Source organism: Pseudoalteromonas rhizosphaerae, assembly GCF_902498845.1.
Taxonomy (GTDB): domain Bacteria; phylum Pseudomonadota; class Gammaproteobacteria; order Enterobacterales; family Alteromonadaceae; genus Pseudoalteromonas; species Pseudoalteromonas rhizosphaerae.
Genome location: NZ_CABVLM010000015.1, coordinates 1 through 57,671 on the forward strand (window position 1 = coordinate 1; position 57,671 = coordinate 57,671).

Sequence of the window (57,671 nt, forward strand, 5' to 3'; positions counted from 1 at the left end):
CTATGCCAAAAGTGCTCCTGACTTTGAATATAGAAGAGGCACAATGGCTTGAATCAATTCAACGTTTTAGGCAGCAGTACTCAAATTTTGCAGGCAGCAAACAACGGTTAAAGCAGCAAGCCGCCAGTAATGATGTAAAATGGTACAAAGGCACAGGCTGAACAGTTGCATCATTATTAGGTTGTTTTAAAAATACACTATTGAACAAAGTGACGGCCTAGCTTCGCCTAAAATTCTTTCCAAGCACCTCAATTCTAAGCTCTGTAACTAACACTAATAGTGTGCAAAAAATAATGATACGGTTACCTATGACGGGAGAGGTGCTAAATTCTCTGACACAAAATATGTGTTTGTCCTTTTTATTGCAGGCAGCAAGCCGCCAGTAATGATGTAAAATGGTACAAAGGCACAGGCTGAATAGTTGCATCATTATTAGGTTGTTTTAAAAATACACTATTGAACAAAGTGACGGCCTAGCTTCGCCTCAAATTCTTTCCAAGCACCCCAATTCTAAGCTCTGTAACTAACACTAACAGTGTGCAAAAAATAATTATACTATACATACCCACGAGAGGGGTGCTAAATTGTCCTGACAAAATATGTGTATGTCCTTTTTATTGAGAAAAGCTGCAAAACACGATGCATTAATAAAGGTAAGCTGCTACCTCTCCAAATAAGCCACTTAAACACCTGTCATACATTCCAAAACGCCCATTAAAGCAACAGTAAATCCTCTTTTTATATTTCACGTAAAATCGAAGTAACCGATTGAATCAAAATAGGAACTCGGCTATGGTTAATACATCAATAAAAATAAATTAAAAACGAGTTATTCTACAGCCTCGTTAGGGATACATGATAAAGATTGCACTCAACGTTACCATTTCACTTTACTTTCTTGTGTGGCTTTTCATATTTTCCACCGGAGGAGGAACCTATTCTGATTCTAATAAGGAAAGTATCGAGCAGAGTATTCGCTATTATCATAGTATTCGTGATGATTTAAACTTAATGGTAAATTACGTAAACGAATTTAAAGCTGATAAAGCTTTATTTCCTAGCGAATCAGAGCTAATTGGTTGGGTAGAAGCAAACCAACAAATTGAGAACTATGTGAAAAATTTTCACATAGAGTTCTTTCTGGGTGATTACCCATCTCATGTAGTAGATGAGCTTGGATTTCCAGATGAAAATTCATATGTTATTTCGTTGTGGACTGGAGATCAGCATTTATACTATGCATCATGGCTAGAATTAAACAGCGCAGATGTCTCAGTGGAAGAATTTGGTATTGCTCGCTCAAATTCAGGTATACACGTTTTATTTTCTTTATTGTTGCTTCTTGTACTTAATCTATATATACGCAAAACAGAGAAAAGTATGCCATACAAGAGAATAAATAGTGATTCTCTTTAGTTTGTCATTTTTAGTTGCAAACAGCGCAATAAAACTGCCAAACTAGCTCACACATTATTCAGGCGTTTAGTGCTAAAAAATATGAGTGCTATCGAATATACAAATGATGGATTCAGGCTGTCTCTTGAGCCACTAGAGATTGAGGGGCGAACTAGTTCTATTGCATTTTCTATTGAAATAGAACTTAAAACCAAACCGGATGACAACCCTCTTTCCCAAAGCATGAAATTTAACTATCCTCATGTCTGGATTGAAACGGATGAACTTGATCGGTTTGAGAAAGAATTAAGTCAGATTCAAGAAGCAACACTTAGAGATATGAGTGATTATGTCTTATTTGCAGTACGTGGGTCGGATGCATCCACAGAATTAGAAATAAATCCTAGAGATGAGCGCATGTCGTCAAGCGCAGCAAATATCAACTCCATATTGTTGTTGGCTCCACGGGTCAAGAAGGGGCTGGCTAATACATTTAAAGAGTATCCCAAATGGTGGTGAAAGCACTTATCAAAAGGCTGCACCTGACATTTTTTGCTACGCTCAATTGTGTATGTCGCGTAGCTCAATTTTACACAATTGCTCAACGCTAAAACTGCAGGTGAGCTTGGCGTTAGCACTCAAGGATAGAACTGTGAATTTTTTAAGCTTGGATTCCATTATTGATACCTCACTCAACGATGATTTGTATCTACGAGATGGTTCCTGGAAAATTGTTAAAGGCTTAAATTCAGAAACTGAACAATGGTTAGATTTAGCTGCATTTACAAAAGTATTTACTGACACTCCTGAATTTAAAAATGCTGAATCAGTTTGGGCTTTCGAGATTTTCGAGCGGATTTATCATAAGTTAGGAGAACCCAAGCGTTTGAGTGATTCTTTCCAATTCACTATTGAGTCATTTTTTGAATTTCAGAAATCTACAGAAATACTAGAGTTGTATCTTGTCCCTCAAAATTTAACTTGGGTTTTTTATGCCAATAGAGATAATTGGAAATATGCAATTAAGTGCTAACAAAAATATCATGGTGGGAATTTTACTCGCTGAAAAAGCGCTCCTAAAATCCCCATATGTTAAACGTTATGTGCCTAGGTTGAGTATGAGAGTATTTATAGTTGTTTTTGCTGCGATGATATCCAGTTTTGCTCACTCAAACTCTGAGTTAGATGCCGAAAATGAGGGAGAGGCAGTTGGAATAATATATGGCTACTTTAAAAAAGTAGATGTTATAAAGTTCATGTGCGAACGGAAAGCACCTGAAAAAGGAGCGCTACTTTCAGAAGCTATTGATAAATGGAAGACTCGAAATAGTTCTGTGGTTGCTAATTTAACTGACGGGCTAGATAGAACTCCAATAGATATGCGTGAACAGCTATTTGAAATGGCAAAGCAAGTTTCAAGAAATAAGATCATTCTATTTAACAAAATGAGTCAGTCCGAAAAAGAAAATACTTGTGCCTCATTAGCTGAACATTTGAATTCTGATTCTTACAAAAATGAGTACCCAATTGCCTATAAGCTCATGAGTGAATAGGTACATAACAAGCTCCTTAAACATCGCGGCCTGCGGCCGCTGGACTCGCAATAAGTTGCTCGCCGTTTAGGCGTGCGTTCAGGCTGTAGAATTACTCATTTAGGAACTGGTTCTACACAATTAACTTGATTTTTTTTTAACCTTTAATTGAGTTGGTTACTGTGATCTGATAGATATTATTCACCCACGGTAAATTGTTATGGCTCTTTCGTTGGGTAAGGAGTTAAGCCTGACTTATCCTGCCAAAATAAATTCATTCCAATCAATTATGCTGAATAATTTTAGCCTTGCTAATTTATCATCAACCTCCATATCTATAAAACCGTAAGGTGGTTTTTTTATGCCAACACGCTACAAAAAAGGAGATAACAATCTTTCGACAAAAAAACAAACCTAGTCATACTGAGCCTGATGAATGTATCCAAGTCAGAGGTGCGCGGGTTCACAACTTAAAAAACATCGATGTTGATTTGCCCCGTAATGCCTTGGTGGTTTTTACTGGTATTTCTGGCTCAGGAAAGTCGTCATTGGCCTTTGGCACTTTGTTTGCGGAATCTCAGCGTCGTTACCTAGATTCTGTTTCGCCTTATGCCCGTCGCTTGATTGATCAAGTAGAGGAGCCAGATGTTGATTCAATCGAAGGGTTACCGCCAGCAGTAGCACTGCAACAGCAGCGAGGAACTCCATCGGTGCGTTCATCTGTTGGTAGTGTTACCACGATTTCTAATGGCTTGCGCATGCTTTATTCCCGTGCAGGGCAATATCTAACAGGTCAAAATATACTTTACGCTGACGCCTTCTCGCCTAATACTCCAGAGGGCGCTTGTGAGCGATGCCATGGTATAGGTCGTGTATTTGAAGTGACAGAGAAGTCGTTGGTACCAGATGACAGCAAGACCATTAGGGAACGCGCTATCGCGGCATGGCCACCAGCATGGCAAGGGCAAAATTTATTGCGTATTTTGATTGCATTGGGCCATGAAGTTGATACTCCCTGGAAAAAATTGCCGCAAAAAACGCGGGATTGGATCTTGTTTACCGATGAAACCCCTGAAGTGCCGGTTTATCGAGACTACAATATTAGCCAAATACGAGAAGCAATTGATAAAGGGGAAAAGCCCAATTACATGGGGACCTATACAAGCGCTAAGCGTTTTATTTTGCAGTCATTTGCTACTACGCAAAGCCCGCGCACCAAAAAGCGGGTGTCGCAGTTTATGCAAATTTCTCAATGCCCCGAATGTCAGGGAAAAAAACTCAAACAAGCGTCACTGTCGGTTAAATTTGCTGGACTTGATATTGGTGAATTGTCGCAATTGACGCTGACTGAGTTGGCGTTGCGGTTAAAGGATACTGCTAATAGCAAGCCCGACGATAACACCGCTAATCGAGAAAAAGCCATCGTCGCACAGCGTATTGCCAGCGATATTCTTACTCGTGTTGAAGCGCTTACTCGACTTGGTTTGGGTTATTTGTCGCTTGAACGTGGTACGCCCACGTTATCTCCGGGCGAACTACAGCGCCTGCGCCTTGCAACGCAGATCCGCTCTCAATTATTTGGTGTCGTTTACGTATTAGACGAACCCTCAGCCGGTCTGCATCCCGCTGATACTCAAGCATTGCTAGGTGCCTTAGATGAATTAATCGCAGCGGGTAATTCAGTATTTGTGGTAGAGCATGATGTTAGCGTTATTCGCCATGCAGATTGGATTGTTGATGTAGGTCCCGATGCTGGAATCCATGGCGGAGAAATTATTTACAGTGGTCCGCTTGAGGGCTTGCGCGAGGTAACCGAGTCTTACACTGGTCGATTTGTGTTTAATAAAGATAACAGTGCAGCACATAGGCCAAGACAGCCGAATGCTTGGCTCAAATTAGTTCAGGTTAAGCGAAACAACTTGAAGAATATCGACATTGAGTTTCCGCTAGGGCTTATGACTAGCGTTACCGGTGTCTCGGGTTCGGGAAAATCGAGTTTAGTCAGTCAGGCGCTGGTGGAGCTTGTGTCTGATGCCCTTGGTCAGCAAAATACCGTCGAGGCACCCAATGATGAGACTGATTTACTTGAGGAAGAATTAGAAATCGCCACCAGCGGTAAAATTGTTGATGGCATACAGCACATCCGACGTTTAGTGACCGTGGATCAGAAAGCTATTGGCCGAACACCACGCTCAAACCTTGCCACTTACACCGGTTTGTTTGACCACGTACGTAAGCTATTCGCCGCCACACCCAAAGCAAAAGCGAGGCACTACAACGCAGGGCGCTTTTCGTTTAATGTAGCAAAGGGGCGTTGTTCGAATTGTGAAGGCGTAGGATTTGTGAGTGTCGAATTGTTGTTTTTGCCTAGTGTTTATTCGCCTTGTCAGGTATGCCAAGGGCAGCGTTACAATGACGAAACGCTCGATATTACTTATCGAGATAAAAATATCGCTGAAGTGCTTAATTTAACCGTTGAAACTGCCCGTGAATTTTTTATGGATGAGCCTTTAATAGCGCGCGCTTTGGATGCCTTGTTGCAAGTGGGGCTCGGCTACTTAAGGCTTGGTCAGCCTGCTACCGAATTATCGGGCGGTGAAGCGCAACGGATAAAATTAGCTACTGAGTTGCAACGAGCGCAACGCGGTGACACTTTATATATTCTCGATGAACCCACTAATGGCCTTCATCCCGCAGATGTCGCTATGTTGATGTTGCAATTAAATGGTCTGGTAGACGCAGGTAACACCGTAATCATGGTTGAACACGATATGCAGGTCGCGAGCCGTAGTGACTGGGTCATTGATATTGGTCCTGGTGCGGGCGATGAAGGTGGGAGTATTGTTGCTCAAGGACCACCGGCCAATGTCGCTAAGTCAAAGGCCAGCCAAACAGCACCCTTTCTGTCGCCTTAGCATTAGCCTGACTTTAGGTTATCGACGTTTTTCTTTACTTAAGTTGGTGATTAATTGCGATGTTGCGCTGCCCCGTATACCACCATAGTAGGCATGGTGTTTTCGGGGGGCGCTGGACGCGACAGCAAAGTGGGTATTATCAGTCAAAATACCATGGTTGGGGTTAAAACCTAACCAACCTGTACCAGGTAAAAAACCTCTGCCAAGCGTGCAGTTCATCGAAGGGGTTTCCATATCAAAATAGAAATAGCCGCTGACAAAACGCACGGCAATGCCAAAATGGCGCAGCAGATTAATTTGCATCTAAGACAATTCACTACAAGATCCTTTGTTAATTTTAAAGGTTTCATTAGCGGGTAATGGTGGGCTATCTTCGCGATATTCAATACTAAAATCTTGGTGTATCTAGGTGATATAGAGCTGAACGTCTCACTAAAAATCAGTGATATCTACTCAAAAAAGCTTCTATACTAGTACAAAAGCTTTTCTGATTAAGATAAATTGAATCGACCTAAGCTGAAAATTCGATAAAGGTTTATCAAGCAAGATTTAATCATTATGGGGTGAGTTGGTCACAGATTTCAAATGTGTGCTCAACAACATCATTTGAGTTAGCACGTAAATCTAATTGCCATTCTTCCTTATGATCATAATCTCCTTTTTCGGTGTTTTTTATCCAAGTAACAGGATAATCATCTGGTTCTACACGATATAAAAAAGGTGCAAGTATTGAAAAATCTTTGGTTTTGCCAATAGTGATTGTTTGATTGTCAGAAACGGACTGATCTAATTCTCCCCCTTCTAACGTGAAATCTAATGAGTTAAATTTAAGCTTAAGCTCAGTAGGGCCGCTATACCCTTCACAAGCTGTCAAACCAATACGGACATTTTGCTTAATAAGTGCTGTTTTTGTTCCTAAGTCAATAATAAAGTGGTTGGTAGTTACCTGCTGCTCTCTCACAACGGTAGCAGATGTAAATGGAGAGCTAAAACCCATAATGCTAAATTTCTTCTCTACTCCTACGCCTATTACTGCTTGATAATAGCCATTATCATCCGTAGAGAAATATAAACTGTCTATTATTGCTTCACTTGAAAACAGATCGACATTAGCAAGGCCGCGCCCTAAAGCATCAACCAGACGACCGCTAACACTACCAAGCCAGCTAACATCATGCAGAGAAACAGCAATTAAAATGTGTTTTACAACCGTATTACCCGCATCGTCCGTTACACTAACCGAAGCAGTATAAGTACCAAGGGTTAGTGGCGTAAATGAGGTTATCGCTTCAGTGGTATTTGCTAAAATTGACCTACTATATTCAGGTTTACTTAAAGTCCAAGAATACGTTAGTGCGCCTCCCTCAGGATCTTTACTTAATGAGGCGTCAAGTATTACTTCGCTACCATAAGAAGTAGCTCGTTCACTGTCTCCCGCAAGGTGAATAACAGGCGGTAAATTTTCTTGGGCGGTAATAGCCAGCTGCACTGGATCTGAGCTTTGGCTACCATCATTAACGATCAACTGCACAACATATTCACCCCCTACTAGCGGAGTAAAACTCGGGTTTTGAGATTGAGCATCATTTAACTCACTATCGCCAGCCTGACTGAGCCATACCCATTGATAGCTCAGGTCTGCTCCTTCAGGATCCTGACTACCACTGCCATCTAATGTTACTTCTTGGTACAAATATGCAGAGGTTGCAGCCTTTATTTTAGCGATAGGTTTTTGATTACTTTTCGCGGTGATACGAACTTGACTCGGTGTTGAGTCAGCTTGACCGTCATTAACAACCAAAGAAAAAACATACTCACCGTCAACATCTAATTCAACCATTATTATTTGTTGATTTGATGTTATTAATTGCAGATCACTATCATCAGGTTTTTTAATTAAAGACCATTGATATGCTAAAGGAGATTGCTCAGGATCATAGCTAGCAATAGCTGACAGCGGAATACTTTGACCTGTGTTAACGATTTTATCGGGTCCTGCATTAGCAACAGGTACTTGATTACCCGAAACTACCTTGACTATCGCACTGGTGCTTGTTGAAGCTAAAGTAGGATCAGCAACAGTTAACTCTATTTCATAGTCTCCTGGCGTATCGGCAGAGAACTCAGCATCGACCGTGCGATAATTATTGAGCTCCACACTGGAATTACTTGGCTGACTAATAACTTCCCATAAATAGGTTAATAGATCGCCATCAACATCATAACTATCACGAGCACTTAAATTAAGTGTTTGTGACATTAATACTTGCGGAGCAATAAAAGAAATCGCTGCATTAGGGCTACTATTTTCAGTATGTGGCTTTACCTCAATATCGACTTCGTCTGTTGATTGTTGCCCTGTATCATCACTAACGATCAACCTAAGGCGATATTGCCCCATAACATCGGCTATAAACTCACTTTCTATCGAGTTAATTTTGTCTAACACTACAATACTGCTCGCCGGTTTATCAATCAAGCTCCATTGATAGTGAATATTGCCCTGCAAGACATAGCTTGATCTTCCACTGAGCTTAATTAACGTTCCGAGTTTAACGCTTTGATCTGGTCCTGCATGTGCTACCACTGCCGCCGTCGCTTGCTCAACATTAATATCATATGAAGCAACGACGCTATTGACGGTACCATCATTAACCACAAGTGTTAGCAGGTATTCACCTTTAGTAGCAAAGGCCAAGGTAATATTTTGTGCGGTGGTATTAGCTAAGCTGATAGCTTGCTTATCACTGTTAACTAATGACCACTGATATGTGAGCTTATCTTTATTGGCATCATGACTTTTGGCGGCACTAAAAACAAATTCTTGCCCAACAACAAATATTGACTCTTGAGCTACGGTAATTACTGCGACTGGTGCCTGATTAACAACAGTGGTTTGTTTGGCGGGTGTATCTGACGAGCCACCACAACCTGACAAAAAAACGATAAAAAATAATAAAAAAAATACATTAACTTTCACTATAACTTCCTTGTAAAAAACTATTCAAACTAACTAATTCGATGAGTTAGTACCTAAAATGGAGGCTATCTTGTAAGCGGCTAAAAATCAATCTAAAGATGTTAATAATCACACAAAGGTTTAAAAGAAATGTAAAATAACGTTTTCAAAATGGGGAGAGGGCGTTTTCTTAGTTTGTTAAAACCTATGTAAGTAAACTCTGTTTAATGGGACTATGGTTAAACCATCAATAAAAATAAATTAAAAATGAGTTATTCTACAGGCTCATAGCACTATGGAATTGAGGGTTTTCCATGAGATCTAAGAAGCTAGATACTCTAATTTATGTATACATGGAATTAGCCGATGCACTTGGCAAACTAAATAGCCCAGAGTTAGAGCCGTTATTAAATAGCTGGCCTTTGTCTTTGGGGTCAGGTTAACGAAATAATTAATAACCCTGATAACGCAGTTAAGCCTTCTGAAATCGCATCAGGTTTTGAACAAGGGCTACGTGACACGCATCTGATGCTTGGTGAGCTAAATGCACAATATAGGTCGTCAGCAATCGAGGTCTTTTATAAAGTTGTCGGCTTGCATTTGCCTCGCTTCTTTCAAAAAAGCAAGGCGCAGCTAGAGCGTATCGTGGCTAAAGGTAAAATCAAAAACGAAAATGAGTGGCACCTAGTTCGTCACCGAGTAGATGAAATCGAAGGCCAATCAAATAACGACGCGGAGCTAGAAGTTCTTAATGAACTACTTGGTCAATTGGAAGCAAGCGTATGACACATATGAGCCTTAACTCTGCCAATAAGCGCTATTAGTCTTTTTGACCGTTTTTATATAATGTTGGTCAATTCTAAATTAATAAACAAACTCGTTTAATTCGTCTGTCGATACGTCAGTAGCTTGCGTTACGCAGTAATCGATTATTGCGGTCTCATCGCGGCCTAATTTTTTCTAGACAATAAACAAGACACCCAGCCTAAAATTTGGTCATTGTATTTCCCTGTGTGCGTATGCAGTGATGAGTAATCACACGCACTTAGCACTTAAGTTGATGATAAAAAGCAAATAGACTTAATGACAAAGCTATAATTCTACGCTGGCATAAGCTGTGTAAAGCTACGTTATTGACGAAAAAGTATTTGCAATGGGTAAAATTGAGTAAAACAGAGCTCACCTTTTTGAATCAAACGGTTGAGCAATACCACGGGCGTTTAAGTAGCATTAGCTGGTTTATGCGCTTATTAATTTTAAGTTATTTGTATTTTTAAGTGTCTGTTTTTTCAAAATACGCAATTAGGCGCTCGAGTAACTTTCTAATCGCGATAGATTGATGTTTGCGAGAACGGTATATGGCGTAAATACCTAAGGACGCTGGCTCATAGTTGGGGAGCACATGAACCAGCTTTTTATCATTGATCAACTGTTGTACGGCATGTTTAGGTTGTAAAGATATACCGCGTCCTTTGAGTGCTGATTGAAGTAAGAGCATTGATTCATTCGCACTGAAGTTGCCAGCGACTGAAGTAACAACTGCGAGTTCTTCTTTGCTGAAATGCCACAAACTTTTTCCAAAATTAGAATAAATTAAGCAATTATGTTTGGCCAAATCATCAGGATAAACAGGGTAACCAAAACGATTTAGGTAATCTTCGGTGGCGCATAACACTGAGCGGCAACGACCCAGCGGGCGTGCAATGATATTGGGGTCTAAGTCGTTGGTAATACGTATTGCTAGATCGATTCTATCTTCAACTAAATTAGTTACTTGGTTACTGATATGAATATCTATATGTACTTTGGGATACTCATCTAAAAACTGATCAATTACTGCTGGCAATAAATTAGCGGCGACAAATTGAGAGCAAGAAATACGGATCGACCCTTCAGGTTGTGCGACATGATCTTGCTCTAAAGGGATAGACACTTGTTTGGCTAAATCTAATAACGACAGACAATTGACAAAAGCTTTTTCACCTGCGGCGGTGAGCGTGAGTTTACGCGTAGAGCGATGTAATAACTGACTATTCGCCCAACTTTCCATTTCGCTTAAGTACCTAGTTACCATCGAGCGCGACATATCTAACGAATGCGCTGCGCTGACCATACTACCTTGCTCGACAATTCTAACAAAGACTTGAGCTGCGGTGATCCTGTCCATTTTATTTCCTATATGTTCGATATATGCAATTAACTATTGCCTGTTGTGATGTTTATTGCAACATATTTGCAATTTATACTTGTTTCATAAATTTAATACTGCTGATAGGAAAATAAAATGAAGACCTTGCATTTCATTATGGATCCGCAGTGTGGTTGGTGTTATGCCGTCGCACCGCTGATTGATGAACTCACTCAATTAACAACAATAGATATTAAGCTGTATGGCGGCGGCTTATTTTCAGGGGCTAATAAACGTCAGTTATCAGCTGATTTTCATCAGCAAATAATCGCCATGGATAACAGGATCACGAGTTTAACGGGGCAAGTATTTAGTCCAACTTATTATGAAACGCTATTAGATGATAAGCAGCGAATTTTAGATTCAGATACGCCGATCACGGCGCTATTAGCTGGTGGATCTTTAGGTCTTAATACTGTTGCCATGCTGCATAGAATGCAAGTTGATCAATTTGTACTTGGCCGTTCTCAGTCTGATATAGCTAATTTAGCTAACATAGCCACTCAACTTGGTGCTAGCTCTAGGGCTTTTTTAAATGCGTTTGGCCTTTTTAGTGGCGAAAAAACGCAGCAGCAAATAATTAAAGCGCGGCAGATGTTGAATTTAGTTGGCGGTAGTGGGTTTCCAACACTTGCGTTTGAGCACGGCGATGGCGCATTTACTAAATTAGATCACTCGCGTTATTACGGTCAGCCACAGCAGTGGTTAGCTTATGTAAAACAATTAATTAATACGATTGATTAACCAATAATTTTACACGTTTAAAAACACCCAATTTACTCGCTAAATGAGCGACATTTTAGAGGCTACTATGACATTTTTATCTAAATTAATTCAGGCAAGCACGCTTGCTACAATGATGGCAGTATCTGCCAATGCAGTTAGTGCAACACTTGCAACCAGTGTGTTTAATCCACAACAAAAAAGCACGTTCCCAGTTAGTTCGGTGTTGATCAGCGGTCCAACCGAAGCGATTTTAGTTGATGCGCAATTTCAGCGTAATGATGCACAATCAGTGGTTGAGTTGATTAAAAAATCAGGTAAAAAATTAACCACTATTTACATTAGTCATGGTGATCCTGACTATTATTTTGGCTTAGACGTGATCACCGAGGCCTATCCTGATGCTAAGGTATTATCAACTGCTAAAACCCGAGATTATATTAAAGCGTCAATGGTGCCTAAAAAGGCTTATTGGGGGCCAATTCTTAAAGAAAACGCACCGCAAAAACTAGTTTTGCCAGAAGTATTGCAAGGCGACACCTTATTGGTTGATGGTGAAAAAGTGAATATTGTTGGTCTTGACGGTCATGATCCAAAACATACTTTTTTATGGATCCCTTCGACTAAAACTATGTTGGGTGGTGTTGTGGTATTTAACAACATGCATGTTTTTTTAGCAGATACGCAAACACCTGAATCACGTCAAAGTTGGTATAAAACCCTTGATGTTATTGAGCAGCTGCATCCTAAAACTGTGATCTCTGGTCATATGTTAGGTGATAAGCCATTGACTATTGAAGCGGTGCACTTTACTCGCAAATACATTCAAGACTTTGAAGCTGCAGCCAAGTCTTCAGCTAATTCAAGTGAATTGATGAGTAAAATGAAAGCAAGCTATCCAAATATTGGCGGCGATAGCGTATTGGCGTTAAGTGCCAAAGTTATTATGGGCGAGATGCCTTGGGGCTAATTACTACAGCTTAAATTTATTTATGGCTTTTCAAGCTGCTTGCAGTTTGAAAGGTCTGTTCAACTCTTTGTACAGGCTTCATTTCATGGGGGGAATTCAGCGAGTAATCACGATAGTAATGGCTTTGGCTATGCTTCAAGCATGCAGTACCACTGCCAAAATATCGTCATTAGAACATTACAATAGTTTTAATCTGGAGACTAAATCGATGACCAATCTTGATATTGTAAAAAGTACTTATGAAGGTAAGACCTCAGAAGAAAACGGTAAAAACCTCAAGCGTTATATAACAAACGAAACACAATGGACGGAAGCCGCTGGTTTTCCATATGCCGGAACCTACCAAGGCTTTGATGAAATTGAAAAAAATGTATTTGTACGGTTAGGCAGTGAATGGAATGGTTATAATTTTGCGGTAGAAGACTATGTTGCTGCTGGCGACAAGGTGTTTGCTTATGGTAGCTATAGCGGAACCAATAAAGCCACAGGCAAATTTTTTAAGGCCAGAGTCGCCCATTTATGGATACTCAAAGAGGGTAAGATCATCAGTTTTGAACAATTTGTTGATAGTAAAACCGTTAGCGATGTCATGTAAAAAAGTAGTTTTTTAATAACAACTACAAGTATGTTGTAGGTGCGCTTTTATTTCGTACTCTCGTGCATAAAAAAAGCGTTGCCAATCGGCAACGCTTAAGTTCAACTCTGTAGCACCTAGCACCGATTATTTAGTCAAATAATCCAGCACCACTTGATGGTGGTCTTTGGTTTTAAATTTATCGAAAAAGTGCTTTATTGTTCCGTCTTGGCCGATCAAGAAGCTTAAACGGTGTTGGCCGTCGTACTCTTTACCCATAAACTTTTTGTAGCCCCATACGCCGAATGCTTCTGCAATCGCGTGATCTTCGTCTGAAAGTAGGTCAAAGTTTAATTCTTTTTTGGTTTCAAAGTTCTTTAATTTTTTTACCGGATCAGGGCTGATACCAACCACGCGGGTATTTAGCTGTGCTAACACGGCTTTTTCATCACGTAAGTTTTCAGCTTGCACGGTGCAACCAGGTGTTGATGCTTTTGGATAAAAGTACACTAATACTTGCTGCTCTTTTAATAGCTCTGCAAGGACGATTGTTTCATCATCTTGGTTTTGTAAGCTAAAAGCGGGGGCTTTGTCGCCGGCTTGTAATGGATTAATTGTGTTCATGCTTTGCTCCTTAGCGAATGCGTCGAAATATGTAATCTACGTTTAGAGTACGCGACAGATCTTCAAATTGGACTTTAAACGTATCAATGTCAACCTCAACAGGAATGTTAAACTCCAGTTCACAGCGCATTTTTGTATCTTTTTCTTCGTCATAGGTATCTGACTTTAAAGAACAAATACTAATGTGGTTGTCGGCAAAAAAGCGGGTAACTTTACTTAACGTGCCAGGTGTATCGATACCTGTATATTCGAGGGTGTAGCCAGCACAAAATTCACTTTGAGTATGACTGGCTGTCCGCTTCATCATAGTGAGTAAGCCCAGCTCCATGCCTTTGAGGGGCAGGGTGTGTTCAATGCGGCTGATTGCCGACATATCACCTGATAACAGCATAATAAATGTAAATTCATTGCCTAAGATGGCAATGCGACTATCAATAATATTACAGTGACAGTCACTGACTAATTGGGTTAATTCACTGACAATACCAGGGCGATCATCGCCAATGGCAGTTAAAACGATCTGATGATTTGAAAAAGCAGTCATGAATTCAAGTACCTAGGTTATATTATTAATAACAATCAGAGTAAGCTAAGCCGGCAATTACCACCACACGGCGGCGAAGTTTAACACAAAACAATCGCTAAACTACAGGCCGAGATAATTAAGCTGTTATTAAAGCACAGTGTTTCTTGTTTTTAGTGGCATGGGAAAGTACCATAGTTAAAATTTTGCATATTGACAGGCTGACACTTACGTTTAGCCGTACCCCAAAGTAACGGGTTTTGCATAAAAACAAGATACGTAAAGTTAATATTGACTTTACACTGAACCAAATCGGCATAACCCACTCATATATTTGTTAAAACAATTAAGGGTATGCTAAGGAGAATTATCTGTGCAGTATTGGATCCCAAAAGCGCTTGCTGTAAGCGTATTGGTTAGCTTGTCAGGATGTGGTGTGTTCACTGACGAAGCGCATCAAAAACGTAATTACCGTGCCAGTGAGCCGGTACAAGTGCCAGGACAATTGGCTCAGCCAGCTTTAGACCCCATTTATAAAATGGATGTGGCGGAATATGACAATAATCCGGATTCAACAAACTATCGTCCCCCAGCACAAGTATTAACTGTGGCAAAAGGCAGTTGGGTTGAAGAAGGTGATAAACAAGCACGCGTTTATTTTGATAAAAACGATGGTATTGCCGATTTAGATGAGTTTATTTGGGATTCTGTGCACGCTGTGTTAGCGGAACACCAAACAAAGGCAATCAAACAAGATAAGTTATTAGGTTCAATAGAAACTGACTGGTATGCCATAATTAAACCTGAAGAAGGTTGGTTATGGGATAGCGATACTGCGGTATCTGAGCAACGTTTTATTTTTACTATTGAAGAAAAGTCACATCAACGCACAGCTTCATTAAGCGCTAAGTTAGCTGAGTATAAAAGTAAAGATGTGCCATTGACACCAGTTTTACAACAGCAGCTAGAAGTGCGTGCACTGAACCAAGTAGTGGCTGAGTTTGATTATCGCTATCGTCAACTTGAAGTTGAAATACGTAAACAACAAGGCATTATTTCGCTGGAAATGGGTTTTGATAATAAAGGCAATGCGGCACTGGTAACTGAACAGGATTACTTTGTAATATTTGATCGTTTCTCAGGATTTCTTGAGCGCCTATCGTTTACGATAGTTGAAATTGATCAAGAACGTGGTTTGATCACGGCTGATTACAACAAACCTGAATCAAGTGTTTGGGATTCAATTTGGGGTGAAGAACTTGCTGAATTGCCGATTGAAAACGGCCAATATCAAATCTTAGTCAGTCGCACCAAAGAAGGTGGTACTAGCTTAACGTGGATGGACGATGAAGGCACAACGTTAGAGCCTGGTACGATGAATGACTTACAACAAGCGTTAGAAAGTGCTCTGCGCCAACGCGGTATTAAAATTTAATAATAAATAATAATAACACCACAAAAAGAGCTTTTGCTCTTTTTGTGGTTTCTACAGGTTGAAAATAATGTCTAATCTAGCTTCCTCTCACCCGCAGTTTGACTTTAAGGTATGGTTTAATTTTTTAGTTCCTTCATTGATTGGCGTCCTCTTATTCATGACTCCAGTGCCAATGGACGGGGCAATGACTATTCCTATCGCTGTTATGGCAAAAGCGGTGCAAGCACATATTACATCGTATGCCGATACGTTGATCACTCTAATTATTTGTACTACAGGTGTTTTATCATTGATTTTCAAGGCTTTTAAGCCTGCGGTATTAATGAAATCTACTATTTTAAAGCATCTTTTTGATGTGCATTGGCTTTGGCTAGTGATCCGCTTATTTGGTATGGCGTTTATTATCTTAACGGTTTTAAGTATTAATAATCCGGATTTTAAATCGACGTTACCAGAGTTTTTAATTCCACTTTTCGATGGTATTACATCAGGAAATACCGGTGGCTTAGTGCTAAAAGATTTATTGCCGGTGTTATTTTCGGTATTTATTTTAGCGGGTTTATTACTGCCTTTATTGTTGAATTTTGGCTTGCTTGAGTTAGTAGGCACGTTATTAACTAGAGTAATGCGCCCGTTATTTGGCGTTCCAGGGCGAAGTGCTGTTGATTGTGCAACCTCGTGGCTAGGTGATGGCAGTGTGGGTATTTTAATGACTGCGCGCCAATATGAAGAAAAGCATTATACTCAGCGTGAAGCGGCGATTATCGGTACTACGTTCTCCGCGGTATCAATTACGTTTTGTTTGGTGGTATTAGGCCAAGTAGGGCTGGAAAAATTATTTGCCCCGTTTTATTTAACCGTTTGTTTAGCTGGGGTTGTTGCTGCGCTGATCGTGCCACGTATACCGCCATTGAGCTTTAAAAAAGATATATATATTGATGGAAGTCAGCCTGATAAGCATAAAGAACGCGTGCCACATGGCAAAAATGTGTTCAAACATGCGCTACATGTAGCGCTGCACAAAGCTAAAAACTCACCGGGCTTTGCTGGTACCATAAAAGAAGGTATTCACAACGCATTAGATATGGTGTTTGCAGTATTACCTGTGGTTATGGCTGTGGGCACGTTCGCATTAGTTATTGCTGAATATACGCCGATATTTGCTTATTTAGGCAAACCGTTCATCCCATTTTTAGAGTTATTACAAATCCCAGAAGCAGAAACTGCTGCGCAAACGATCATGGTTGGCTTTGCGGATATGTTTATTCCGTCAATATTAGCTGCTGGCACGATCGAAAGTGATGTTACTCGTTTTATTATTGCGGCAATGAGTGTAACCCAGTTGATTTACATGTCAGAAGTGGGCGCGCTTTTATTGGGTAGTAAAATCCCAGTCAATATATTTGAATTATTTGTAATATTTATTCTCAGAACCTTGATCACGTTACCCGTTATTGCCCTGATGGCACATTGGTTGGTTGGCTGATCCTGCCAGTTGTTAATTTATAAAAAGCCTTGATTAATCAAGGCTTTTTTTTATGGTTGTTAAAGTGGTTTATCAATCAATAAAATTGCTTGATCGGCGGGCAGGGGTTTAGCTTTTAAGAAGCCTTGGCCAAAATCACATTGAGTTTTTTGTAATATGGCGAGTTGCTCTTGAGTTTCAATTCCTTCGGCTACAACATCTAACTTAAGTGATGATGCCAATGACAAAATGGCGTCAACCAATGGCGTGGCGGTGTCTTTAAGGCGGTCAATAAAGCTCTTATCAATTTTTAGCACATGAATTGGCAGTTGGTGTAAGTAACCCAAAGAAGAGTACCCCGTGCCAAAATCATCTAAACATAACTTTACTTTTAATGGCGCTAACCCTTCAATTATCTTAGTTGCTAATTCTAAGTTTTCGATCAAACCTGATTCGGTGATCTCTAAACATAAGGAGCCTAATGCTAGCTCATATTTATTATAAATAGCATGAATTTGTGAGATAAAGTCTATGCTTGCAAAATGTCGTGAGGAAACATTCACTGTCACACGTAAGAAACGTTTACCTTGTTGTTGCCACGCAGCTATTTGTTTTCCTGCCAGATCTAATAAATGCAGGTCGAGATTAATTATTTGCCCAGTGTGTTCTGCTATTGAAATAAAATCATTAGGTGAGACAAAGCCTTTGCGTGGGTGATGCCAACGCACGAGTGCTTCAAAACCGACCACGTTACATTGTTGTATAGCAAAGATCGGCTGATAATATAACTCAAACTCATTATGCTCAATGCCATGCTGTAAATCATTTTCTATATCAGCGTGGCTTTTGAGCTTTTTACGCATGGTGTTATTAAAAAATCTTACTTGGCCACGGCCTGTTGATTTAGCTTCGTACATTGCAGCATCGGCATGCTGTAATAACTGATAGGCTTTGTCGTTTTCGTTTTCACAAAATGCAACGCCAATACTGGTCGAAGCTTGCAGTAAATGGCCATCAATATTAAGTGGCTCAGCGAGGACTTTTTTAATCCGTTTTAGTGCGTCGTTAACTTGGTTTTTGTGAGTGATATTTTCCATAAAAATAGCAAACTCATCACCACCGAGTCGTGCGAATGTATCGGTATTTCGAATTGTGCCTTTAATTAACTTACAAATGGCGATTAAAAAGTGATCGCCCACTTCATGTCCTAATGAATCATTGATGCTTTTGAAACGGTCGAAATCTAGATACAGCAACGCATGATATCGCCCTTTGGGTGTTCGAGTAAGCCGTAAAATGCCGTGCTTAATGCGGTCAATTAGTAAAGAGCGATTAGCAAGCCCAGTTAATTCATCATGCAAAGCACGATGTTCCAGTGCTTGGCGAGATAGTTGTCTGTCGATGGCCATACTAATTTGGCGGCTGACATACGTCAGTAGGGTGCGGTCATGATCATTATAATGGTGAGTTTTATCGTAACTTTGTACCACGATCACACCGCTTATATGATCGCTTACTTTAAATGGTACACCAAGCCAAGATTCTGACTGGCGACCCACCATTTTAAAGTGGCCATCATTTATATGTTGTTGATATTCTTTTTTATTTAATAGTAATGGCTGTTCGGAATTTAAAAGATAATAAGATGCAGTATGTTTTAGTTGCTCTTTTGATATCTTTTTATGGGCATTTGAACGTACTCCTTCCTCGACAATGTAAACAATATCGAGAATATCGATATTTTTGTTGTATAGCCCTACCAAAAAGTTATCAGCGCGCAGCAAGTTGGTCATAATGCCATGCAATGCTTCTAAAAAAGTATCCAAATCATTGGCTTGATAGGTTAAATTTGCTATTTGTAAAAGCGTTCCTTCTAGCTTTTGTGCTGCATTTAATTTGCTTACCGTTTGTTGCAAGTTTTCAACGGTGTTGACCTGATTTATTTTAGCACTGAGCAAATGCGCTACGGTGGTTAAAATTTCAAGATGGGCATCACTAAAATAGTTACGTACCGGATGCTCGCAGTCTATAACTCCTAAAACCTGCTGCTTATAAACTAATGGTACGCATAGTTCAGACATTGCAGGGCGTACATCTGCGATATAACGGCTATCAGTACTGACATCACCAATAATGACTGCACTGCCTGTTGAAGCAACATAACCAGTAATGCCTTGATTAAATGCGATGGTTTTTCGTTCTATGGCATAGTTACTATTAGCAGGAGACACTCCCATTGATGCGACTTCATGCAAGGTTGTAGCACTTTCATCGGCAATATAAATAACACAATCAACAAAACCTAGCCGTTTAACTACTTCAGTGGTGACATAGTTGAATAGTTCATCGAGTTTATCTAACTGTAATAAGCTTGATGAAAACTGATTAATAATACTCAGTTGCTCGGTTTTAGCATCAAGCGCTGAAGATAAGTCTACTTTATTCTGCATATGCCACGCGTGAATATACCGTTTTGTGTCATTAATGAATCTATAGATTAACGGAATGTTAACGTTTAGACAAAGAATAAATAAAATTAGCAAGATATGTACGTAAAGGAAAACGCACGCCAAACTATTGATGATTCAGTGCTTTCATTCTATCCGTTGATAAAAAGCATCAGTAAAAACCGCAATAAAATCTTTACTCAGATAGGGCATATGCATATGATCAACTAAATTCAGCCGAGGAAACAAGTAATGACAAAGCAAGCCTTCGACACTCAGTCAACGTTAACTATCACTCGCCCAGATGACTGGCATGTTCATTTACGTGATGGGGATCAATTAAAAGATACAGTGCGTGATATTAGCCGTTATATGGGACGCGCTATTATTATGCCAAACTTAGTTCCTCCGGCAACCTGTACTGAAACGGCTTTAGCGTATCGCGACCGTATTATGGCGGCTGGACCACAAGGAAATTTTGAGCCTCTGATGGTGCTTTATCTAACTGATAACACGAGCGCGGATGAAATCAAAAAAGCGCATGCCACTGGTAAAATCGTTGCCGGTAAAGTGTATCCAGCAGGTGCGACAACAAATTCTGATTCTGGTGTAACATCAATTAAAAAGATTTACCCAGCATTAAAAGCCATGCAAGAAGTTGGTATGTTATTGCTGATCCATGGTGAAGTGACAGATTCATCGATTGATATATTCGATCGTGAAAAAGTATTTCTAGAGACAATTTTAATTGATGTGGTACAAGACTTCCCAGATTTAAAAATTGTGCTTGAACATATCACCACGAAAGATGCCGTTGATTTTGTAAATAATGCCTCTGATAATGTGGCTGCAACCATTACGGCACATCATTTATTGTATAACCGCAATCATATGCTAGCGGGGGGGATCCGCCCACATTATTACTGTTTACCAATATTAAAGCGTAATACACACCAACAAGCACTTATTAGTGCTGCGACCAGTGGCAGTGCTAAGTTCTTTTTAGGTACTGATTCCGCGCCGCATTATAAAGATAAAAAAGAAGCCGCATGTGGGTGTGCCGGAGCATACACCGCTCATGCTGCACTTGAGTTATACGCGGAAGCATTTGAAGAAGCCGGTGCGCTTGATAAGCTAGAAGGCTTTGCAAGTCATTTTGGTCCAGACTTTTATGGTTTAGCACGTAATACAGATACAGTTACACTTCTAAAGCAACCATGGACAGTGCCAGCAAGTTACCCATTAGGAAATGATCACGTAGTGCCAATTAAAGCCGAAAGCACAATTGATTGGCTGATTAAATAACCATAAAGTCAGTAAAGCACAGCTAAGAAAGGTGTGCTTTTTGTATTAAAATTAATCACTTGAACGGTTTTATTGAGTTGATGTTAAAAGCATTAAAATAATTCTCAATTAATAGAGCTAAAACAATTATATTGTGTTAACCTTAACTTGCTTTGAGTTTTTGCGTATTGAATTTTTTGGTTAATGTGCGGCGTGTAAGGTTTCCGGTTAATGGTTATTACTTCTTCCTGTACTTTATCCCAGCGATTTATTGGGCATTCACTCAGGGAGGATATAGCCAATCTGGCTGAATTTTAATTATTGACTTACAGGAAAATTTGGTATGTCAAACACGGTTACTGGTAAAGTTAAGTTCTTCAACGAAGCTAAAGGCTTCGGTTTTATTGAACAAGAAAATGGTCCTGACGTATTCGTACATTTCAGCGCTATTACAGGCTCAGGTTTTCGCACTCTAAGCGAAGGCCAACAAGTGTCTTTCGGCATCAAGCAAGGCCAAAAAGGCCCTGAAGCTGAGAACGTAGAACTAGCATAATTTTTATTATGTGAACCTAGGTTCAACTTGGTGAAACAGGACTCTGTTTCACCATAATTCCTCTCATCAAATTCTTTTTTAAAATAAATCTTCTACCGCTACTTTTTTAAATTCAATAAATATACACTAAATTCTGAATGCTATTTCACTAGACCAAATGCTGCTCAATACAAGCGGTGTACATCTTTGCGTCCCTCTATAAACTTTTTATACCAACTGTATACAGTTAGTCAGCTACTCAACACCAATAACGATGATGTTTTTAATTAAATTAGTATTTAATTAGATAGTGTTATTTTGCCTCTGATTGCTCATACATAAGTTTGGCACGTTAATAATCGGTATAAATAGGAACAGGGGATATCGCCTCAACATGTTTAATGTGATTATTTCTAATATCTTGATAACACTGGCAGTGACTCTTTGAGTCTTACAGAGAAAACAGGTATTACTTTAGGGCTTAATCATGCGCCACGCTTTCCTTTAAAAGGTCCAGTTGCTAATTTTTATATGCGATATATCCTAGGTTTGGCTGCATAAAAAGGCTTTTTTACTGAATGATTACGCTTATTCGAAATAATTATGAACTTTTTTTAACCCTCTTAGATTACACATAAAATGTTACATTTATGTTTTGTATTTCATGGCTGACGGTAGAACTGTTGTTAGGTAGCGGCTTTCATCCCAGCTGAAAACTCAATGGTGTTGCATTTATGTTAATCCTTTGTTTTTTGTGTTTTAGTTTGCAATGATTGAATTAATTTATTTCGATCTAATTCCAAACATCAAGTTGACAGCATGCATTGCATTTAGCATTATTGGAGGGTTGATATCTATTAAAAGATATCAGGGTTGTCTCCTTCGGGAGGTAATTAAATTATAAAAGTAACATTACTTAATTGGTTGGGAACTATGTCTGTTAAAATCAGAAAGAGTCTTGTAGCAACTGCGTTGGTTGGCGCTTTTGCATTCGCAAGCAGCAATGTGATTGCAGATCCTTTGAATGACGTGCAAAAAGCAGGTCTACAAATTCAAACGGCTGCGGTTAAGTCTCAAACTAAAATTGACAATGTATATGGTCAAACTCAAGAGCTATTAGCTGAGTACCGTAGCGTTGTTGATGAATCTGAGCTATTGAAAGTATACAACGATCACGTTGCACGTTTGGTCGCTGACCAAAATGCACAAATTGAATCGTTTGACCGTCAAATTGCTACGATCGACAACACAAAACAAAACGTTGTGCCTTTGATGTATCGCATGATCGATACGCTCGAGCAATTCATCAAAGCGGACGTTCCGTTTAACAGTGACAATCGTTTGGCGCGTGTTGAAAGATTACGTGAAACAATGGTTTCTTCTTCTGTAACGACTTCAGAGAAGTTCCGTCAAGTATTAGAAGCATACACAATTGAAGCTGCATACAGCTCTTTAGTTGCTGCTTCACAAGGTACTTTAGAAGTTGATGGCAAGAGCATTAACGTTGATTTCGGCCAACTTGGTCGTATCACATACGTTGCTCAATCGTTTGACTTAAAACACGCATGGGTATGGGATAACAACACTAAACAGTGGAAAGAATTAGGTGATGAATACCTAAAACCTGTTAAAGAAGTTATTCGTATGGCGCGTAAGCAAGCGACATTAGAACTTGTTAAACTACCAATCTTTGGCGCGGAGTAATCAATAATGAAGAAACTATTTAAAGGTTTTGCTGTTGCAGCAGTACTATCTGTTTCTGCAGGTACCGCGCTTAATGCACATGCAAATACTTCTGCTTTAGATAAAATTCTTGAGCAAGTAAAGCAAGAGCGTATCTCTGAAGGCAAAATCAATAAGCAACGTGAACAAGAGTTCTTATCAGATCGTGCTGATAAGCAAGCGTTACTTAATAAAGCAAAAAGCCAATTAGCGGCTGAAAAGTCACGTGGTGATAGCTTAACAAAGCAATATGCGCAAAACGAAACTACCTTAGCTGAGAAAGAGGCTGCTCTTCAAAGTGCACAAGGTACGTTAGGTGAAATGTTTGGTGTTGTACGTCGTGCTGCGCAAGATGCAATCGGTTCAATCGAAGCATCTCTTGTTTCTGCTGAAAAGCCAGGCCGTGCTGAAATCTTACGTTCATTAGCTGCTGCTAAAGAGTTACCAACAGTTCGTGAACTTGAAGAGCTTTGGATAGCGCTACAAACTGAAATGACTGAGTCAGCTAAAGTTTCTACTTTTGAAACTGAAGTTGCAGGTCTTGACGGTAACGCAACAGTTAAGAAAGTAACCCGTATCGGTAACTTCAACTTAGTAACAGACGATGGCTACTTAATCTATTCGCCTGAAACTAAATCGATTCAGCCTTTAGGTAAACAACCTGATGGTTATATCCTTGCTGGTATTAAAGACTTAGAAAATACGTCTTCTGATAACTATGCTGGTGTATATGTGGATCCGACTCGTGGTGCTATCTTACGTATCAATACACAAAAAGCGACACTTGATGAATACTTCCACCAAGGTGGCGTAGTTGGTTACATCATCACTGCGTTATTAGGTTTAGGTATCTTAATCACACTAGTACGCTTTATTGACCTTACTCTTACTCGTAGTAAGATTAATAGTCAGCTTAAAAACGTGTCTACACCGAATACAAATAACCCATTGGGTCGTATTCTTAAAGTGTACCATGACAATAAAACACAAGATGTTGAAAACCTTGAGCTTAAACTTGATGAAGCGATTCTCCGTGAAACGCCACGCATTGAAGCTGGTATCAATATCATTAAAATCCTTGCTGCAATCGCGCCGTTACTTGGTCTACTAGGTACGGTAATCGGTATGATCTTAACGTTCCAAACAATCACATTGTTCGGTACAGGTGATCCGAAGATCATGGCAGGTAACATCTCTCTAGCACTTGTAACTACTGCGCTAGGTCTAATAGCTGCATTACCACTTATTCTTCTTCACGCTGTTGTTGCGGGTCGTAGTAAGTCGGTATTACACATCCTCGATGAGCAAAGCGCAGGTATTATTGCTACTCACGCGGAGAAGGAGAAAGCCTAATGCTAGTCCTGATGGAGATCTGGGAATCTATCAGGGATTTTGTTGGCACAGGCGGCCAGGTTTTATACGTGGTCGCGATAGCACTCTTTCTTATGTGGGTTTTAATGATTGAGCGCTATTGGTTCCTACTTGCAGAATTTCCTCGTTTATCGTCGGAAATTGTAGCAAAGTGGGATGCCCGCCAAGACACTACGTCTTGGTACGCACACAGAATCCGTGAAGCATGGATTTCTGAAGCGTCTGAAAAATTAGATCAGCGTATGTTGTTGATTAAAACATTAGTAGCTGTTTGTCCTTTAATTGGCTTACTTGGTACAGTAACAGGCATGATCGCGGTTTTTGAAACCATGGCAAGCCAAGGTACAGGTAATGCACGTTTAATGGCATCAGGTATTTCAATGGCAACAATCCCAACAATGGCTGGAATGGTTGCGGCATTATCTGGAGTATTCTTTAGCTCACGCCTTGAGGCAAGAGCGAGAATGGTGAAAGCCAAGCTTGTTGATAGTATGCCTCATCACTAGAGAGAGAATTAAATATGGCACGTAAACAACGTTTTCGTGAAGAAGAAGATGCAACGGTAGATATGACACCGATGCTTGACATCGTATTTATCATGCTTATTTTCTTTATCGTAACTACATCGTTCGTTAAAGAGGCTGGTATCGAGGTCAATAAACCAAAAGCGGCCCAAGCTACGAAGCAAAAAAATGCTAACATTTTTATTGCAATTCGTGACAACGGCGAAATCTGGATTGATAAACAGCAAGTTGATGTTGAACGTGTTTCAGCAAAAATCGAAAGTTTATTAGCAGAACAACCTACTGAAGTTGTAATTTTGCAAGCTGATAAAGATGCAAAACACGGCGTAGTGGTTAAAGTTATGGACCAGATCAAAGCGACGGGCGACAACCTGAGAATTTCAATAGCTGGAGATCAGTAATGATTCGTTTTCTGTTTTCACTGATTGCAGGTGGGGCAGTTACTTTCGGCTTGTTCTACTTCATGGCCTTCCTCATCTCTGGTGGGGCTGACCGTAATACGGAACAAAAAGAGCAGATCATAGTCGAAATTATGACGAATCCGCCTGAATCTAAGGTGCAGGAACGGAAGCGAGTACCGCCTCCGCCGCCTCCACCGCCAAAGCAGCCGCCTAAACCGCAGCCGCCACAGCCGGAAAATAACAACCCAAATCCTGGTGCTATGTCATTTAACATGCCAAGCATTGATGTGGGAAGTTCGGCAGGTGGTCTAAGTGGTCCAGGGGCATTCGGACGAGACGGTGATGCGACACCAATCGTTCGTATTGAACCAAAATATCCAACACAAGCAGCACGTGATGGCAAAGAAGGTTGGGTACAACTTTCATTCTCAATCGATGAATTGGGTGGGGTTACTGATGTTGAAGTAATTGACGCAGACCCTAAACGTATTTTCGATAGAGAAGCTAAACGCGCCTTGAGCAAGTGGAAATACCGTCCTAAAATTATTGACGGTAAGCCACAAAAGCAAGTTGGTTTACAAGTTCAGCTAGACTTTAAAATTAACCAAGGCAATTAAGGAGGCAAGTAATGAGAAATTTATCTAAAGTAACAGCACTTGCGGTACTTATGTCTTTCTCGGGTGCAGTATTTACTGCACCGGTTCTAGCAGCGCCAGATCCCGCGAAAATTGAAGCGCGGAAGAAAGCAAAAACTAGAATCATGGGTGAGCGCACTGGTAAAAAAGTTATAAAAGCGTTTGACTTGTATAACGAAGAAAAGCTTGATGAAGCTATCGCCATGTTGAAAGAAATCGATGCTTCTGATGATTTCGACAAAGCAACCGTTAACCGCTATTTAGGTAGCATGTATGGCCAGAAAGAGCAGTACAAAACTGCGATTGGTTACTTACAATTAGCTGTTGCCCCTGATGTTTTGAACTTTGCCGATCAAGAACAAAGTTTAAAAACATTAGGCGATATGTATGCTGGTACTGAGCAGTATGAAAAAGCCAAAGATGCTTATGTTGCATGGATGGACTTTACTGGTGAAGAAGATGCAACGGTTTATACTCGTATAGCCCAAGCTAACTATCAGTTAGGTAAATTCCGTGATGTTTTTACACCAGCTGATAAAGCAATTAAACTTCAAAAAGAGCCTAACAAAGGCCCTTACCAATTAAAATTAGGTTCTTACTTTGAGCTTAAAGACTATAAAAATATGGTCAAAGTTGGTGAAGAAATTGTTCGTATCTGGCCAGATGATAAAAAAGCATGGGTAAGCTTAGGTAAATACTACCTTCAGACGGAAGACTATAAAACTGGTCTTGCAACGATGGAAGTAGCTTACAAAAATGGTTATTTTGAAACTGAAGTTGATTATAAAGTTTTGTCTAACTTTTATTCATTGAATGAAATTCCTTATAAAGCCGCTAAGGTTTTAGAGAAGTCTATCAATGATAAAATTGTTAAGCGTAATAAACAAAATATCAGCGCAGTAGCCAGTAACTATCATCGCTCAAAAGATATTGAAAAAGCAGCTAAGTACTATGAAGAAGCGGCTAAATTTGATGACGATGCTGAGCTTTATCGCAAAGCAGGTTCATTACTTTTACAATCGCAAAATTATAGTGCTGCCGTTGTTCGTTTGAACAAGGCGCTTGAATTAGGTTCTGATAAGACAGGAACTATTTATTCAGATTTAGCGGAAGCTTATTACTATCAAGAAAAGTATAAGCAAGCTTATGCTGCAATTACTAAAGCAATGGATGACCCTCGCACGCGTAAGTTTGCAAAAGGTTGGTCTGTATTTATTAAAGATAAAGCCGCTCGCAACGGTGTTAAGATTTAACTTTAATTCGCTATAGCAATTTATAAAAAGCCCCTATGGGGCTTTTTTTATTGGATTAACTCATGATAAAACACCTAATATGGATATGCTTCTCAGCACTTTTCTTGAGCGCATGTGGTGATACGAATAATCAGTATCAAAGTAAAGAGCAAGCTCAGCAAGCATTGCAAACACTAAATCAATTTTTAAGACCAACAGGTGAAATTAAACAAGTTAACGAGCAACAGTTTCCATTTAGTGATGCATATTTGAAAGAGCGTCACAGCATATATCAAGCCATGCAAACCTTAGACTTCACTCCTGTCGCGCAGAGTTCATTGGATTATCTTATTATTGCAGAGCGTTTTCCGGAGCGCTATTTTACATGGCCGGTGTATATTCCTGTGCTTGATAATATGCTTGCCTATAACCAACAACACGACATTACTGCAAACATAAACAATTGGCTCAGTTTTACTCAGCAGCAGTTGGTGCTTGCTAAAGAGAGTAAACTTAGACTCAACTCAATTGAGCTTAATGCGTTACAAACGCAGGTAACTAAGAATCTTACTCGCGTTGATCTTCCAGCAAACCTTAAACACACTCTCAACGAGTTTAATGAGTATTTAGCGCTCTATACACCCCGTGGAAGTGTTGGTTTACATGGCTTATCAAATGGTGGGTCTTGGTATCAAAGTAAGTTAAATTACTTCTCAGGCACTACTAAAGCACCAATAAATTGGCTAGTTGCAGTGCAATCTCAGTTGAAGGAAATGCAGCAAGGTGCATACTCTATGCGTTTTGCAGTTGATCATCAGCACTCAGTCCTTGAGCAGCGTTTTGCATTGTCTAAAGATAAGCAAGTTGGCTTTGATTGGGCGCAAAATTACTTGAGCTTAAGGGGTTATGCAGGGCATGCTGCAACACAGATAAGTAATCAAGAGCGTACTTTCTGGTTAGCTATGATGGAAACCGATCTTGGCATCCATTACCATGCTTGGACTGTGCAACAAGCGAAAGTTAATTTACTGAAACGATTAAAAATGACGCCACAACAAGTCGATTATTTAGTGGCTGATATCATTTTTTATCCGGCGCAAAGTTTTGCGTTCGCAACACTTTTAACAACTTCGTAAGCTCGCTTGCTGATTTTTATGACCTTGGCTCGCAGTTGCCGCAGCGCTGCGCTGTTGGATCGGCATTTAGCCGTTGCGAGTCAATTTTTTCTTCACAGTCACAGCAATAACCATATTGGCCGATATCGATTTGACAGACTGCCGCTTCAAGTTGTTCTAAACGTACTATGATATCTTTATATTCAGTGCCAAGTTGCTTCTGCGTAAGCTCTAACCATTGTTCAGGGTTATTTTTGCGCAAGGTTTCAGCTAGCGAGTGATGCAGTAGGTTACATGAACTTGATAGTGTCGTAAGCAAGCACAGCCTTACTTGCTCTAACTCTGTATTAAGTTGTTGAAGGTGATATTGAGCATTGATCATTGTCATTGTCCTCGTTGAGCAATGCTGCAGTATTCATTAATTTAAAAAAGCCGACTATGATGTGTGTCAAATTAAGGTGCGATAGCGTATTTTTTCAAAACATCGGCAACATCTTCTTTTGTTTTAAGGCGTCTGATCTCATCGAACAAAATATCGGCTTGGCTATATTGGCGTTTTAAATAGCCCAGCCACTGCTTAGTACGAGAAGCAAAATATTTTTCATCTTTCGCGGGGTCATGATGTATGGCTGAATGGATCAGATGATAGAGAATATGCTCCCACTTTAAGCCAACATAGTGCTCATCATTAAAGTGTGCTTTTATTTTGCGTGCTAAATCAGGATGCGACAGTGCACCGCGACCAAGCATTAAGTCTTTACAACTACTACGTTGCTGGCAAAGTAGTGCATCTTCTACTTGCCAAATTTCACCATTTGCGACTACGGCGATGTTTTTATCTTTGATCAGTGGTGGAATTTTCTCCCAATAAGCGGGCGGGTTATAACCGTCTCGCTTTGTACGGGCATGTATAGCAATACTATTGGCACCGGCACTAACAACGGCATCAACAATTTCTTGACTGTTACTGTCATCATCAAAACCTAAACGAATTTTAGCGCTTACTTGATGCTCGCTTGGCACGGCATCACGGACTGCTTTAATGATTTCATACATGTGTTCAGGGTCTTTTAACAGCACAGCGCCACCTTTACTGCGATTGACTGTTTTCGCAGGGCAACCAAAATTAAGATCAACGCCGTGAGAGCCAAGCTCAATTACCCTGACAGCGTTTTCAGCTAATGCGTGTGCGACTTGGCCAAGTAATTGGATACGCACAGGAGTGCCAGAACGCGTTAAACCGTTATTATTTAGCTCTGGGCAATAGCGATGAAATACTTTATCAGGCAAGCAGGCATCGATAACACGTACAAATTCAGTGACGCATAAATCAAAACCACCAATTTCGGTGAGTAGTTGGCGCATTTTAAAATCGACAACCCCTTCCATAGGCGCTAAAACTAATTTCATGATAGGGGCACTTTGACTTGATAAAAGGAGACGTAGTTTACCTGTAAATATAACATTGATAAATGCCAATTTTACTCCCATAGTTAACTTCAATTGTTCACTCTTTTGTAGCGTTATTGTAAATAACAAATAAAAAGTTGCGATTAAGTGAAATATTATTTTTGTAGCAAGGTCTACTTAGTACACCCCTTACATGTTTAGAGAGAGTCATAAAATGAATACACTTAAAAAAAATTCAATTGCGTTAACATTAGGCGCGGTAGTTGTAGGCAGCACAAGTTTTATTTCTACAGATGTTCAAGCGAATCCATTTGAATTTCAACAAATGGTAACGGGCTACCAAGTCGATGCTACAGAAGGTAAATGTGGCGAAGGTAAATGCGGTGGAGATGCTAAAACTAAAGACGACAAAGCTAAAAAAGAAGGTAAGTGCGGCGAAGCTAAATGTGGCGCCGATGCTAAAAATGACAAAGCTAAAAAAGAAGGTAAGTGCGGCGAAGGCAAATGTGGCGGCGATGCTAAACATGACAAAGCTAAAAAAGAAGGTAAGTGCGGCGAGGGCAAATGTGGCGGCGATGCTAAACACGATAAAGCTAAAAAAGAAGGCAAGTGCGGCGAAGGCAAGTGTGGTGGCGACGCTAAAAACGACAAAGCTAACAAAGAAGGCAAATGCGGCGGTGATGCTAAAGCTAACAAAGAAGGCAAATGCGGTAGCCATTAATTAGATAAGTTATGTAACCTGCACTTTAGTTAAGTAGTTTGTTTATAAAAGGGCCGCATTGTGGCCCTTTTAAATGAAGGAGTGGATATGACTGTATCTAGTAACAGTGAATTTGGCATGGTAGGGCTTGGGCTGCGCAGAGAAATGCTCGATGAATTATTGACGCAGATACCAAAGCAAATTGATTTTATGGAAGTGGCGCCTGAGAACTGGTTAAAACTCGGTGGTCGCTTTGCTAAGCAGTTTAAGTCACTGACCGATACAAATAATTTTGTTTGTCATGGCTTGTCATTGTCGATCGGCTCACCTGAACCGTTAGATATTGAATTTGTTAAATCCTTAAAAGTCTTTTTCAAAGCACATAACGTTAAGCTTTTTAGTGAGCACCTTAGTTATTGTTCCGGCAACGGCCACATGTATGATCTAATGCCGATCCCATTTACTGAAGCTGCGATTGCCCATGTTGTTGGGCGGATAAAACAGGTGCAAGATATTCTCGAGCAGCAAATAGCTATCGAAAATGTGTCTTATTATGCCGCACCTGGTCAGCAAATGAGCGAGTTAGAATTTACCACTGAAATATTACAGCAAGCTGATTGTAAGTTATTACTCGATGTAAATAATATTTATGTGAATTCGATAAATCATGGTTATGATGCAGAACATTTTTTAGCTAGCTTGCCATCGCAACGTATAGCGTATGGTCATGTCGCAGGGCATTTCAACGAGGCGGATGATTTACTTATTGATACTCACGGCGCTGACGTGATTGACCCTGTTTGGCAATTACTTGACCGTGCTTATCAACATCATGGAGTGTTTGCGACTTTATTGGAACGTGATTTTAATATTCCAGCTATCGCTGAGCTTACCAAAGAGCTGGATATAATTCATCAACTACAAGCCAAGCACGCAATAATACAGCGAAAAGAAAGTGCCTGATATGAATTTTATTGAAACCCAACAAGCGTTTATGGCGCATATTCGAGCGCCAGATACACAACCAAAGCCCGATGACATTGAAGAACGTCGTATGGCGATCTACCGTGATTTATTTTTCAATAATATCAATGGCTTTATTTCCTCAGCATTTCCGGTTCTGAAAACACTCTACAGCGATAACAATTGGTTAAGATTAGTTCGCCAATTTTTTGCTGAACACGATTGTCAATCACCTTATTTTTTGGATATTGCTGGTGAGTTTATTGCGTATTTAAGTAGTGATTACCAATTGCAAGAAATTGATCCCCCCTTTATGCTTGAGCTTGCTCATTATGAATGGATTGAGCTTGATGTCTCGGTTGCGCATGCGGATCCAACTGATTGCATCATTAATGCACCGCTGAGTAATGTGCCTCTTTATATGGGTAGTTGCGCGCGAAATTTAAGTTATCAGTTTGCTGTACAGCATATTAGTGTTGATTTTCAACCACAGCAGCCTAGTGAACAGCCTCATTATTTTGTGGTGTATCGCGATACCGACGACGAAGTACAATTTCTTGCTACCAATGCAATGACCGCATTATTACTGGCGATTATAGATACAACACCGAGTATCAAATTAGCTTCGTTGGTGGAGCAAGTTGCTTTACAAGCGCCGCAATTTACTACAGAACAGCTTGTGCAAGGTGCTACAGCAACATTACATGCAATGGCAGAGCGTGGCGTTATCGTGACAAAAAATCACCCTTAAAGTCTTTATTGATTATTTTACATCGTCTATTATGTGCGCCTTAATTCGTCGCGCTTAATAAAAGGTAGTACCTATGTCAGAAGATAAAGATTTTAAAGATCCGTTTAATGCAATGTATTTTCTTGCATTCTTAGCTGTGTTTGCAGGAATTGGCTGTTTAAATGCAATCCTAGGCTGGATCACCACAGTCTCTTAATTTGGCACTGCTAAATTATAATAAGGCTGTATATAGTGCAGTCTTATTACTTAATTATTTAACTTCTTACCGACAACTCATTTTTGTGATGTTATAATTGTCTGCTTTGTAATATTACAGATAAAACAGTTTAAATTATGACTCAAGTAACTCCATCTATCATTAAAGATAGCATAACTACTATTGCAGATTACCCTAAAGCAGGCATTATGTTCCGTGATGTAACTACGCTAATGGCTAATCCCGCTGCATTTCAAGCAACAATTAATGCATTTATTTCAGCTTATAAAGATCAAGGTTTTACCAAGATTATAGGTACTGAATCACGTGGTTTTATCTTCGGTGCGCCGCTTTCATATGCATTAGGTATTCCTTTTATTCCAGTGCGTAAACCGGGTAAACTACCACGTGCAGTGATCTCTCAAGATTACCAGCTAGAATATGGTGAAGATGTATTAGAGCTGCATACAGATGCTATTGTCCCAGGTGACAAAGTGCTTTTAGTCGATGACTTATTGGCAACCGGCGGTACCATTGAAGCGACCGCTAAATTAGTCAATAAGTTGGGTGGTCATGCGACAGATGCAGCATTTGTAGTCTCTTTACCAGAACTAGGTGGCGAGCAACGCATTGCAAAAATGGGGATTAAAATCCTAAAATTGGTTGAATTCGAAGGCGAATAATTAATGAGTTATCAAGTCCTAGCGAGAAAGTGGCGTCCACAGACCTTTCATGAATTGGTCGGTCAGTCCCATGTGAAACAAGCGCTTATTAATGCTTTAACACAAAACAGACTGCATCACGCTTATTTGTTCACTGGGACTCGCGGGGTGGGTAAAACCACCATCGCACGTATTTTCGCAAAAAGCTTAAATTGTGATGAAGGCATTTCGGCGCAACCGTGTGGCAAGTGTAGCAGCTGTATAGATATCGAAACTGGTCGTTATATTGACTTACTTGAGATAGATGCCGCATCGCGCACTAAAGTTGAAGATACCCGTGAGATATTGGATAACGTGCAGTACGCGCCAACTCGCGGTCGCTACAAAGTGTACCTGATCGATGAAGTACACATGCTTTCAAAGCATAGTTTTAATGCATTATTAAAAACTTTGGAAGAGCCGCCTGAGCACGTTAAGTTTTTATTAGCGACGACGGATCCACAGAAACTGCCTGTCACCATTTTATCGCGTTGTTTGCAGTTTAATCTTAATGCGTTATCGCAACCTGAAATACTCCAACAACTTGAATATGTGTTAGGTGAAGAAAAATTAAGTTTTGAAACTCAAGCCCTGCAAATTATCGCCAAAGCTGCTGATGGCAGTATGCGTGATGCATTGAGTTTAACTGATCAAGCGATTGCTCAAACGAATGGTGATATTAAGCATCAAGCGGTGCAAGCAATGCTAGGGTTGATGGACAACCATTATAGCCAGCACTTGCTGGTTGCATTATTAGCCCAAGACGGCCATGCATTGATGGCGCAAATAGAGCAAGTTGCCACCCAAAACCCAAATTATATTGCTTTGTTAGATGATCTAATTGGCCTTACACATTTAGCACAATTAACCCAATTAGTGCCCGATGCCGCCAAGTTAGATGAATATAATCGCGAGTTTATAAGTGAAGTAGCAAAGAGCTGCGATTCACAACAAATCCAAATTTATTATCAATTACTGCTTAATGGCAAAAAAGACTTACAATGGGCGCCAGAGCCTCGTTTAGGTTTTGAAATGGTTATGCTGCGCTTACTGGCATTTCAACCAGTTGATAGCCAAATGCTTGCAAGTACTGCGGCGCAGGCACCAGCGGCCGATAACAACCGGTCTCGCTCAGCAGCATTGAGAGATATTCTCAATAAAAATAAGCCTGCAACACCACAGCCTGTTGATAACCAAGTATCATTGCCTCAAGCTGCACCGCTAAAAACGGCCGTGAGTGCGCCTGAACAAGTCGTTGCAACAACTGAACACTCTGTAACCGGTGAGCAAACAGCACCTGTCGATACGCAGCCAACTGTTACTACTGCACCACATACAAATTCGGGAATTATGCACGAAGCCGCGCATGGTAATGAGCATGATTCAGATGCTGAGCTTGAGCAACAACTAGTATCCCAATATGATGAGGTAATGAATAACGCAGTGGAGCAGGGCTTTCATAGTGGCTTTGAGCATGCGCCAGAACAATCTTTGCCTGAGCATCAATATAGCGCAGAGCAAACCGCTCCAGCACAAAATAACAGCTCATTCTCTGACTATTCAGATACCACAGATATTAGCCAAAAAGAAGCACAAGCGCAGTCCGCAATTGCACGTATTTTACGAGATAGAAATATTTCTGGTGCAGGTACGCTCTCTGGTGGTAAAACACCTGTGGCGCCATCAACGAATAAACCAGCTGCGGTTGAGCGCGGTACTGCGGTAAAAAAGTCACAGCCCCAGATAACGGGGGCAAGTAGTCAGCCTGAGACTGATGGTTACACGCCGAATATCGCCCCAAATAAGCGTGTGAAACCTGACTTTAAAGAAAAACATCAGACTATTACTGAGAATTTAGCACCGGAATTGCTAGAGCAAATTAATCCACAAAAAGTAGTTGCTGCACCTGAGCCTGAAATAAATATTCAAATACCGGATGATTTTCAAAGCCCGATCAGCGATATTCGTTTTGCACATCAACAAGATGAGTGGGCATACTTAATTAAGCGGATGGGACTTGGCGGGCGGATGCGTCAATTTGCTTTGCATTCAATTTATTCAAAGCAACAACAACAGCTGCACTTAGAAGTGGATGAATCGCAAAAACATCTCGATACCCCGATGTTAAGGCAAAAGCTTAGTGCAGCGCTGGCCAGTATTTACGGGCATAATGTTGAGCTGACAATCAATTTTGCCCCTGGGGTGATAGATTCGCCTTATTTAATTCAGCAAAAGATCGATGCAGGGCGCCATCAGCAAGCAATCGATGTGATCAACGGTGATGAAAATATCGTACAGTTACAGCAGCTATTTTCTGCAATTATCGATGAAAACAGTATTCAGGCATTGTAATTCATTGCAATAGCCCTTATCTTCATGGCAATTAGAAATAGAAAGAGAGAAAGTTATGTTTAAAGGTGGAATGGGTAACATGATGAAGCAAGCGCAGCAAATGCAAGAGCGCATGCAAAAAGCCCAAGACGAAATTGCTCACTTAGAAGTGGTTGGTGAAGCCGGTGCCGGTTTAGTTAAAGTAACCATGCTTGGTAACCACAATGTTCGCCGTGTTGAACTTGACGAAAGTTTGATGGAAGACGAAAAAGACCTTATTGAAGACTTACTTGCCGCTGCGTGTAATGACGCAGTACGCCGTGTAGCAGAAGAAACACAAGAGCGTATGGGTAAAGTAACTGGCGGTATGCAATTACCACCAGGTATGAAAATGCCGTTTTAAGATAAAACATGCAACTTTCAGAGAGTTTAAACCAGCTGATCGAAGCACTACGCTGTCAGCCCGGCATAGGCCCAAAGTCAGCGCAGCGCATCGCGTTTCATCTGCTTGAGCGCGACCGTAAAGGGGGCACTCAACTTGGTAATGCACTTATCAAGGCGATGACTGCAATAGGACACTGTCAATCGTGTCGTACTTTTGCAGAGCAGCCGCAGTGTGAAATCTGTTTAAGCCCCAAACGCCAAGATAGCGGAATTTTATGTGTGGTTGAATCACCTACCGATGTGTTGGCGATTGAACAAACTGGCCAGTATAAAGGTTTGTACTTTGTATTGATGGGACATTTATCACCTATCGATGGTATTGGTCCAAATGAAATTGGCCTTGATATTCTTGAAAGTAAGTTGCAACAAGGTGGGATAAACGAGGTTATATTAGCGACCAACCCTACAGTTGAAGGGGAAACTACAGCGCATTATATTGCCCAGCTTTGTCACCGTTATAAAGTTGATGCATCGCGGATAGCCCATGGTATTCCGGTCGGTGGCGAACTTGATTTGCTCGATGGCATGACATTAATGCATGCATTTAGTGGCCGACGAGTGGTTAGTCAAAATTAGCTCTTAGAAGCGCATTAATTTAAAACCTGCATTAACGTCTGTTATGCAGGTTTTTTGTTTTTATACCTTGGCGGTAAAAGTTTGATCGTAATTTATCCAATAACTGGGTAATCTATTTTTAGTAGCTGGAGTCTTTTTTTCACCAGTTTGGTTAATTTGTAAGGATCACAATGCAAGATAATAAAAAACATCAGCGTGCTTTACTAAAGAGTAAGCGCTTTCTACCGCTTTTTGTCACCCAGTTTTTCTCTGCGTTAAATGATAATATTTATAAACAAGCGGTGCTACTGTTATTGATTTTTCAAACGGCAAATGTTGCCGATGGCGCTTTTTATGCTAACTTAGCGGCAGGCTTATTTATTCTACCGTTCTTTTTATTTTCAGGGATGGCGGGACAAATTGCTGAAAAAAAGGAAAAGTCAAAATTAATCCGCACCGTAAAACTTGCCGAAATTCCGATTATGCTAGTAGGCGCTGTGGCCATTTCAACGCAATCTGTTTGGTTGATGTTAACCACGGTATTCTTAACAGGGTTACAAAGTACCTTTTTTGGCCCGCTAAAATATTCCATTTTACCGCAGCACGTGGCAGCAGATGAATTAACCAAAGCCAATGGCCTTGTTGAATCTGCGACATTTGTGGCTATATTGATTGGCACAACGTTTGGCACGTATTACATTACCCAAACGGTGGGGCCAACGGTCATCTGTGTGGCAATTATAAGCCTGGCGATTATTGGTTATTTGAGTAGTCGCTCTATTCCAATCAGCGCCGCGAATGATCCTAATTTAGTGTTTACTTTTAATATTTTCTCCTCCACCAAAAGCCTATTTAGGGTACTTAATTCACAAACTGAGTCGGTCGGAAAGTCGGTACTTGGTATCAGCTGGTTTTGGTTTATAGGGGCGATTATTTTAACGGCGCTACCAAATTATGTGAAATATGTCATGGTTGGCGATGAGCTGGTCGTCACCAGCGCTTTGGTGGTGTTTTCATTGAGCATCGCAATAGGCTCGCTGTTGTGTGAAAAGTTGTCTCGCTCGCGGATAGAATTAGGTATTGTGCCATTTGGCGCGTTGTTGATCACATTATTTTTGTACTTACTGAGCCAAGAGCCTGCAATGAGCTTTTACCAGCTACCAAGCGAAGAATTATTTACACTTTCACAAATACTGCATACTGGTGACATGTATTGGCATTTTATTTGGATGGCAGGCATTGGCATTGCCTCTGGTTTTTATACTGTGCCATTGTACGCTTTGATCCAACAACGCACCGTTGAATCAAGCCGTTCACGCATTATCGCCGCTAATAATGTGTTAAATGCGTTGTTTATGGTCGCCAGTGCGGTGTTAAGTATTGTAATGCTATCTATATTTGCATGGACGATCCCACAGTTATTCTTGTTACTGGCAGGATTGAATTTACTGATCTCGGTGTATATTTATACCAAGGTGCCAGAGTTCTTCTTACGCTTTGTTGTTTATTTATTGACCATTTGTATGTATCGAGTGCGTACCAAAGGGGATCATAATATTCCTAGTGAAGGCGCAGCAGTATTGGTGAGTAATCACGTCAGCTTTGTTGATTGGATGTTTATTTTAGCGGCATCACCAAGGCCTATTCGATTTATGGTATTTGCCCCCATTTATTATTCTCCCGCGTTGCATTGGTTATTTAAAATGGCCAAAGCTATCCCAATTGACAGTGAAAAATCTAATCCGCAGGCGTTTCAAGAAGCATTTGATGAGGTTGCTAAAGCATTAGATAACGGTGAGTTAGTGGGTATTTTCCCTGAAGGGAGGCTAACTGGCGATGGTTCGATTGATATTTTCCGCCGTGGTATTGAACGTATTATACAGCGTTCACCGGTGGCCGTTATACCTGTCCATCTAGGCGGGTTATGGGGCAGCATGTTTAGTCGTAAAGCAAAATGGCGACTTCCACGACTGAAATGGTCGCTGGTCGCTGTGACTGTTGGCGAGCCTATTGCTGCCAATGCAGTCACTGCAGATGAATTGCGTGAGCGAGTGGTTGCCTTAAAAGAGCAGTATGAAAAAGGTGCTGTTTAATAGCGATTAAACGCTGATGTAAAAGAGATATAAATTTAGCGCGCAATATTCAGTCGTGAATATTGCGCGTGAGTCGTGTGCTTAGTTGGCCGCTAACTAACTGCTAACCAAATACCAACCGCGACCATCAAACTACCAGCGATGCGGTTCATCCACTTGATATTGTCACCTTGGTTTAAAAACAGCCGTAAACTTTTACCGCCAGTGGCATAGAGCATCATGCAAGTGAATTCGCTGAGCATAATGATGGCGACTAACATACTCAATTGTGGCGCAATCGCGTAGTCAATATTTATAAACGGCGGTAGCAGGGAAATCATAAACGCCCAGCCTTTAGGGTTAGCAATCGCGGTGATAAAGCCTTGTGAGAATAGCGCTTGGCGAGATACTTTTAATTTACTGTCTGCGCCTAATTTGATGGTTGCTTTTGCTCGCCACATTGAAATGCCAATGTAGACTAAATAACTTGCACCGAGCCATTTTAATACGTTAAATAGTGTCGGGTAGTTGAGCATGATACTTGCCACCCCTGCGACTGCTGCAACAGCCACAATAGCAACGCCAAGTAATTCGCCAATCATCATCCACATAGTTCTGCGCACGCCAATACTCATTCCTAAGGTCATGGCTAAAGTCATACACATCCCAGGTGTAATAGAGACAAAAAAGAAGGTGGGTATAAATACCCCCAGCACTGCGAAGTCGAGCATGTAAGCATCCGTTAGTTGCTGCAATAGAATGCGCAATAGTAATGGTTTTCGAAAGCGTTAGAAACTAATTTGGGATAGTTAAGCGCAATTATGAGATTGTTAGCACCCGGGATAAAGCTCCGGTTTATCACTTATTCGTAAGCTAATTGCGATCCCTATAGAGGATGCCGCTGTGATCTTCTGTGTATTGATTACAAACACTTATTTGTAAGTGGGTTTTAACAAATATATTTTTGCTTTGTTGGGTGCTTTGAATTAGGATCAAATCAGTTTAAAACCAAGAACTAATGCCCTGTGTCTAGATTATTTATTGCTATTACCACCATTTTCCTAAGTTTCACTGCAACTGCGGTTGAAGTTACTGATCTATATCAGGACGTATTAAAAGTATCTGACAAATCTCGCGATGCTCGACTCAGCGCCAGCCGCGAAGCGTTGCTAAATGTACTGGTTAAGGTCAGTGGCGATCCAAATGCGGACAAAAACCCAACGGCTCAGCGACGTAGTAAAGATATATCAGATTACATGCTCAAATTTGAATACGACGAAAAAGCCAATGGTCAGCTTAACCTCGTGGTTAAATTTGAAGCAAACAAAATCAACGCACTCGTCAAAGAACTTAATTTACCATTGTGGGGGACGCGTCGTCCGCTGGTGGCTATTTGGCTTGCCATTGAAGATAACTGGCGTCGCGAACTTGTTACCCAAGAAAGCTATCCGCAGTTAGAGCAACTAATTTATAGCACCGCAGCGCGACGTGGTTTGCCTGTCGTGGTGCCATTACTTGATTTACAAGACCGTGCATTAGTGGGAATACCTGAAGTGTGGGGAAATTTCTCTACGCCAGTCGAGCAGGCATCAAGCCGCTATAGTGCAGAGCGCAGTATTACTGCGCGTTTATACAAACAACCTGACAGTGAGGTTTGGCTGTTGGATTGGCGTTTTACTAACGATGAGCTGTTTGAAGCAAACAGAGTAACCGGTGATAAACAACAAGCCATAGCCTTAATGATTGACAGTTTAGCAGCAGGCTTGGCCAATGAATATGCGGTTGATCCAAATTCTACAACGCAACTTGCCCAAGCGGTGTTTAAATTAAAAGGCACCACTAACTTTGTCGATATAGAGCTTGCTAAACGTCAGCTACAGAGCTTAAGCGTGGTTACCCAAGTGACAATTCGTGCTCGTACCGCTGATATGGTTAGTTTTGCGATAAATCATACTGGCAGTATGCATGATTTACAAAAAGCCTTAGAGCTCGACCGCGCTTTTCAACCCTTTGTTGACCCTCGTGCGTTTTATCCTGTGACAGCGCAAGACGATTTAGAATATCAATGGGTTGGTTTGTAATGCCGGCAATGGAGCCGGTGCAAATGGCATTGCCGGTGACGTTACCGGATGATGAAACGTTTGCCTCTTATTTTGGTGGTGAAAATTCACTGGAAGTGAGTCATTTAAAAAATGCCTTTAAAAGTTTAGCAACCACTTTTCAATATACTTATTTGTGTGGCTTAGGGGATTCAGGTAAATCGCATTTACTGTATGCAACCTGTATTCATGCTCAAGAGCATGGTTTATCAACTATGCTGCTATCAATGCGCGAAGTGATTGATTTTGGTCCTATGGTGCTCGATGGTTTAGATGCCCTTGATGTGCTGTGTATTGATGACGTGCACTTAGTGGCAGGTAACGATGCGTGGGAAAAAGCGTTGTTTAATTTTTTTAACCGTTTTAACGAACCGGGTAAGTGCTTGGTAGTGACAGCGGATCTGTTACCAGACATGCTAAATATTAGCCTGCCGGATCTTGAGTCACGATTAAAATGGGGTACGACATTTCAAATCCGTTCTATGAGTGATGATGATAAAGCCGAAGCCTTAGTAAAGCGCGCCAATATGCGCGGTTTAGAGCTTAGTGATGAATGTGCGCGCTTTTTATTAACGCGTTTGAGTCGTGATATGCGAGCGTTACTTGATGTGCTTGATAAACTTGACCATGCCTCGATGGCTGCACAACGTAAATTGACAATTCCTTTCATAAAATCCACTCTAAAACTCTAGTTTTCTCTACAAAATCGTTTAACTTCCCATTTTACTTAACCAGAATGGGAAAGAATTCAATAAGATTGGTATAAGGTCTGGAATCTAGCCATTGCTTTCAGTTATCATTAGCTATTACTTAAATCACCTTCTGTGACAGATCAGGTATCGAATGAACTTAGAAAATATATTAGCGCAAGCACTTGAGGCGGTCGCCAGTGCCAGTGAAATCGCGCAGCTTGAAGATATCAGGGTTAACTACCTTGGTAAAAAAGGCGAAATCACGAATCTATTAAAAACCCTTGGTAAAATTGCCCCTGAAGAACGCAAAGAAGCAGGCCAAGTAATTAACCAAGCTAAGCAAGATGTACAAGTTGCGATTAACGACAAGCGCGAATTATTAGCAAGCAAAGCCCTTGAAGAGAAATTAGCCGCTGAAACAATCGATGTAACATTACCCGGTCGTGTTATGCCAACAGGTGGTTTACACCCTGTGACGCGTACCATTGAGCGGATTGAGAGCTTTTTTGGCGAATTAGGTTTTGCGGTTAAATCTGGCCCAGAAGTAGAAGATGATTTTCATAACTTCGACGCGCTAAATATTCCTGAGCATCACCCAGCGCGTGCTGATCACGATACCTTTTACTTTAACCCAAAACTGGTGTTGCGTACGCAAACCAGTGGTGTGCAAATTCGCACCATGGAAGCTGAGCAACCGCCGCTGCGTATTATTTCTCCAGGGCGTGTATATCGTAACGATTACGACCAAACACATACGCCGATGTTCCATCAGGTTGAAGGGTTGATGGTTGATACTGATGTAAGCTTTACTGAGCTTAAAGGTATTTTGCACGATTTCTTGCGTAACTTTTTTGAAGAAGATATGGAAATTCGTTTTCGTCCTTCATTTTTCCCATTTACAGAGCCTTCAGCGGAAGTTGATGTGATGGGTAAAGACGGAAAATGGTTAGAAGTATTAGGTTGCGGAATGGTGCACCCTAACGTGCTTAAATCAGTGGGAATTGATCCAGAGAAATACACTGGTTTTGCCTTTGGTATGGGTGTAGAGCGTTTAACCATGCTGCGTTATGGTGTAAATGACTTACGTGCGTTTTTCGAAAACGATTTGAAATTCCTTAATCAGTTCCGTTAAGAGTGAAGAAATAACATGAAATTTAGTGAAAAGTGGTTAAGAGAGTGGGTTAATCCTGCAATTGACACGCAGGCTCTTTCGGAACAGTTATCGATGGCCGGCCTTGAGGTAGATGGCGTAGAGCCCGCTGCGGCAGAATTCTCTGGCGTTGTTGTCGGTGAAGTAGTTGAATGTGGTCAGCATCCTGATGCAGATAAACTTCGTGTAACTAAAATCAATGTCGGTGGCGATGAGCTATTAGATATTGTATGTGGTGCGCCAAATTGCCGTTTAGGTATCAAAGTTGCAGTAGCTATGGTTGGCGCTGTATTACCGGGCGATTTTAAAATTAAAAAAGCCAAACTACGTGGTCAACCGTCTCACGGCATGCTGTGTGCATTCGTGGAGCTGGGTATTAGCGAAGAAGGCGACGGTATCATGGAGTTGCCACTTGATGCACCAGTGGGCACAGACTTACGTGAATACTTAAGCCTTGATGACAACATTATTGATGTTGATTTAACCCCGAATCGTGGTGACTGTTTAGGTATTAAAGGCATCGCTCGTGAAGTGGGCGTACTTAACAGTATTGATGTTAAAGCCCTAGAGATACCAGCGGTTGCAGCAACTATTGATGATAAAGTATCAATTGAACTAGTAAACGATGAAGCCTGCCCACGTTATTTAGGGCGTGTGATCAAAGGTATCAACCTTGACGCCACAACACCACTTTGGATGGTTGAGAAGCTTCGTCGTAGTGGCGTGCGCGCAATTGACCCTGTGGTTGATGTAACTAACTATGTGTTACTTGAACTTGGCCATCCAATGCATGCTTTTGATTTAAATGCGATTGAAGGCGGTATCAAAGTACGTAGCGCCCATGCTGGTGAAGAGCTGGTATTACTAGATGGTAATACTGCTAAGTTAAATGAATCTACCTTAGTAATAGCCGACCATAACAAAGCGCTGGCGATTGCCGGTATCTTTGGCGGTGAGCAATCAGGCGTTACCGAGCAAACAACGGATATTCTATTAGAAAGTGCGTTTTTTAATCCAGTTGCTATCGCAGGGCAAGCCCGTAGCTATGGTTTACACACAGATGCATCGCATCGTTATGAACGCGGTGTGGATTTTGCGCTGCAACATGATGCAATAGAACGTGCAACTGCGTTGTTACTTGAGATTGTAGGCGGTCAAGCAGGCCCTGTAGTTGAAGCTGTTGCAAAAGATAAGCTTCCTAAGGTCACTGAAGTACGTCTTCGTCGTGCGCGTTTAGACCGTGTTATTGGTCATCATATTGAAGATGCGAAAGTAACCGACATTTTAACCCGTTTAGGGTTTGATGTGAAAATTGTCGATGGTGTGTGGAGTGCAGATGTACCAAGCTACCGTTTTGATATCCGTATCGAAGAAGATCTAATTGAAGAAGTTGCTCGCGTATATGGTTACAACAGTATTCCAAACGTAGCACCGACTGCTAAATTAAAAATGACCACTCATAACGAAGCCAATATTGCAGTGAGCAAATTTCGCAATACGTTAGTGACTCGTGGTTATCAAGAAGCGATCACTTACAGCTTTGTTGATCCTAAAGCACAGGCTATTTTACACCCAGACAGTGACGCGCTTATTTTGCCACATCCAATTTCGATTGAAATGTCGGCAATGCGTGTGAGCCTTATGCCAGGTTTACTGGCATCAGTAATGTATAACCAAAACCGCCAGCAGCCACGTATTCGTTTATTTGAGCATGGCCTTAAATTTCTACGTGATGAAAACGCAGAGAATGGCGTAAATCAAGTTGCAGTTATCGGTGGTGCTATTACTGGTCTGGCACATGGTGAACATTGGGTTGAAGAAAAGCGCACCGTTGATTTTTATGACTTAAAAGGTGACGTTGAAGCATTACTTTCATTAACCAATGATATAACGCGTTTTGAAATCAAAGCAGAGCAATCAGATGGCTTACATCCGGGCCAATCTGCGGTGATTTATGTTGAAGGTAAAAAGGTTGGTTTCTTTGGTGCTATTCATCCTCAAGTACAAAAATCGTTAGATATCAATAATGCGACTTACGTGTTTGAAATTGAAATGTCAGCCATTGAAAAAAGAAATTTACCAGAGGCTGTAGGGGTTTCGAAGTTCCCTTCAAACCGCCGCGACATCGCTATTTTAGTGGAAGATCAGGTGAAATCTGGCGACATTTTATCAGTGATAGAAAAAGTTGGCGGAAATCAATTGGTTGACCTAAACTTATTCGATGTGTATAAGGGCAAAGGTATTGAGCCAAATTATAAGAGTTTGGCGATTGCTCTAACACTGCAAGCGGTTGATAGAACACTCGAAGAGAAAGATATCAATCTAGTAGTTGATAACGTGGTGGCCGCACTGGCCGAACAGTTTAATGCATCGTTGAGGGACTAGATATGGCGCTTACTAAAGCCGACATAGCTGAACACCTATTTGAAAAATTGGGGATCAATAAAAAGGATGCCAAAGATTTAGTTGAAGCGTTTTTTGAAGAAATCCGCTCAGCGCTTGAAAAAGGCGAGCAGGTTAAGCTCTCTGGATTTGGTAACTTTGATCTTCGTGACAAGAAAGAAAGGCCTGGCCGTAACCCGAAAACTGGGGAAGATATCCCTATTTCGGCACGACGTGTCGTCACCTTTCGACCTGGTCAAAAGCTCAAAACTCGTGTTGAAGTTGGTACGAGCAAATAAATTAAAAAAGGCAGCGTCAGCTGCCTTTTTCTTTTCTATAAACTAAGTTTGAACGCGATTAAAAATCCCGTGGTGAAACAAACTGCCCAGCTTGAATACTGTCGTAGGTTTGCTGTGCGAGGGTATCTAATCCGCTGAGACTTTTTCCTGTTGCTGTTAGCTGCTGTTCAATTGGGAATATTTCAACATTGGTTATCCCAGAAAGCTGCGCAATTTTTGCAAAAGTATAGGCATGCTTATATTTTTCCTGCTTATAAAACAAACTGGTCAATGTGGTGAATATTTCGGGGTTTGGAGTTTGCTCAGCTTTGTTTAGCTCTAACGTTTTATACAGTAAGTCTATGGTCTTATCTTCATCAAACTTAATATAGTAGCTGGCTAAGAAAAACTGGATTTCAGCGTCCTCAGTGACACTAGGATCGTTTTCAAGCGCAAGTAATTTAGTCAGGGCTGATTGGTCATTATTGCGTGACCAGTGATAATACAACAACCCAGGGTGGTTAGTATTTTTGGTATCTTGAAATAATCGTGTCATTTCCTTGATACTGGTTAAATGCGCTTCAACGCGGGAGGTGGTTTTTTCTTTTAACTTGATATGCTCAATTTTTGCCGCCAGCGATACGCATCTATCGTATTTTTCAAAACCCTTTAATAATAAATATTTGTTATCGTCAGTCGGTTGTTTGTATTCATGGTAACGCGCCATGATCACATCAGCACGCTGTGCTTTACAGTGACTATCGGTATTTAAATCATTACATAAACCTGGAGTTTCTTTACACACCTTTGCAAGTGTCAACGGTTCTTCACACCCAGTTAATGCCAACAAACTCAGTAAAACACTTGCTCTTAGTAACATCCCTTAACCTCACCTTAATAATTACCTTGTTATTCTAGCGTAATGAATTGATCTCTAACAGTGGAGAATAAAGTTAGTTTAAATTAGAATAGCGAAGCCCACTGAGGCGTGTTGCTCTCAAAATTCAATACGTCTTATGGCTATCCGTTCAAAAATTGTTTAATTAGGTAAATAAAATGACCTCATCTCACGAGTTAGAATACACAAATAGTTGGCAAGAACGCCAAGATTACGCAGAAAGCATGCAACCTATCATTGGTAAGCTTTATCGTAATCGTGGTATTGAAATCGCGGTATATGGCCGTCCTCTCGTCAATGCCAGTACAATTGATATCATCAAATCTCACAAAACAGTGGCGCAGTTTGAAGGCACTAAACTACGTTTACGCGAAAGCTTTCCGTTTTTAGAAGCTATTAGCAAAATGGATTTAAACTCTGCCCGTATCGATATTGGTAAACTGGCTTATGGTTATTTATTTAACGATGTTGCAAATGGTCGTTCTATCGAAGAATATTTAAACGACGAGTTAGCTGAAATTGTAAACTCACAAGCCAAAGAGCCACGCGATGTAGTGTTATATGGTTTTGGTCGTATCGGTCGTTTACTAGCGCGTTTGTTAATTGAAAAATCAGGTCCTTATGCGGATTTACGCTTACGTGCAATCGTTGTTCGTGGTGGTAAAGACGGCGACCTTGAAAAGCGTGCTAGCCTATTACGTCGTGATTCAATTCATGGTCCTTTCAATGGTTCAATCACCATTGATAAAGAACGTAATGCAATAAAAGCCAATGGTAGCTACATTCAGGTGATCTATGCTAACTCTCCAGATGAAATTGACTACACAGCATATGGTATTGAAAACGCATTGATCGTCGATAATACGGGGATCTGGAAAGACGAAGCTGGCCTTGGCTTACATTTAAAATCAAAAGGCGCTGCAAAAGTACTATTAACAGCACCGGCGAAAGGCAATATCAAAAACATCGTATATGGTGTTAATAACCACGATATCAAACCGGAAGATAAAATTGTTTGTGCAGCAAGCTGTACTACCAACGCAATCACACCAACATTAAAAGCACTTAATGATAAGTTTGGTATTAACAATGGTCACGTTGAAACAGTTCACTCGTACACTAATGACCAAAATTTGATTGATAACTACCACAAAGCAGATCGTCGTGGCCGTGCCGCAGCACTTAATATGGTGATCACTGAGACTGGCGCAGCTAAAGCTGTTTCAAAAGCATTACCAGAACTTGAAGGCAAATTAACGGGTAACGCAATCCGTGTACCTACACCGAATGTGTCTCTGGCTATTTTGAACTTAAACCTTGCGACCAGCACCACGGTTGAGGAGTTAAACTCGTTCTTACGCCATGCTGCTCTGCATTCAGAGTTACGCGACCAAATTGATTACACGGCCTCTACTGAGATTGTGTCTACCGATTTAGTCGGCAGTCGTTATGCGGGTGTAGTTGATTCAACCGCCACTATCGTTGATGACAACCGTATTGTACTTTATGTTTGGTACGATAATGAGTTTGGTTACAGCTGCCAAGTTGTGCGTTGTATGCGCGATATGGCCGAGGTTTCATTCCCAAGCTTGCCACGTTAATCGGTAATAGCTTAAAAATCTTTACAAAAAGCCAGCATTCGCTGGCTTTTTTAGTCATGAATGTTTTTTCAAAACCCAAGCCATGTGGTAGGCTGTCTCCAGTTTGCTACATTTTAATAACAATGCGTCCATTATAGTGAGGCGTTATTTAATTTCTAACTAACAAGCGATAAGTTAGCGATTAATTTTTCATATATAGGTTTAATAAAATGAAAATCACCAGTAATTTTGACAGTGGCAATATCAAGGTCATTGCCGCGACCGATCCACTTAATATTCAGCTTGAGATCAATAAAGATCATTTATCTGATTTTTTTCAGTGGTTCCATTTCCGTTTAGAAACAACACCTTTTCAAAGCCATAAATTACATATCAATAATCTTGAAAATTCAGCTTACCCTGACGGCTGGGAAGGTTATCAGGCAGTTGCATCATATGATCGCCAAACCTGGTTTCGTGTTCCTTCAAACTATGCTGATGGCACGTTATCATTTGAGATTGAGCCAGAATGTGGCTGTGTTTATTTTGCTTACTTTGCACCATATAGCTACGAGCGTCACTTAGACCTAATCACATGGGCACAAAGCCAAGAAGCCTGCCAGCTTGAAACCTTAGGTGAAACACTTGATGGCCGTGATATGAGCGTACTGCGCATTGGTGGCGAAAGTGATGAAAATAAGAAAACTATTTGGATAACAGCCCGTCAACATCCTGGCGAAACGATGGCCGAATGGTTTGTTGAAGGTGTATTACATAAGTTATTAGATGATGAAGATCCACATGCAGCAGCATTGTTATCAAAAGCGGTATTTTACATCGTACCGAACATGAACCCTGATGGCAGCGCTCGCGGGCATTTACGTACTAACGCAAAAGGAGTTAACTTAAATCGTGAATGGCAAACTCCAAGCATGGAAAATAGCCCAGAAGTATATTTAGTGCTAAATAAAATGCGTGAGACCGGTGTTGATATGCACCTTGATATTCACGGAGATGAAGCGATTCCATATAACTTTGTAGCCGGTAGTGAAGGTATCCCAAGCTATGATGCACGCTTAAAAGACTTAGAAGACAGTTTTAAAGCGGCATTGCACATAGTGACTCCTGAGTTTCAAGATGTCCACGGTTACCCGAAAGATGAGCCAGGTCAAGCCAATCTAACGGTGGGGTCATCAGCTGTTGCAGAAGAATTTAAAGCGCTTGCTTATACGGTTGAAATGCCATTTAAGGATAACGATGGTTTACCAGATCCTGATTATGGCTGGTCAGATCGCCGTTCATATCAATTTGGCCAAGACACCTTGGCTGCGATTGTTAACGTAGTAGATAAATTAAGATAACGCGTTTGTACTAAGGGCATCATTCATATCGATGCCCTTAGTTTTTTTAATCGCGATGAATGGCATTAGCGACGCTAATAAAGCGATGATATTTGTTTAATGTGTTACTTAAATCTTTTCCAAGCTCTGTTCGAGCCGTATATTTAAGTTACCTGCATAAAACCACGTAGGGTTAATTAAGTTTTACAAGTAGTTGTTTTGAAAATTAAGTGTTAACAAACTTAGATCGTTTAAGTTAATATTCAAAAAGTTGCAGGGGAGGTAGTAATGTTGTTACCTTATTTCCCATAGCCATATGTCGCGCATTCTGATTAGCTACAGCAGAGTATCGTAACTAGAAAATAATAAATATAACTATAGAGGATATCCATGGAAGCTTTTGTAAGCGCTGTTAATGATGTTGTTTGGAGTAATGCACTCATCTATTTATGCCTAGGCGCAGGCTTGTTCTATTCTGTATTAACCCGATTTGCTCAAGTTAGACATTTTAAAGAAATGTGCAAATTACTATTTAGCCCTAACACCTCAGATAAAGGGATCTCATCTTTTCAAGCATTGGCTGTGTCGTTATCTGGACGAGTAGGGGTTGGTAATATAGCCGGTGTAGCGGCAGCAATTGGCTTTGGTGGCCCTGGTGCTATTTTTTGGATGTGGATAGTGGCTTTTCTAGGGGCAAGTACCGCGTACGCCGAATCTACATTAGGGCAAATTTATAAAACAGAAGAAGATGGCCAATATCGCGGCGGCCCAGCATATTATTTTGATCGCTGTTTAGAACAAAAATGGCTGGCGATTTTATTTGCCGTGTCGGCAATTATTGCATGTGGTGTTTTTCTGCCGGGCGTGCAAGCCAATGCTGTTGGCAACGCGTTTACCCAAGTGTTTGGTGATGGCACTATGGTCACAACGAGTTTTGGTGAAGTCGGTAGCTTTAAATTGGTTGCTTTGGCAATTATTCTTATTGTTTTAGCGTTTATTATCTTCGGTGGTATTAAGCGTATTGCTAACTTTACTCAAATTGTGGTGCCATTTATGGCGTTAGGCTACATAGTATTAGCTTTAATCGTGGTATTTTTAAATATCGATAAAGTACCTGATATCTTCTCTTTAATCATAACAGATGCGTTTACCGCACAGGCCGGTTTTGGTGCCGCTATTGGTTGGGGTGTAAAACGTGGTATTTATTCTAACGAAGCTGGTCAAGGTACCGGACCGCATGCAGCTGCAGCGGCCGAAGTTGATCACCCAGCCCAACAAGGTTTAGTGCAAGCTTTTTCTGTTTATGTTGATACTATTTTTGTTTGTACTGCGACAGCATTAATGATTTTAATTACCCAGCAATACAATGTAGTGGGTGAATTACCAGCAGGGCAATTTATTGTACAAAACGTTGATGCTGCAACTGAAGTTGGTTCAGCTGCTTTCACGCAAATGGCTTTATTCAGTGTGTTTGGTGGTTTTGGTGAAGCATTTGTTGGTATTGCATTGTTCTTCTTCGCTTTTACTACAATACTTGCTTATTACTATATTGCTGAAACCAATATTGCATATTTAAATCGTTATTTTAAAGGCACTATTCCGCTTGTGATGGTGAAATTTGTGATTATGTTTATGGTGTCATATGGTATGGTAAACAGCTCTGGTTATATCTGGAGTATTGGTGACATTGGTGTGGGTTTAATGGCTTGGATAAATATATTGGGCATTTTATCAATATTCTTTGTGGCTAGACCTGCGCTATTATGTTTGCGCGATTACGAAGATCAGAAGAAAAAAGGGGGAGATATCACATTTGACCCTGTTAAGTTAGGGATCAAAAACGCTATTTTTTGGGAAAAGCGTCTCGCAAAACAATCAAAAGATTCTCAGTTATAGGATTGAGTGGCGTAATCAGAGGTGTTTTGGTTATTGTAAAAATTAGATACTCGTTGTTTTTCGGATCTCAGCTCTTGGCTGCAATTGAAAAAAGACAACGACAAATAAAACACGTACAATAAAGGGCGCCGCAAGGCGCCTTTTTTATGCGTAGATTTTTATGCGAAGTATGGAGAAAGATATGGCAATTGTTCGTTGTCCTAGTTGTAATAAGTCAATATCCGATAAACACCAACAGTGCCCTCACTGTGAGAATAATGTAGCGCAGCTTGATGACGAACAACGTCAACAGCTAGCGCGCGAAAAACGCATTCAAAAACAGCAAATGTTTATGAATCACTCTTTTTTTGCTCTACTGATATTTTTAGGTGGATTCTTTAGTTTATACTTTTTACATCCAGAACCTGAAACTCCATCGTGGTACGCATGCTCCGCAGCCATTGCAATCGGTTGTATTTGGTATTTAATAAACCGCGTTATTTTAGTGACTTTAAAAAAGAAAAAATGACATGAACATCGATAATCTCGTAAAAACAATTACCCCAGAATTATTCGAACGCCTCCAGTATGGTGCCGCAACAGGTAAGTGGCCTGATGGCACGGTACTCAGTGACGAGCAAAAGCAGCAGACAGTGCAATTAGTCATGCTTTACCAAGCAAAAGTAGCGCAAACAAATGAGCAATTCACCATCGGTTCTAATGGTGAAATGGTGCAAAAAACCAAAGCACAATTGCAAAAAGAATTTACCGCAGACAACGAAATAGCAAGGTTTAGTGAACATGATCTTTAAACACCTTTTTACCCCGAAGTGGAAGCACCCAAAGCAACAAGTACGTTTAGAGGCAATTGAAAAGCTAGATGTAGAGCGTGATGCGACGATTTTAAATGCATTAGCTCTGGAAGATAGTTCAGCAGAGATCCGTAAAAAAGCGCTTAATAAAGTCAATGATTTAGTGCTGTGGTGGCAGGCGTATAAACAAGATCAAAGTTTAAAAGAATTAGCAGAGCAGCATATATCAAATGCCGTACTAAGTGATGAAAGTAACTTATCTAGCCAAATTAAAAACGAATACATAGAGCGTTTTGCTCCGGTAAAAACGCTTGAAAAACTTGCATTTGCAGAAAAAGAACTGCAAGTACGAGCGAAGCTATTAAAACGTTTGGCTAATCCTAAGTTAGTTGAAAAGGCGTTCAAAGAAGGTTCAAGCGAACTACAAGTGCACCTTGTTGAGCAAGTGATCACCCATCAATTAGTGAAAAGCTTAGTTAAGCATGCACATGATGAGGCAAAATTAGCCCTTGAGACGCATATAGAAAATGAGCGTTTAGCAATTGAAATGCCATTAAAAGTACAAAATGATACTCGTGTTATTTTGGCAAAACTTAATGCATTACGTGAAAAACAAGACTATGCGCTTGTTACTCAACAATATGGTGAGTTAACCCAGCAATGGCAGGCACTTGATCTAACTTGGTTAAATCCAGAACAACGCGAGACGGTTGCAAATAAATACACCGTACTAACCGAAAAATTAAATGAGTTAGTTAGTCAATTACAAGCTGTGCATGAGCAACAACAACAACGGTTAGCTCAGCAGCAACGACAATTATTGGCGTTGGCAAATTTAGAAGCGTTAAGTGATGAAATTGAAAATGCGCTACAAGTTGGTTTAGAAACACCAGAGCAAATACAACAAGATTGGTTGGAAGCTAAAGTTGCGCAAGCACAGGAAACACTGACACAAAGCGAACTGCAAGACGGCGGGCAAAAAAACCAAGTGACTGGCAGATTAACAAGTTTGTTTAAGCAAGTAGCTAAATTGCCAGAGCTTAGTGAAGCGATCAGGGTTTTTAAAACTTTATTAAAAGACTTGAGCAGTATCAACACTGACGATATTGACCAAGCAAATTATGATGAGGCTAATCGCCAATTTAAGCAGACGTATAAAGCGGCGAATGCATCTTTAGCTCAGTTACCTAAGCCGTTACAAGGGCCTTTTAAAGCACAATTAAATGAGCAACAACAACGCTGGAATAAAGCTGTTGCACCTATTAGTGATACATTAACAAAAAATCAGCAACAAGCTACTCGCAAAGGACGCGATGTTCAGCGCCTTATTGAACAAGGCCGTTTTAATGTTGCATTTGGTGTGTTTAAAGGCTTTATTGAGCTGTATGAAACGTTAACTCCAGTTAGTCAGCAAAGTCTTGAAAAAGTCAAAGCAGATCTTGAGCAGCAGTTAGAAAATGCTCGTGATTGGCAAAAGTATGCGTCTGCCCCTAAGCGTGAAGAGCTACTAACTGAAATTACCAGTTTGCTCAATCAACCTTGCACAGATGCCAAGGCGCGTGCAAACGAAGTGAAAACATTACGCCGTCGTTGGAATGAGCTTGGACGTTTAGATACCGAGCAAGAGCAGGCGCAAGGTAAAGAGTTTGATGACAAGATAGAGCTATTATTTGCACCATGTCGTGAACATTTTGCGCAACTTGAACAACAGCGCGAAACGACGAAACTTGAACGCGAAGCGATTATCACTCAGATGAAATCATTGGCTGATACTGATACGACGAGCGATGAGTTTGATTGGAAAGAGTTTGAAAGCCAATACAATCGTATCAATAAAGTATGGCGTAATGCTGGTAATGTAGAGCCAAAAGTATACCGTGCTTTGCAAACACAATATAAAGCGCAGCAACAGCAAGTATTCAATGCGTTGAATGCGTTTCATAAAAGCAACGCGGCAGCAAAAAATGCACTCGTTGAACAAGCACAGCAATTATCAGTAAGTGAAGACTTAGCTGATGCTTGTCAGCAGCTCAAAGAGCTGCAACAGCAGTGGCAGGGAATAGGCTTTGCAGGTGTAAAAGCTGAAAATGCATTATGGCAAAAATTCCGTCAATGCAACGATGTGACATTTGCTAAACGCAGTGAAGAGTTTGCTCAGCATAAACAGCAACAAGCCGCCGACAACGCAGTTATCGCAGCACAGTTGAGTGAACTTGAAGACGCATTACCAGCGGTCAATCAAAAAGCACAATTACTTGATTTACGCACTAAGTTAATTGCGCTTGAAGGGAGCAAAGAACTAAATAACCGCATGCAAAAGCTATTAGCTAACATTGATGGTAAATTAGCCGTGCTGACAGAGCAAGCAGCACAGGCTGATTTTAGCGCTTTATTTAATGCGCTTGAAAACCAGCAAGCAATCCCTGCACAATGGCACGGTAATGCTGATACGCATTTAACCATTACGCAACTGATGTTAAGAATGGAAATTCTAGCTAATGTTGCCAGTCCTGAGGGATCACCTCGTATGGCTGAGCAGGTTGCAATGCTTGACGATAAGCATCGCGGTGAACAAGCTGATCTACATTATTACTTAAAACAGTTATTGGCTCTGGCTCAAGGTTCAGTTGATGCTGACACACTAGGACGTTTAAAAGCGGTATTTAGCATTTAAATAATCTAGGGCGCTGCAGATTAAATAAAGCCGCCGTTGTGCGGCTTTTGTTTTTATTTGGTTTTTGACGATAATATTATAGTAAAGGAAAAACAATGAAGTATATTTTATTAATTAGCTGTTTATTACTCTCTGCTTGTAACACCACGAACGGCGTATCTGTTTATTCATTTACTAGCAGCGAAATTGAAACAGCACTTAACCAGCAATTACCAAAACTTAGTGAAAAAGTCAGCTTGATGGGGTTACCTGTACAGTTTAATGTGAATGATTTAAGCGTAAATGTCGGCCCTGATAATCGTGATGTAATCGTATTAGGTGCAGATTCGAGTGCTGTTATAAATGCTTTCGCACTTAAATACCCAGTGCGTCTGAAGCTGCAAATAGAAGGTGCGCCATTTTATGATAGTGAGAAAAAAGCGGTATTTCTACGGAATGTAAAATTGCTTGATTCAACTATCGACGCGGGCGGTTTTAAGGGAAACCTAGCGGTGCTTGATGATGAAGCAATGAAAGTTATTAACGGATTTTTAGCTGTAAACCCAGTCTATAGATTAAATATGAATGATCCTAAGGTTGCGCTATTAAGTAAATTACCTTTAGATATGAAAGTAGAGCAGGGCGCAATTAAATTAGTACCTAGCATTTAAACTAATATTATTCAGATGGTTAAAGCCCTGCACGTACAGGGCTTTTTTGTATCTATAAGGTTATTATTAAATATTAGCACTATTACTGCGGCTTAATTTACAAGAGGAGGCACACGCTGTAAGGGCTCCTGTTTATAACCGTCATCGAGATATAAATTAAAAGAATAATTTTACTATATAGGTACAAGTTGTGTGTTTAATCGACTATACTGATTGTTAGTTAAACACCCTTAATTGCCTTCTTTATGGATAAAGAGCCTATTATGAAAAAATGTAACGTGATATTCAGTGCAACGATGATAGCTGTATTCTCGGTTGTAGCTTTTGCTAATGAGCCCGATTTAAATTCTAATCCTTTTCTTGCAGAACATTCAGCGCAACCGCAGGGCGCTCAGGTGTTTTCTTTTACAGAAACGCCAATTGAACTGCACGAACATGATAAAATTAATACAGCCCAAGATACAGGCTATTTACGGCTTGCTTTAGAGACTAAAACCAATGGTTTTGCGTTAGTGGACACATCTCAGATCAAAGATATTGAAAAAGTGATTGCAGAGCACAAAAATGGCCATGAACTATTTCTGCGCACCTTAAAACCTGAAATCATGGCGGCGCAATCAACCGCAGACCAAACTAATTTGTCGCAGCAATTTGCAGGAGACACAGTTGCTTTAGATAATATATTGTTGCAACAAGAATTTACTGTTATGAGTAAAACCGTTGGCGGAAATTTTATTGCCGGTAGCGGTTGGGATCAGTTAACTCAGATTGTCAAGAATGATACGTTTGGTACTGTGATTATAAAAATGTTTAGTTTTAGTCAAAGCAGTGGCGTATATATTGATGCGGACGCGGTGAATTATTATGTAAATAGCAATCCTGGGGTCCTTTATGTACTTAAAGACAATAGCGATAATGTGTACACGAGTTTATCTTGGGCTGACGAAAAGCAATCCTATTTTATTGGTCTTGAAAAAAACATTAATGATATTGGTTTAGCGGGGCGGTTTAAAACGCTAATAACGTCGATGTAGTTGTATTATAAAGTGATCAAATGATTTTATGTAATTGCGAAAATATTGAGATGAACGTTCGTTTTAAAATAAAGCGATTACATACTATTTATGTTAATTAAGCATGTTAAGTATATTTTTCAGCGCTGATAAAGTGAATAATAAACCACTTAACTTTAATAAATGACTATACTAATCTTATTGATTAATCTTAGTTTAAATAAAATCCTTAAAAACTGCTTAATCAGCTTGGCCTATTTTAAAGAATAGGCTTATAATTTAGTTGAATCATATCTAATTTATAACTTTACAACTTAGTGAGTAAAAAATGAAAGAAGTTAAAGCTTTTATTAAATCAGCGAGTCTATCAGACTTAGAAAAAGCACAGGCATTACTTGGCGATGCGATTGCAAAATATACGCAGCAGCAGCAAGCGAAACAAGAAGTACTTGATCTGTTAAAAGCAAAAGGTCTTACTCTTGATGATCTTCAAGACGGTGCCAATGATAAACGCACAAAAGTAATGCCTAAATACCGTATTGAGTTTGAGGGTGAAATTGTTGAATGGACTGGCCGTGGTAAACGCCCTAAAGCATTCCAAGGTGTTGAACTTACCGACCACTTAGCTTAATACTGTAGGGGGTGTATACCCCCTCTTTATTTATAAAATAGTTATTACCCCATTATTTGTTGACCCCTTCGAAGTTGCCACTATGACGTATGTACTACGACCCTATCAACAAGAAGCGGTTGATCGCACTGTCGCTCATTTTCGTAAAACCTCAGATCCTGCTTTAATTGTATTACCTACGGGTGCAGGTAAAAGCTTGGTGATCGCTGAGTTAGCGCGAATTGCCAGAAAGAAAATTTTAGTACTTGCCCATGTCAAAGAGCTTGTTGAGCAAAATGCTGAAAAATATAAAAGCTTTGGCCTTCAGGCGAGTATTTTTTCTGCGGGTTTAAAACAAAAGTCATTGCTACACCAAGTAACGTTTGCCAGTATCCAATCGCTGTCACGCAATCTTGAGCAACTTAACGAACATTATTCGTTAGTGATCATAGATGAATGTCACCGTGTCAGTGGTGAGCAAGATAGCCAGTACCAAAAAGTGATCGTTGCGCTAAAAGCATATAATCCGCAGTTAAAAGTACTTGGACTTACCGCTACGCCTTATCGTATGGGAATGGGCTGGGTTTATTATCGTCATTATCATGGTTTTGTTCGAGGCGATAAAGCGAGTCCATTTCGAGAATGTATTTTTGAACTACCCCTGCGTTATATGATCAAGCATCATTATTTGACTGCGCCAAAGGAAGTGGATGCGGCGATCAGTCATTATGATTTTTCTTCTTTACAAAGTGATTCCTTCGGACGCTATACAGCCGATGATATGAACCAGTTGCTAGAAAAGCATAGCAGAGCAACCAAAGCTATTATGCAGCAAGTTATTCAGTACAGCGAGCAACGCCAAGGGATCATGATTTTTGCTGCGACCGTACTGCATGCAAAAGAAGTCTATGGTTATTTGCCTGAACAAC

The 57,671-nt window shown here is 40.5% G+C and carries 55 protein-coding genes and 2 pseudogenes (1 of these 57 running past the window's edge); 47 read left to right on the plus strand and 10 right to left on the minus strand.

What is annotated here, in order from left to right; all coding sequences use genetic code 11:
- From PSR9079_RS24065 to PSR9079_RS19170, 6 genes and pseudogenes are all read left to right on the plus strand, one after another.
- Positions 1-161 (plus strand): annotated as a pseudogene (locus PSR9079_RS24065) (alpha-amylase family glycosyl hydrolase); the annotation flags it as partial.
- A gap of 694 nt (positions 162-855) precedes the next feature.
- Positions 856-1,416, plus strand: a complete 561-nt coding sequence (locus tag PSR9079_RS19150; RefSeq protein ID WP_149982880.1) for a hypothetical protein — start codon at positions 856-858, stop codon at positions 1,414-1,416.
- 81 nt (positions 1,417-1,497) lie between these two features.
- Positions 1,498-1,914, plus strand: a complete 417-nt coding sequence (locus PSR9079_RS19155; RefSeq protein WP_145241528.1) for a hypothetical protein — start codon at positions 1,498-1,500, stop codon at positions 1,912-1,914.
- A gap of 133 nt (positions 1,915-2,047) precedes the next feature.
- A complete protein-coding gene (locus PSR9079_RS19160; RefSeq protein WP_149982881.1) occupies positions 2,048-2,428 on the plus strand; it encodes a hypothetical protein in 381 nt (126 codons plus the stop codon).
- Positions 2,388-2,948: a hypothetical protein gene (locus tag PSR9079_RS19165; RefSeq protein WP_246175612.1), complete on the plus strand. Its 561-nt coding sequence runs from the start codon at positions 2,388-2,390 to the stop codon at positions 2,946-2,948. Before PSR9079_RS19160 ends, PSR9079_RS19165 begins: the two co-directional genes overlap by 41 nt.
- A gap of 365 nt (positions 2,949-3,313) precedes the next feature.
- Positions 3,314-5,842, plus strand: a complete 2,529-nt coding sequence (locus PSR9079_RS19170; RefSeq protein WP_149982970.1) for an excinuclease ABC subunit UvrA — start codon at positions 3,314-3,316, stop codon at positions 5,840-5,842.
- 18 nt (positions 5,843-5,860) lie between these two features.
- Here the strand turns inward: PSR9079_RS19170 and PSR9079_RS19175 are convergent, their stop codons facing one another.
- Entirely contained in the window at positions 5,861-6,145 is a 285-nt protein-coding gene (locus tag PSR9079_RS19175) for a transglutaminase-like domain-containing protein (protein WP_149982882.1), read from the minus strand.
- Positions 6,146-6,398: 253 nt separating this feature from the next.
- Entirely contained in the window at positions 6,399-8,822 is a 2,424-nt protein-coding gene (locus tag PSR9079_RS19180; protein ID WP_149982883.1) for a PKD domain-containing protein, read from the minus strand.
- A gap of 293 nt (positions 8,823-9,115) precedes the next feature.
- On the opposite strand from PSR9079_RS19180, the gene PSR9079_RS24170 reads away from it, so the two are divergent.
- From PSR9079_RS24170 to PSR9079_RS24070, 3 genes and pseudogenes are all read left to right on the plus strand, one after another.
- Positions 9,116-9,244 carry a hypothetical protein gene (locus PSR9079_RS24170; protein WP_257325656.1) on the plus strand — a complete coding sequence of 43 codons (129 nt, stop codon included), beginning with the start codon at positions 9,116-9,118 and terminating at the stop codon, positions 9,242-9,244.
- Between the two features lie 202 nt (positions 9,245-9,446).
- Entirely contained in the window at positions 9,447-9,587 is a 141-nt protein-coding gene (locus PSR9079_RS23720) for a hypothetical protein (RefSeq protein ID WP_179959225.1), read from the plus strand.
- A gap of 214 nt (positions 9,588-9,801) precedes the next feature.
- A pseudogene (locus PSR9079_RS24070) lies at positions 9,802-10,054 on the plus strand (hypothetical protein); the annotation flags it as partial.
- Positions 10,055-10,074: 20 nt separating this feature from the next.
- Here the strand turns inward: PSR9079_RS24070 and PSR9079_RS19190 are convergent.
- Positions 10,075-10,968 carry a LysR family transcriptional regulator gene (locus PSR9079_RS19190; RefSeq protein WP_149982884.1) on the minus strand — a complete coding sequence of 298 codons (894 nt, stop codon included), beginning with the start codon at positions 10,966-10,968 and terminating at the stop codon, positions 10,075-10,077.
- 117 nt (positions 10,969-11,085) lie between these two features.
- Between PSR9079_RS19190 and PSR9079_RS19195 the strand changes: the two genes are divergently transcribed.
- From PSR9079_RS19195 to PSR9079_RS19205, 3 genes are all read left to right on the plus strand, one after another.
- Positions 11,086-11,733, plus strand: coding sequence for a DsbA family protein (locus PSR9079_RS19195; protein ID WP_149982885.1), 648 nt, complete (start codon positions 11,086-11,088; stop codon positions 11,731-11,733).
- A 67-nt stretch (positions 11,734-11,800) separates the two neighbouring features.
- Positions 11,801-12,682: an MBL fold metallo-hydrolase gene (locus PSR9079_RS19200; protein ID WP_149982886.1), complete on the plus strand. Its 882-nt coding sequence runs from the start codon at positions 11,801-11,803 to the stop codon at positions 12,680-12,682.
- Between the two features lie 130 nt (positions 12,683-12,812).
- Positions 12,813-13,277, plus strand: coding sequence for a nuclear transport factor 2 family protein (locus PSR9079_RS19205; protein ID WP_246175613.1), 465 nt, complete (start codon positions 12,813-12,815; stop codon positions 13,275-13,277).
- A gap of 126 nt (positions 13,278-13,403) precedes the next feature.
- Here the strand turns inward: PSR9079_RS19205 and bcp are convergent, their stop codons facing one another.
- Together bcp and PSR9079_RS19215 are read right to left on the minus strand one after the other, a co-directional pair.
- Positions 13,404-13,880: a thioredoxin-dependent thiol peroxidase gene (gene bcp, locus PSR9079_RS19210; RefSeq protein WP_149982887.1), complete on the minus strand. Its 477-nt coding sequence runs from the start codon at positions 13,878-13,880 to the stop codon at positions 13,404-13,406.
- 10 nt (positions 13,881-13,890) lie between these two features.
- Complete coding sequence (locus PSR9079_RS19215) at positions 13,891-14,424, minus strand: glycine cleavage system transcriptional repressor (RefSeq protein WP_145241549.1); 534 nt, start codon at positions 14,422-14,424, stop codon at positions 13,891-13,893.
- A 352-nt stretch (positions 14,425-14,776) separates the two neighbouring features.
- On the opposite strand from PSR9079_RS19215, the gene bamC reads away from it, so the two are divergent.
- On the plus strand, positions 14,777-15,838 hold the full coding sequence (bamC, locus tag PSR9079_RS19225) for an outer membrane protein assembly factor BamC (RefSeq protein WP_149982888.1): 1,062 nt from the start codon (positions 14,777-14,779) through the stop codon (positions 15,836-15,838).
- A 67-nt stretch (positions 15,839-15,905) separates the two neighbouring features.
- On the plus strand, positions 15,906-17,324 hold the full coding sequence (locus tag PSR9079_RS19230) for a YjiH family protein (protein ID WP_149982889.1): 1,419 nt from the start codon (positions 15,906-15,908) through the stop codon (positions 17,322-17,324).
- 59 nt (positions 17,325-17,383) lie between these two features.
- On the opposite strand, the gene PSR9079_RS19235 is transcribed toward PSR9079_RS19230, so the two are convergent.
- A complete protein-coding gene (locus PSR9079_RS19235) occupies positions 17,384-19,753 on the minus strand; it encodes a bifunctional diguanylate cyclase/phosphodiesterase (RefSeq protein WP_149982890.1) in 2,370 nt (789 codons plus the stop codon).
- Between the two features lie 249 nt (positions 19,754-20,002).
- Here PSR9079_RS19235 and pyrC point away from each other — a divergent pair, with 249 nt between their 5' ends.
- The 9 genes from pyrC to PSR9079_RS19280 all read left to right on the plus strand — a co-directional run bounded on the left by pyrC (position 20,003) and on the right by PSR9079_RS19280 (position 28,587).
- Positions 20,003-21,055 carry a dihydroorotase gene (gene pyrC, locus PSR9079_RS19240; RefSeq protein ID WP_149982891.1) on the plus strand — a complete coding sequence of 351 codons (1,053 nt, stop codon included), beginning with the start codon at positions 20,003-20,005 and terminating at the stop codon, positions 21,053-21,055.
- A 322-nt stretch (positions 21,056-21,377) separates the two neighbouring features.
- On the plus strand, positions 21,378-21,587 hold the full coding sequence (locus PSR9079_RS19245; protein ID WP_145241558.1) for a cold-shock protein: 210 nt from the start codon (positions 21,378-21,380) through the stop codon (positions 21,585-21,587).
- Positions 21,588-22,499: 912 nt separating this feature from the next.
- Positions 22,500-23,270 carry a DUF3450 domain-containing protein gene (locus PSR9079_RS19250; protein WP_149982892.1) on the plus strand — a complete coding sequence of 257 codons (771 nt, stop codon included), beginning with the start codon at positions 22,500-22,502 and terminating at the stop codon, positions 23,268-23,270.
- A gap of 6 nt (positions 23,271-23,276) precedes the next feature.
- Positions 23,277-24,641: a MotA/TolQ/ExbB proton channel family protein gene (locus PSR9079_RS19255; protein ID WP_149982893.1), complete on the plus strand. Its 1,365-nt coding sequence runs from the start codon at positions 23,277-23,279 to the stop codon at positions 24,639-24,641.
- Entirely contained in the window at positions 24,641-25,165 is a 525-nt protein-coding gene (locus PSR9079_RS19260; protein ID WP_145241564.1) for a MotA/TolQ/ExbB proton channel family protein, read from the plus strand. Before PSR9079_RS19255 ends, PSR9079_RS19260 begins: the two co-directional genes overlap by 1 nt.
- 14 nt (positions 25,166-25,179) lie before the next feature.
- Positions 25,180-25,584 carry an ExbD/TolR family protein gene (locus tag PSR9079_RS19265; RefSeq protein WP_054205753.1) on the plus strand — a complete coding sequence of 135 codons (405 nt, stop codon included), beginning with the start codon at positions 25,180-25,182 and terminating at the stop codon, positions 25,582-25,584.
- Positions 25,584-26,201 (plus strand): energy transducer TonB, encoded by a 618-nt coding sequence (locus PSR9079_RS19270; protein ID WP_149982894.1) that lies wholly within the window; start codon positions 25,584-25,586, stop codon positions 26,199-26,201. The genes PSR9079_RS19265 and PSR9079_RS19270 overlap by 1 nt, the downstream gene beginning before the upstream one ends.
- An 11-nt stretch (positions 26,202-26,212) precedes the next feature.
- Positions 26,213-27,472 (plus strand): tetratricopeptide repeat protein, encoded by a 1,260-nt coding sequence (locus PSR9079_RS19275; protein ID WP_149982895.1) that lies wholly within the window; start codon positions 26,213-26,215, stop codon positions 27,470-27,472.
- Between the two features lie 62 nt (positions 27,473-27,534).
- Positions 27,535-28,587, plus strand: a complete 1,053-nt coding sequence (locus PSR9079_RS19280; RefSeq protein WP_149982896.1) for a hypothetical protein — start codon at positions 27,535-27,537, stop codon at positions 28,585-28,587.
- 16 nt (positions 28,588-28,603) lie between these two features.
- Here PSR9079_RS19280 and PSR9079_RS19285 read toward each other — a convergent pair whose 3' ends face one another.
- On the minus strand, positions 28,604-28,948 hold the full coding sequence (locus tag PSR9079_RS19285) for a TraR/DksA family transcriptional regulator (protein WP_149982897.1): 345 nt from the start codon (positions 28,946-28,948) through the stop codon (positions 28,604-28,606).
- A gap of 71 nt (positions 28,949-29,019) precedes the next feature.
- On the minus strand, positions 29,020-29,976 hold the full coding sequence (locus PSR9079_RS19290) for a tRNA-dihydrouridine synthase (RefSeq protein ID WP_149982898.1): 957 nt from the start codon (positions 29,974-29,976) through the stop codon (positions 29,020-29,022).
- A 214-nt stretch (positions 29,977-30,190) separates the two neighbouring features.
- Here PSR9079_RS19290 and PSR9079_RS19295 point away from each other — a divergent pair, with 214 nt between their 5' ends.
- From PSR9079_RS19295 to PSR9079_RS19330, 9 genes are all read left to right on the plus strand, one after another.
- The gene (locus PSR9079_RS19295) at positions 30,191-30,697 is read left to right on the plus strand and encodes an HvfA family oxazolone/thioamide-modified RiPP metallophore (protein WP_149982899.1); all 507 of its coding nucleotides are present in this window, start codon (positions 30,191-30,193) and stop codon (positions 30,695-30,697) included.
- 87 nt (positions 30,698-30,784) lie between these two features.
- Positions 30,785-31,639 carry an HvfB family MNIO-type RiPP peptide maturase gene (locus tag PSR9079_RS19300; protein ID WP_446441367.1) on the plus strand — a complete coding sequence of 285 codons (855 nt, stop codon included), beginning with the start codon at positions 30,785-30,787 and terminating at the stop codon, positions 31,637-31,639.
- 1 nt (position 31,640) lies between these two features.
- Positions 31,641-32,390: an HvfC family RiPP maturation protein gene (locus PSR9079_RS19305; RefSeq protein ID WP_149982900.1), complete on the plus strand. Its 750-nt coding sequence runs from the start codon at positions 31,641-31,643 to the stop codon at positions 32,388-32,390.
- A gap of 73 nt (positions 32,391-32,463) precedes the next feature.
- A complete protein-coding gene (locus PSR9079_RS24175; protein ID WP_257325665.1) occupies positions 32,464-32,586 on the plus strand; it encodes a hypothetical protein in 123 nt (40 codons plus the stop codon).
- 137 nt (positions 32,587-32,723) lie between these two features.
- Positions 32,724-33,269 carry an adenine phosphoribosyltransferase gene (gene apt, locus PSR9079_RS19310; RefSeq protein ID WP_149982901.1) on the plus strand — a complete coding sequence of 182 codons (546 nt, stop codon included), beginning with the start codon at positions 32,724-32,726 and terminating at the stop codon, positions 33,267-33,269.
- A 3-nt stretch (positions 33,270-33,272) separates the two neighbouring features.
- Positions 33,273-35,639 carry a DNA polymerase III subunit gamma/tau gene (dnaX, locus tag PSR9079_RS19315; protein ID WP_149982902.1) on the plus strand — a complete coding sequence of 789 codons (2,367 nt, stop codon included), beginning with the start codon at positions 33,273-33,275 and terminating at the stop codon, positions 35,637-35,639.
- Between the two features lie 55 nt (positions 35,640-35,694).
- Entirely contained in the window at positions 35,695-36,021 is a 327-nt protein-coding gene (locus PSR9079_RS19320; protein ID WP_149982903.1) for a YbaB/EbfC family nucleoid-associated protein, read from the plus strand.
- A gap of 8 nt (positions 36,022-36,029) precedes the next feature.
- Positions 36,030-36,638, plus strand: coding sequence for a recombination mediator RecR (recR, locus tag PSR9079_RS19325; RefSeq protein ID WP_149982904.1), 609 nt, complete (start codon positions 36,030-36,032; stop codon positions 36,636-36,638).
- Between the two features lie 170 nt (positions 36,639-36,808).
- Entirely contained in the window at positions 36,809-38,710 is a 1,902-nt protein-coding gene (locus tag PSR9079_RS19330) for an MFS transporter (protein WP_149982905.1), read from the plus strand.
- A gap of 92 nt (positions 38,711-38,802) precedes the next feature.
- Here PSR9079_RS19330 and PSR9079_RS19335 read toward each other — a convergent pair whose 3' ends face one another.
- A complete protein-coding gene (locus PSR9079_RS19335; RefSeq protein ID WP_149982906.1) occupies positions 38,803-39,420 on the minus strand; it encodes a LysE family translocator in 618 nt (205 codons plus the stop codon).
- A 294-nt stretch (positions 39,421-39,714) separates the two neighbouring features.
- On the opposite strand from PSR9079_RS19335, the gene PSR9079_RS19340 reads away from it, so the two are divergent.
- The 5 genes from PSR9079_RS19340 to ihfA all read left to right on the plus strand — a co-directional run bounded on the left by PSR9079_RS19340 (position 39,715) and on the right by ihfA (position 45,311).
- Positions 39,715-40,770 (plus strand): DUF2066 domain-containing protein, encoded by a 1,056-nt coding sequence (locus tag PSR9079_RS19340; RefSeq protein ID WP_149982907.1) that lies wholly within the window; start codon positions 39,715-39,717, stop codon positions 40,768-40,770.
- Complete coding sequence (gene hda, locus PSR9079_RS19345; RefSeq protein ID WP_179959227.1) at positions 40,770-41,480, plus strand: DnaA inactivator Hda; 711 nt, start codon at positions 40,770-40,772, stop codon at positions 41,478-41,480. Before PSR9079_RS19340 ends, hda begins: the two co-directional genes overlap by 1 nt.
- Positions 41,481-41,631: 151 nt before the next feature.
- Positions 41,632-42,612, plus strand: a complete 981-nt coding sequence (pheS, locus tag PSR9079_RS19350) for a phenylalanine--tRNA ligase subunit alpha (protein ID WP_145241591.1) — start codon at positions 41,632-41,634, stop codon at positions 42,610-42,612.
- A gap of 15 nt (positions 42,613-42,627) precedes the next feature.
- Positions 42,628-45,015: a phenylalanine--tRNA ligase subunit beta gene (pheT, locus tag PSR9079_RS19355; protein WP_149982908.1), complete on the plus strand. Its 2,388-nt coding sequence runs from the start codon at positions 42,628-42,630 to the stop codon at positions 45,013-45,015.
- A 2-nt stretch (positions 45,016-45,017) separates the two neighbouring features.
- Positions 45,018-45,311, plus strand: coding sequence for an integration host factor subunit alpha (gene ihfA, locus PSR9079_RS19360; RefSeq protein ID WP_016707763.1), 294 nt, complete (start codon positions 45,018-45,020; stop codon positions 45,309-45,311).
- A 58-nt stretch (positions 45,312-45,369) separates the two neighbouring features.
- On the opposite strand, the gene PSR9079_RS19365 is transcribed toward ihfA, so the two are convergent.
- Positions 45,370-46,170 carry a DUF2989 domain-containing protein gene (locus tag PSR9079_RS19365; RefSeq protein WP_149982909.1) on the minus strand — a complete coding sequence of 267 codons (801 nt, stop codon included), beginning with the start codon at positions 46,168-46,170 and terminating at the stop codon, positions 45,370-45,372.
- Between the two features lie 176 nt (positions 46,171-46,346).
- Here PSR9079_RS19365 and PSR9079_RS19370 point away from each other — a divergent pair, with 176 nt between their 5' ends.
- The 10 genes from PSR9079_RS19370 to radD form a co-directional block, all read left to right on the plus strand.
- Positions 46,347-47,789, plus strand: coding sequence for a glyceraldehyde-3-phosphate dehydrogenase (locus PSR9079_RS19370; protein ID WP_145241596.1), 1,443 nt, complete (start codon positions 46,347-46,349; stop codon positions 47,787-47,789).
- 209 nt (positions 47,790-47,998) lie between these two features.
- Positions 47,999-49,129: a M14 family metallopeptidase gene (locus tag PSR9079_RS19375; protein ID WP_149982910.1), complete on the plus strand. Its 1,131-nt coding sequence runs from the start codon at positions 47,999-48,001 to the stop codon at positions 49,127-49,129.
- Between the two features lie 369 nt (positions 49,130-49,498).
- Complete coding sequence (locus tag PSR9079_RS19380; RefSeq protein WP_149982911.1) at positions 49,499-51,004, plus strand: alanine/glycine:cation symporter family protein; 1,506 nt, start codon at positions 49,499-49,501, stop codon at positions 51,002-51,004.
- Between the two features lie 181 nt (positions 51,005-51,185).
- Positions 51,186-51,512 (plus strand): hypothetical protein, encoded by a 327-nt coding sequence (locus PSR9079_RS19385; protein WP_149982912.1) that lies wholly within the window; start codon positions 51,186-51,188, stop codon positions 51,510-51,512.
- A 1-nt stretch (position 51,513) separates the two neighbouring features.
- Positions 51,514-51,795 (plus strand): YeaC family protein, encoded by a 282-nt coding sequence (locus tag PSR9079_RS19390; protein ID WP_016707757.1) that lies wholly within the window; start codon positions 51,514-51,516, stop codon positions 51,793-51,795.
- Positions 51,785-54,469: a DUF349 domain-containing protein gene (locus PSR9079_RS19395; protein WP_149982913.1), complete on the plus strand. Its 2,685-nt coding sequence runs from the start codon at positions 51,785-51,787 to the stop codon at positions 54,467-54,469. Before PSR9079_RS19390 ends, PSR9079_RS19395 begins: the two co-directional genes overlap by 11 nt.
- 95 nt (positions 54,470-54,564) lie before the next feature.
- Entirely contained in the window at positions 54,565-55,119 is a 555-nt protein-coding gene (locus PSR9079_RS19400) for a YceB family lipoprotein (protein WP_149982914.1), read from the plus strand.
- Positions 55,120-55,382: 263 nt separating this feature from the next.
- Positions 55,383-56,153 carry a hypothetical protein gene (locus PSR9079_RS19405; protein ID WP_149982915.1) on the plus strand — a complete coding sequence of 257 codons (771 nt, stop codon included), beginning with the start codon at positions 55,383-55,385 and terminating at the stop codon, positions 56,151-56,153.
- A 307-nt stretch (positions 56,154-56,460) separates the two neighbouring features.
- Positions 56,461-56,763: an H-NS family nucleoid-associated regulatory protein gene (locus PSR9079_RS19410; protein ID WP_149982916.1), complete on the plus strand. Its 303-nt coding sequence runs from the start codon at positions 56,461-56,463 to the stop codon at positions 56,761-56,763.
- An 82-nt stretch (positions 56,764-56,845) separates the two neighbouring features.
- A protein-coding gene (gene radD, locus PSR9079_RS19415; RefSeq protein ID WP_149982917.1) for a DNA repair helicase RadD crosses the window boundary here: on the plus strand, positions 56,846-57,671 show its 5' portion. The gene runs 932 nt beyond the window's last position; the window shows 826 of its 1,758 coding nt (coding positions 1-826); its start codon is at positions 56,846-56,848; the stop codon falls past the right edge of the window.

What these genes read in the sequence shown, in the direction of transcription:
- PSR9079_RS19150 (WP_149982880.1), top strand. Translation starts at nt 856, where the DNA reads ATGATAAAGATTGCACTCAACGTTACCATTTCACTTTACTTTCTTGTG.
- PSR9079_RS19155 (WP_145241528.1), top strand. Translation starts at nt 1,498, where the DNA reads ATGAGTGCTATCGAATATACAAATGATGGATTCAGGCTGTCTCTTGAG.
- PSR9079_RS19165 (WP_246175612.1), top strand. Translation starts at nt 2,388, where the DNA reads ATGCCAATAGAGATAATTGGAAATATGCAATTAAGTGCTAACAAAAAT.
- PSR9079_RS19175 (WP_149982882.1), bottom strand. Translation starts at nt 6,145, where the DNA reads ATGCAAATTAATCTGCTGCGCCATTTTGGCATTGCCGTGCGTTTTGTC.
- PSR9079_RS24170 (WP_257325656.1), top strand. Translation starts at nt 9,116, where the DNA reads ATGAGATCTAAGAAGCTAGATACTCTAATTTATGTATACATGGAATTA.
- PSR9079_RS19190 (WP_149982884.1), bottom strand. Translation starts at nt 10,968, where the DNA reads ATGGACAGGATCACCGCAGCTCAAGTCTTTGTTAGAATTGTCGAGCAA.
- PSR9079_RS19195 (WP_149982885.1), top strand. Translation starts at nt 11,086, where the DNA reads ATGAAGACCTTGCATTTCATTATGGATCCGCAGTGTGGTTGGTGTTAT.
- PSR9079_RS19200 (WP_149982886.1), top strand. Translation starts at nt 11,801, where the DNA reads ATGACATTTTTATCTAAATTAATTCAGGCAAGCACGCTTGCTACAATG.
- PSR9079_RS19205 (WP_246175613.1), top strand. Translation starts at nt 12,813, where the DNA reads ATGCTTCAAGCATGCAGTACCACTGCCAAAATATCGTCATTAGAACAT.
- bcp (WP_149982887.1), bottom strand. Translation starts at nt 13,880, where the DNA reads ATGAACACAATTAATCCATTACAAGCCGGCGACAAAGCCCCCGCTTTT.
- PSR9079_RS19215 (WP_145241549.1), bottom strand. Translation starts at nt 14,424, where the DNA reads ATGACTGCTTTTTCAAATCATCAGATCGTTTTAACTGCCATTGGCGAT.
- PSR9079_RS19230 (WP_149982889.1), top strand. Translation starts at nt 15,906, where the DNA reads ATGTCTAATCTAGCTTCCTCTCACCCGCAGTTTGACTTTAAGGTATGG.
- PSR9079_RS19235 (WP_149982890.1), bottom strand. Translation starts at nt 19,753, where the DNA reads ATGCAGAATAAAGTAGACTTATCTTCAGCGCTTGATGCTAAAACCGAG.
- pyrC (WP_149982891.1), top strand. Translation starts at nt 20,003, where the DNA reads ATGACAAAGCAAGCCTTCGACACTCAGTCAACGTTAACTATCACTCGC.
- PSR9079_RS19245 (WP_145241558.1), top strand. Translation starts at nt 21,378, where the DNA reads ATGTCAAACACGGTTACTGGTAAAGTTAAGTTCTTCAACGAAGCTAAA.
- PSR9079_RS19250 (WP_149982892.1), top strand. Translation starts at nt 22,500, where the DNA reads ATGTCTGTTAAAATCAGAAAGAGTCTTGTAGCAACTGCGTTGGTTGGC.
- PSR9079_RS19255 (WP_149982893.1), top strand. Translation starts at nt 23,277, where the DNA reads ATGAAGAAACTATTTAAAGGTTTTGCTGTTGCAGCAGTACTATCTGTT.
- PSR9079_RS19260 (WP_145241564.1), top strand. Translation starts at nt 24,641, where the DNA reads ATGCTAGTCCTGATGGAGATCTGGGAATCTATCAGGGATTTTGTTGGC.
- PSR9079_RS19265 (WP_054205753.1), top strand. Translation starts at nt 25,180, where the DNA reads ATGGCACGTAAACAACGTTTTCGTGAAGAAGAAGATGCAACGGTAGAT.
- PSR9079_RS19270 (WP_149982894.1), top strand. Translation starts at nt 25,584, where the DNA reads ATGATTCGTTTTCTGTTTTCACTGATTGCAGGTGGGGCAGTTACTTTC.
- PSR9079_RS19275 (WP_149982895.1), top strand. Translation starts at nt 26,213, where the DNA reads ATGAGAAATTTATCTAAAGTAACAGCACTTGCGGTACTTATGTCTTTC.
- PSR9079_RS19280 (WP_149982896.1), top strand. Translation starts at nt 27,535, where the DNA reads ATGATAAAACACCTAATATGGATATGCTTCTCAGCACTTTTCTTGAGC.
- PSR9079_RS19285 (WP_149982897.1), bottom strand. Translation starts at nt 28,948, where the DNA reads ATGATCAATGCTCAATATCACCTTCAACAACTTAATACAGAGTTAGAG.
- PSR9079_RS19290 (WP_149982898.1), bottom strand. Translation starts at nt 29,976, where the DNA reads ATGAAATTAGTTTTAGCGCCTATGGAAGGGGTTGTCGATTTTAAAATG.
- PSR9079_RS19295 (WP_149982899.1), top strand. Translation starts at nt 30,191, where the DNA reads ATGAATACACTTAAAAAAAATTCAATTGCGTTAACATTAGGCGCGGTA.
- PSR9079_RS19300 (WP_446441367.1), top strand. Translation starts at nt 30,785, where the DNA reads ATGACTGTATCTAGTAACAGTGAATTTGGCATGGTAGGGCTTGGGCTG.
- PSR9079_RS19305 (WP_149982900.1), top strand. Translation starts at nt 31,641, where the DNA reads ATGAATTTTATTGAAACCCAACAAGCGTTTATGGCGCATATTCGAGCG.
- PSR9079_RS24175 (WP_257325665.1), top strand. Translation starts at nt 32,464, where the DNA reads ATGTCAGAAGATAAAGATTTTAAAGATCCGTTTAATGCAATGTATTTT.
- apt (WP_149982901.1), top strand. Translation starts at nt 32,724, where the DNA reads ATGACTCAAGTAACTCCATCTATCATTAAAGATAGCATAACTACTATT.
- dnaX (WP_149982902.1), top strand. Translation starts at nt 33,273, where the DNA reads ATGAGTTATCAAGTCCTAGCGAGAAAGTGGCGTCCACAGACCTTTCAT.
- PSR9079_RS19320 (WP_149982903.1), top strand. Translation starts at nt 35,695, where the DNA reads ATGTTTAAAGGTGGAATGGGTAACATGATGAAGCAAGCGCAGCAAATG.
- recR (WP_149982904.1), top strand. Translation starts at nt 36,030, where the DNA reads ATGCAACTTTCAGAGAGTTTAAACCAGCTGATCGAAGCACTACGCTGT.
- PSR9079_RS19330 (WP_149982905.1), top strand. Translation starts at nt 36,809, where the DNA reads ATGCAAGATAATAAAAAACATCAGCGTGCTTTACTAAAGAGTAAGCGC.
- PSR9079_RS19335 (WP_149982906.1), bottom strand. Translation starts at nt 39,420, where the DNA reads ATGCTCGACTTCGCAGTGCTGGGGGTATTTATACCCACCTTCTTTTTT.
- hda (WP_179959227.1), top strand. Translation starts at nt 40,770, where the DNA reads ATGCCGGCAATGGAGCCGGTGCAAATGGCATTGCCGGTGACGTTACCG.
- pheS (WP_145241591.1), top strand. Translation starts at nt 41,632, where the DNA reads ATGAACTTAGAAAATATATTAGCGCAAGCACTTGAGGCGGTCGCCAGT.
- pheT (WP_149982908.1), top strand. Translation starts at nt 42,628, where the DNA reads ATGAAATTTAGTGAAAAGTGGTTAAGAGAGTGGGTTAATCCTGCAATT.
- ihfA (WP_016707763.1), top strand. Translation starts at nt 45,018, where the DNA reads ATGGCGCTTACTAAAGCCGACATAGCTGAACACCTATTTGAAAAATTG.
- PSR9079_RS19365 (WP_149982909.1), bottom strand. Translation starts at nt 46,170, where the DNA reads ATGTTACTAAGAGCAAGTGTTTTACTGAGTTTGTTGGCATTAACTGGG.
- PSR9079_RS19370 (WP_145241596.1), top strand. Translation starts at nt 46,347, where the DNA reads ATGACCTCATCTCACGAGTTAGAATACACAAATAGTTGGCAAGAACGC.
- PSR9079_RS19375 (WP_149982910.1), top strand. Translation starts at nt 47,999, where the DNA reads ATGAAAATCACCAGTAATTTTGACAGTGGCAATATCAAGGTCATTGCC.
- PSR9079_RS19380 (WP_149982911.1), top strand. Translation starts at nt 49,499, where the DNA reads ATGGAAGCTTTTGTAAGCGCTGTTAATGATGTTGTTTGGAGTAATGCA.
- PSR9079_RS19385 (WP_149982912.1), top strand. Translation starts at nt 51,186, where the DNA reads ATGGCAATTGTTCGTTGTCCTAGTTGTAATAAGTCAATATCCGATAAA.
- PSR9079_RS19390 (WP_016707757.1), top strand. Translation starts at nt 51,514, where the DNA reads ATGAACATCGATAATCTCGTAAAAACAATTACCCCAGAATTATTCGAA.
- PSR9079_RS19395 (WP_149982913.1), top strand. Translation starts at nt 51,785, where the DNA reads ATGATCTTTAAACACCTTTTTACCCCGAAGTGGAAGCACCCAAAGCAA.
- PSR9079_RS19400 (WP_149982914.1), top strand. Translation starts at nt 54,565, where the DNA reads ATGAAGTATATTTTATTAATTAGCTGTTTATTACTCTCTGCTTGTAAC.
- PSR9079_RS19405 (WP_149982915.1), top strand. Translation starts at nt 55,383, where the DNA reads ATGAAAAAATGTAACGTGATATTCAGTGCAACGATGATAGCTGTATTC.
- PSR9079_RS19410 (WP_149982916.1), top strand. Translation starts at nt 56,461, where the DNA reads ATGAAAGAAGTTAAAGCTTTTATTAAATCAGCGAGTCTATCAGACTTA.